54 protein-coding genes (1 of these 54 running past the window's edge) are annotated in these 57671 nt (G+C 46.8%); 14 read left to right on the top strand and 40 right to left on the bottom strand.

The window, feature by feature from the left end; genetic code table 11:
- The 6 genes from zwf to DXA36_RS24680 all read right to left on the bottom strand — a co-directional run.
- Positions 1-55, bottom strand: the beginning of a protein-coding gene (gene zwf, locus DXA36_RS24705) for a glucose-6-phosphate dehydrogenase (RefSeq protein ID WP_118682095.1). The gene continues 1340 nt to the left of window position 1, outside the view; the window shows 55 of its 1395 coding nt (coding positions 1-55); the start codon lies at positions 53-55; the stop codon falls past the left edge of the window.
- Complete coding sequence (gene gndA / locus DXA36_RS24700; protein ID WP_118682094.1) at positions 48-1463, bottom strand: NADP-dependent phosphogluconate dehydrogenase; 1416 nt, start codon at positions 1461-1463, stop codon at positions 48-50. Before gndA ends, zwf begins: the two co-directional genes overlap by 8 nt.
- Positions 1464-1525: 62 nt before the next feature.
- Positions 1526-2539, bottom strand: a complete 1014-nt coding sequence (locus tag DXA36_RS24695; RefSeq protein ID WP_118682093.1) for a lactonase family protein — start codon at positions 2537-2539, stop codon at positions 1526-1528.
- A 50-nt stretch (positions 2540-2589) separates the two neighbouring features.
- On the bottom strand, positions 2590-3330 hold the full coding sequence (gene rpiA / locus DXA36_RS24690; RefSeq protein ID WP_118682092.1) for a ribose-5-phosphate isomerase RpiA: 741 nt from the start codon (positions 3328-3330) through the stop codon (positions 2590-2592).
- 477 nt (positions 3331-3807) lie between these two features.
- A complete protein-coding gene (locus DXA36_RS24685) occupies positions 3808-4134 on the bottom strand; it encodes a MazG nucleotide pyrophosphohydrolase domain-containing protein (RefSeq protein WP_118682091.1) in 327 nt (108 codons plus the stop codon).
- A complete protein-coding gene (locus DXA36_RS24680) occupies positions 4127-5101 on the bottom strand; it encodes an aminoglycoside phosphotransferase family protein (protein ID WP_118682090.1) in 975 nt (324 codons plus the stop codon). Before DXA36_RS24680 ends, DXA36_RS24685 begins: the two co-directional genes overlap by 8 nt.
- A 238-nt stretch (positions 5102-5339) precedes the next feature.
- Here DXA36_RS24680 and DXA36_RS24675 point away from each other — a divergent pair, with 238 nt between their 5' ends.
- Positions 5340-5873: a cupin domain-containing protein gene (locus DXA36_RS24675; RefSeq protein WP_243114737.1), complete on the top strand. Its 534-nt coding sequence runs from the start codon at positions 5340-5342 to the stop codon at positions 5871-5873.
- A 74-nt stretch (positions 5874-5947) separates the two neighbouring features.
- On the opposite strand, the gene DXA36_RS24670 is transcribed toward DXA36_RS24675, so the two are convergent.
- The 4 genes from DXA36_RS24670 to DXA36_RS24655 form a co-directional block, all read right to left on the bottom strand.
- Entirely contained in the window at positions 5948-7324 is a 1377-nt protein-coding gene (locus tag DXA36_RS24670) for an effector binding domain-containing protein (RefSeq protein ID WP_118682089.1), read from the bottom strand.
- A 170-nt stretch (positions 7325-7494) separates the two neighbouring features.
- Positions 7495-7821 (bottom strand): hypothetical protein, encoded by a 327-nt coding sequence (locus DXA36_RS24665; RefSeq protein WP_147366647.1) that lies wholly within the window; start codon positions 7819-7821, stop codon positions 7495-7497.
- Between the two features lie 116 nt (positions 7822-7937).
- Positions 7938-9251: a sensor histidine kinase gene (locus tag DXA36_RS24660; RefSeq protein ID WP_118682087.1), complete on the bottom strand. Its 1314-nt coding sequence runs from the start codon at positions 9249-9251 to the stop codon at positions 7938-7940.
- Positions 9226-9960, bottom strand: coding sequence for a LytR/AlgR family response regulator transcription factor (locus DXA36_RS24655; protein ID WP_118682086.1), 735 nt, complete (start codon positions 9958-9960; stop codon positions 9226-9228). The genes DXA36_RS24660 and DXA36_RS24655 overlap by 26 nt, the downstream gene beginning before the upstream one ends.
- A 455-nt stretch (positions 9961-10415) precedes the next feature.
- On the opposite strand from DXA36_RS24655, the gene DXA36_RS24650 reads away from it, so the two are divergent.
- The 5 genes from DXA36_RS24650 (at position 10416) to DXA36_RS24630 (ending at position 14516) form a co-directional block, all read left to right on the top strand.
- Positions 10416-10769 carry a hypothetical protein gene (locus tag DXA36_RS24650; protein WP_118682085.1) on the top strand — a complete coding sequence of 118 codons (354 nt, stop codon included), beginning with the start codon at positions 10416-10418 and terminating at the stop codon, positions 10767-10769.
- 11 nt (positions 10770-10780) lie between these two features.
- Positions 10781-11689: a helix-turn-helix transcriptional regulator gene (locus DXA36_RS24645; RefSeq protein WP_118682084.1), complete on the top strand. Its 909-nt coding sequence runs from the start codon at positions 10781-10783 to the stop codon at positions 11687-11689.
- 45 nt (positions 11690-11734) lie between these two features.
- Entirely contained in the window at positions 11735-12382 is a 648-nt protein-coding gene (locus DXA36_RS24640) for a class I SAM-dependent methyltransferase (RefSeq protein WP_118682083.1), read from the top strand.
- Between the two features lie 295 nt (positions 12383-12677).
- Complete coding sequence (locus DXA36_RS24635; RefSeq protein ID WP_118682082.1) at positions 12678-13523, top strand: hypothetical protein; 846 nt, start codon at positions 12678-12680, stop codon at positions 13521-13523.
- A 51-nt stretch (positions 13524-13574) separates the two neighbouring features.
- Positions 13575-14516, top strand: a complete 942-nt coding sequence (locus DXA36_RS24630; RefSeq protein ID WP_118682081.1) for an ROK family protein — start codon at positions 13575-13577, stop codon at positions 14514-14516.
- A gap of 16 nt (positions 14517-14532) precedes the next feature.
- On the opposite strand, the gene DXA36_RS24625 is transcribed toward DXA36_RS24630, so the two are convergent.
- From DXA36_RS24625 to DXA36_RS24610, 4 genes are all read right to left on the bottom strand, one after another.
- Positions 14533-15504, bottom strand: a complete 972-nt coding sequence (locus DXA36_RS24625) for an aminoglycoside phosphotransferase family protein (protein WP_118682080.1) — start codon at positions 15502-15504, stop codon at positions 14533-14535.
- Between the two features lie 47 nt (positions 15505-15551).
- Positions 15552-17402, bottom strand: coding sequence for an asparagine synthase (glutamine-hydrolyzing) (gene asnB / locus DXA36_RS24620; RefSeq protein WP_118682119.1), 1851 nt, complete (start codon positions 17400-17402; stop codon positions 15552-15554).
- A 68-nt stretch (positions 17403-17470) separates the two neighbouring features.
- Complete coding sequence (locus tag DXA36_RS24615) at positions 17471-18061, bottom strand: dipicolinate synthase subunit B (protein ID WP_118682118.1); 591 nt, start codon at positions 18059-18061, stop codon at positions 17471-17473.
- 78 nt (positions 18062-18139) lie between these two features.
- Positions 18140-19027 carry a dipicolinate synthase subunit DpsA gene (locus DXA36_RS24610; RefSeq protein WP_118682079.1) on the bottom strand — a complete coding sequence of 296 codons (888 nt, stop codon included), beginning with the start codon at positions 19025-19027 and terminating at the stop codon, positions 18140-18142.
- Between the two features lie 291 nt (positions 19028-19318).
- Between DXA36_RS24610 and DXA36_RS24600 the strand changes: the two genes are divergently transcribed.
- Complete coding sequence (locus DXA36_RS24600; protein WP_118682077.1) at positions 19319-20899, top strand: sensor domain-containing diguanylate cyclase; 1581 nt, start codon at positions 19319-19321, stop codon at positions 20897-20899.
- A 183-nt stretch (positions 20900-21082) separates the two neighbouring features.
- Positions 21083-21238 (top strand): helix-turn-helix domain-containing protein, encoded by a 156-nt coding sequence (locus DXA36_RS24595; RefSeq protein WP_118682076.1) that lies wholly within the window; start codon positions 21083-21085, stop codon positions 21236-21238.
- A gap of 65 nt (positions 21239-21303) precedes the next feature.
- Here DXA36_RS24595 and DXA36_RS24590 read toward each other — a convergent pair whose 3' ends face one another.
- The 12 genes from DXA36_RS24590 to DXA36_RS24535 form a co-directional block, all read right to left on the bottom strand.
- Positions 21304-23409 (bottom strand): hypothetical protein, encoded by a 2106-nt coding sequence (locus DXA36_RS24590; protein ID WP_118682075.1) that lies wholly within the window; start codon positions 23407-23409, stop codon positions 21304-21306.
- A gap of 138 nt (positions 23410-23547) precedes the next feature.
- On the bottom strand, positions 23548-24753 hold the full coding sequence (locus DXA36_RS24585; protein WP_118682074.1) for a hypothetical protein: 1206 nt from the start codon (positions 24751-24753) through the stop codon (positions 23548-23550).
- A 22-nt stretch (positions 24754-24775) separates the two neighbouring features.
- The gene (locus DXA36_RS24580; RefSeq protein ID WP_118682073.1) at positions 24776-26410 is read right to left on the bottom strand and encodes an extracellular solute-binding protein; all 1635 of its coding nucleotides are present in this window, start codon (positions 26408-26410) and stop codon (positions 24776-24778) included.
- Positions 26411-26471: 61 nt separating this feature from the next.
- Entirely contained in the window at positions 26472-27368 is an 897-nt protein-coding gene (locus tag DXA36_RS24575; protein ID WP_118682072.1) for a carbohydrate ABC transporter permease, read from the bottom strand.
- Positions 27368-28315, bottom strand: a complete 948-nt coding sequence (locus tag DXA36_RS24570; protein ID WP_243114736.1) for an ABC transporter permease — start codon at positions 28313-28315, stop codon at positions 27368-27370. The genes DXA36_RS24575 and DXA36_RS24570 overlap by 1 nt, the downstream gene beginning before the upstream one ends.
- 149 nt (positions 28316-28464) lie before the next feature.
- Complete coding sequence (locus DXA36_RS24565; RefSeq protein ID WP_118682070.1) at positions 28465-30180, bottom strand: sensor histidine kinase; 1716 nt, start codon at positions 30178-30180, stop codon at positions 28465-28467.
- Positions 30177-31727 (bottom strand): response regulator transcription factor, encoded by a 1551-nt coding sequence (locus DXA36_RS24560; protein WP_118682069.1) that lies wholly within the window; start codon positions 31725-31727, stop codon positions 30177-30179. Before DXA36_RS24560 ends, DXA36_RS24565 begins: the two co-directional genes overlap by 4 nt.
- Before the next feature lie 283 nt (positions 31728-32010).
- Positions 32011-33315, bottom strand: a complete 1305-nt coding sequence (locus DXA36_RS24555; RefSeq protein WP_118682068.1) for a hypothetical protein — start codon at positions 33313-33315, stop codon at positions 32011-32013.
- Positions 33316-33317: 2 nt separating this feature from the next.
- On the bottom strand, positions 33318-34208 hold the full coding sequence (locus tag DXA36_RS24550; protein WP_182479250.1) for a carbohydrate ABC transporter permease: 891 nt from the start codon (positions 34206-34208) through the stop codon (positions 33318-33320).
- 14 nt (positions 34209-34222) lie between these two features.
- Entirely contained in the window at positions 34223-35167 is a 945-nt protein-coding gene (locus DXA36_RS24545; protein WP_243114735.1) for an ABC transporter permease, read from the bottom strand.
- Positions 35168-35286: 119 nt separating this feature from the next.
- On the bottom strand, positions 35287-36879 hold the full coding sequence (locus DXA36_RS24540; RefSeq protein WP_118682066.1) for an ABC transporter substrate-binding protein: 1593 nt from the start codon (positions 36877-36879) through the stop codon (positions 35287-35289).
- 51 nt (positions 36880-36930) lie between these two features.
- Positions 36931-38118 carry a hypothetical protein gene (locus DXA36_RS24535; protein WP_147366646.1) on the bottom strand — a complete coding sequence of 396 codons (1188 nt, stop codon included), beginning with the start codon at positions 38116-38118 and terminating at the stop codon, positions 36931-36933.
- Between the two features lie 243 nt (positions 38119-38361).
- On the opposite strand from DXA36_RS24535, the gene DXA36_RS24530 reads away from it, so the two are divergent.
- The 6 genes from DXA36_RS24530 to DXA36_RS24505 all read left to right on the top strand — a co-directional run bounded on the left by DXA36_RS24530 (position 38362) and on the right by DXA36_RS24505 (position 44892).
- Positions 38362-40119, top strand: a complete 1758-nt coding sequence (locus DXA36_RS24530; RefSeq protein WP_118682064.1) for a sensor histidine kinase — start codon at positions 38362-38364, stop codon at positions 40117-40119.
- A gap of 24 nt (positions 40120-40143) precedes the next feature.
- On the top strand, positions 40144-40896 hold the full coding sequence (locus tag DXA36_RS24525) for a response regulator transcription factor (RefSeq protein ID WP_118682063.1): 753 nt from the start codon (positions 40144-40146) through the stop codon (positions 40894-40896).
- Positions 40897-41158: 262 nt separating this feature from the next.
- Complete coding sequence (locus DXA36_RS24520) at positions 41159-41356, top strand: hypothetical protein (protein WP_118682062.1); 198 nt, start codon at positions 41159-41161, stop codon at positions 41354-41356.
- A gap of 14 nt (positions 41357-41370) precedes the next feature.
- Entirely contained in the window at positions 41371-42921 is a 1551-nt protein-coding gene (locus DXA36_RS24515; RefSeq protein WP_118682061.1) for an ABC transporter substrate-binding protein, read from the top strand.
- 151 nt (positions 42922-43072) lie between these two features.
- The gene (locus tag DXA36_RS24510) at positions 43073-43990 is read left to right on the top strand and encodes an ABC transporter permease (protein WP_118682060.1); all 918 of its coding nucleotides are present in this window, start codon (positions 43073-43075) and stop codon (positions 43988-43990) included.
- A gap of 17 nt (positions 43991-44007) precedes the next feature.
- Positions 44008-44892 carry a carbohydrate ABC transporter permease gene (locus DXA36_RS24505; protein ID WP_118682059.1) on the top strand — a complete coding sequence of 295 codons (885 nt, stop codon included), beginning with the start codon at positions 44008-44010 and terminating at the stop codon, positions 44890-44892.
- 217 nt (positions 44893-45109) lie between these two features.
- Here DXA36_RS24505 and DXA36_RS24500 read toward each other — a convergent pair whose 3' ends face one another.
- From DXA36_RS24500 to DXA36_RS24430, 14 genes are all read right to left on the bottom strand, one after another.
- A complete protein-coding gene (locus DXA36_RS24500; protein WP_147366645.1) occupies positions 45110-45886 on the bottom strand; it encodes a sugar phosphate isomerase/epimerase family protein in 777 nt (258 codons plus the stop codon).
- A 96-nt stretch (positions 45887-45982) separates the two neighbouring features.
- Complete coding sequence (locus DXA36_RS24495) at positions 45983-47059, bottom strand: Gfo/Idh/MocA family protein (RefSeq protein ID WP_118682057.1); 1077 nt, start codon at positions 47057-47059, stop codon at positions 45983-45985.
- A 38-nt stretch (positions 47060-47097) separates the two neighbouring features.
- The gene (locus tag DXA36_RS24490; protein WP_118682056.1) at positions 47098-47859 is read right to left on the bottom strand and encodes a sugar phosphate isomerase/epimerase family protein; all 762 of its coding nucleotides are present in this window, start codon (positions 47857-47859) and stop codon (positions 47098-47100) included.
- Between the two features lie 76 nt (positions 47860-47935).
- Positions 47936-48988: a Gfo/Idh/MocA family protein gene (locus DXA36_RS24485; protein WP_118682055.1), complete on the bottom strand. Its 1053-nt coding sequence runs from the start codon at positions 48986-48988 to the stop codon at positions 47936-47938.
- A 66-nt stretch (positions 48989-49054) separates the two neighbouring features.
- Entirely contained in the window at positions 49055-50026 is a 972-nt protein-coding gene (locus DXA36_RS24480; protein ID WP_118682054.1) for a sugar phosphate isomerase/epimerase family protein, read from the bottom strand.
- 198 nt (positions 50027-50224) lie between these two features.
- Complete coding sequence (locus DXA36_RS24475; protein ID WP_118682053.1) at positions 50225-51091, bottom strand: AraC family transcriptional regulator; 867 nt, start codon at positions 51089-51091, stop codon at positions 50225-50227.
- 329 nt (positions 51092-51420) lie between these two features.
- A complete protein-coding gene (locus tag DXA36_RS24465) occupies positions 51421-52581 on the bottom strand; it encodes a GNAT family N-acetyltransferase (protein WP_182479249.1) in 1161 nt (386 codons plus the stop codon).
- 169 nt (positions 52582-52750) lie between these two features.
- Positions 52751-52978, bottom strand: a complete 228-nt coding sequence (locus DXA36_RS24460; RefSeq protein ID WP_118682050.1) for a DUF3791 domain-containing protein — start codon at positions 52976-52978, stop codon at positions 52751-52753.
- Complete coding sequence (locus DXA36_RS24455) at positions 52975-53448, bottom strand: DUF3990 domain-containing protein (protein WP_118682049.1); 474 nt, start codon at positions 53446-53448, stop codon at positions 52975-52977. The genes DXA36_RS24460 and DXA36_RS24455 overlap by 4 nt, the downstream gene beginning before the upstream one ends.
- Positions 53445-53684 (bottom strand): DUF3791 domain-containing protein, encoded by a 240-nt coding sequence (locus tag DXA36_RS24450; RefSeq protein ID WP_069410823.1) that lies wholly within the window; start codon positions 53682-53684, stop codon positions 53445-53447. The genes DXA36_RS24455 and DXA36_RS24450 overlap by 4 nt, the downstream gene beginning before the upstream one ends.
- Positions 53685-54274: 590 nt before the next feature.
- Positions 54275-56119, bottom strand: a complete 1845-nt coding sequence (locus DXA36_RS24445; RefSeq protein ID WP_118682048.1) for a hypothetical protein — start codon at positions 56117-56119, stop codon at positions 54275-54277.
- A gap of 14 nt (positions 56120-56133) precedes the next feature.
- Positions 56134-56469 (bottom strand): hypothetical protein, encoded by a 336-nt coding sequence (locus DXA36_RS24440; protein WP_207666378.1) that lies wholly within the window; start codon positions 56467-56469, stop codon positions 56134-56136.
- A 343-nt stretch (positions 56470-56812) separates the two neighbouring features.
- Complete coding sequence (locus DXA36_RS24435) at positions 56813-57049, bottom strand: hypothetical protein (protein ID WP_118682047.1); 237 nt, start codon at positions 57047-57049, stop codon at positions 56813-56815.
- A 98-nt stretch (positions 57050-57147) separates the two neighbouring features.
- Positions 57148-57516, bottom strand: a complete 369-nt coding sequence (locus DXA36_RS24430; protein ID WP_118682046.1) for a VOC family protein — start codon at positions 57514-57516, stop codon at positions 57148-57150.
- Positions 57517-57671: the final 155 nt, after the last annotated feature.

The following is a 57671-nucleotide window of genomic DNA, read 5'->3' as shown; positions in this document are numbered from 1 at the left end:
GGAAGGTCAGATCCCCTGTCCCTCCGAATATGGTAAATGTATTTTTTTCACTCATTGCTTAACCTCCAATCGTGGTGGAAGGTTCCTTCCCTGTCATTACGTTCATAGGTATGGGCCCCGAAGCAGTCCCTCTGGGCCTGGATCAGATTTGCCCCCACCGGCATTCCCCGGAATGCATCCAGGTAAGCTGCGGCCTGGCTCATGGCGGGAACCGGGATTCCATTTATAATACCCATGGTAAGGATATGGCGCAGGCTTTCCTGTCCGGCATTGATCCGTTCCAGGAAAAACGGATCCAGCATCAGATTTTTCAAATCGGGATTTCTTTCATAGGCACGGGTAATATCATCCAGGAAATCTGCCTGGATAATGCAGCCGGCCCTGAAAATTGCCGCAATCCTTCCGTAGTCCAGATTCCATCCGTATTCTCCGGAGGCGTGTGCCAGCAGTTCAAACCCCTGGGCATAGGCAATGATTTTTGCGGTATACAGCCCGTTTCGTACCTGCTCCCCAAATGCTTTTTTATCCACAGCCCGTTTTTCCTGTGAAACGGTGAAAAGCGGCTTAGCTGCCCTTCGTTCTTCCACGCGGTTAGACATGACTCTGGCGTTGCAGGCCGCCGTAATCATGGATACGTTCACTCCCTGTTTCAGAGATTCCAGGCTGGTCCAGCGTCCGGTGCCCTTCTGGCCCGCACTGTCCAGAATTACATCCAGAAGTTCCTGTCCGCTCAGATCATCCTTTTCCCTGAATATTCCTGCAGTGATTCCGATCAGGTAGCTTTTCAGCTCCTTCCGGTTCCATTCGTCAAAAGTAGCCGCCAATTCCTCATTGCTGCAGCCGCCCACATATTTAAGCAGCAGATAAGCCTCTGCAATCAGCTGCATATCCGCATATTCAATGCCGTTGTGCACCATTTTGACATAATGGCCGGCCCCATCCGGCCCCATATAGGCACAGCAAGGCTCCCCCTGTGCCTTTGCCGCGATAGCTTCCAGGACAGGCGCCACATAGTCGTAGCCTTTTCTGTCACCTCCGGGCATGATGGAGGGACCGAAACGGGCGCCTTTTTCTCCTCCGGAAACGCCGGTTCCAAAGTAATAGATTCCTTTTTCTTTCAGACTTTTCTCCCTTCGTATCGTATCTTCAAAGAAAGAATTTCCTCCATCCAGAATTATATCCCCTTCTTCCAGCAGAGGCACAAGCTGTTCAATCACTAAATCCACAGGCCTGCCCGCCTTTACCATAATCAGAAATTTCCTCGGGCGTTCCTGGGAGTCCACCAATTCTTCCAATTCATAAAAAGGGATAAAATTATCATGGGGATGTTCTTTTACCAACGCTTCCGTCACCTCATGGCTCCGGTTATATCCTCCTACCTTAAATCCGTGATCCGCCATATTAAGCGCAAGACTTCTGCCCATTACGGCAAGCCCTATGACACCGATATCTGTTTTCTGCATACTGTTATCCTCCTGTTAATCTCGGAACGGCGCTCTCCCCGTCCCGGCGTTTTAGCTTTTTTCTATGATTCCTGCGGGATTCCCGGTTTATCCAGTACTACCGAAACCGCTTCCGGTATCGGAATCCGGCTTCTGATCCCCACTATTTTACCGCTTTCCCGATTCCTTTCCAGAGACACAAGCCCGCCCTCCTGGCGGTTGGCAACAAGGACAAAACGGCCGTCATCGGTGAGTATAAAATCCCGGGGATGCACGCCCCGGCTTGATACATATTCTTCCAAAACCGCCTTATCCCCGCGGATATCCACCCGTATTAAAATATCCGGCCCGCGCACCGAAATATACAGGGCTTCTTCTCCCGGTGACATTCGTATGGCGGCAGCCGCCGCATTCCCCTTCCGGGGCAGAAGCGGAAGCGACTGGATCAACCGGAATTCCTTTCCGTCTGCGGCAAACGTAAAAAGCGTATTACTCCATTCGCTCACTACATACAGCCGTTTATGGGCACGGTCAAAAACACCATGTCTTGGCCCGCTCCCCTCCGGAAAAGGGATTTCCCCTGCCGGCCCAAAACCGTTTTCCCTGTCAAAAATCCGTATCCGGTTCTGTTCCAGACACGGCACCAGGAGCCATGGGCCGTGAAGAAGAATCTGATGGCAGCCGGCCTTTTCGCCGTTTTCGATCCGCTTCCGGATCTCAGGAACATGCCGGCTCAAATGATAGACCATAACCGTGCCATCGTGGTAATTGGCGGTGTATACATAATCCCCGTCCTGCTGAAGATAGCAGGGTGTATGGGCTTCTTCCAGTATTTTCCGCACATGTGATATCTGCCCTTTTTCCCGTTCCAGGAAACAGGTTCCCGCACGTCCGTTTTCCTCCATGGGAAAACAGATCCGGTCCGGGCCGACGGATACCCATTTGGCATCCCTGGCCTCATAGAACAGTTCGGGAGCTGTCAGTTCCCCACTTTCTTCATCAAAGGCAAACCGATAGATCCCTTTGCTGTTTTCCGAAAAATAGGTCCCTATATAACCATTTACAATCCGGTTGTTTTTATCCTTTTTTTCCTGCATTTTTCCACCTGCCCTAACTGTTCAGCCTGTTGTCAATCTTACATACCTGCTCAGACACACCCGTTTTTCCATCCCGGGACTGTTCTACCCTGTAACGGGGCTTTTTCCTTATTGGGATTCACCAACTCCCGGACACCGCCGGTGGTACCGATAAGAATCCGGCTGCACATCCGGTCAAAAAAACCGGTTTCCAGGACCCCCGGTATCTGCCTGACGGCTTCTGCAGCCAATCTGGGATCCCTGTCTTTTGGAAACACTACATCCAATATCCTATTTCCGTTATCGGTAAAAAATGACTTACCGTCCCGCTGGCGGCACACTGCATTTCCCCCCAGCTCCTTTACAGCATCCGCCGCCCAGGAGGCTGCAAAGGGCAGAACCTCAACCGGAAGAGGAAAACCGGCAAGATTTTTTACGCGTTTGCTTTCATCCATAATCCAGATTACCTGCTTTGCCTTCCATGCCACAATTTTTTCCCGAAGGAGAGCGCCTCCCCCGCCTTTTACCGCACAGAAGTCCGTATCCACCGCATCCACTCCATCCACCGCCAGATCCACGGTCTGCGCTTCCTCCGGCGGGATTACCGGAATATGGAATGATGCCGCAAGCTTTCCCGTGGCTTCTGAGGTAACCACGGCCCGCAGCCTTATTCCCGCGCGTACCATAGCCCCCGCTTCCTGTATAAAATAATAGGCTGTGGAACCGGTTCCCAGCCCTACGGTCATTTCATCCCGAACCCAGGCTGCTGCCGCCTTTGCTGCCGCTTCTTTTTGTCTTTCCCTGTCATCCATATCGAGCCTTCCTTTCCTATAACCGTTCGACAAGCCTGAACGGTTACCCCTTCCTGACCGGCCTGATTTTCCTGCCGGTTGGATTATTTTTTGCGGACAACGATCTACACAAATGCGCTTACAGAGAATTAATTGTAAAACCTGCCATCTGTGCAGCGCCGAGCCTGGTTCCGCAATACTGTAATTCCATGAGTTACTGTAATTATAAATATTACAGTTAGATATGTCAACCTTTTTTCTGATATTCTCAAACTTTGCAGCTGCAATTCACGGCCCCTTGTGCCGCCGCCCTGCAGATACCATACAGAAATGACGAAAAGCAGAAAGCCTGTTGCCTTTTGGCAATAGGCAGTTTGCCGGCAACCATTAGTTTTCCCAATTTTGCAGCAATAACATCAGAATTTCCTCAATAAAAAACGGCGTCTTATTGATTACGTATCAATTAAGACGCCTCCTGTCCAATCCTGGTTCAATCATTTACCATCGTTTCATATTCCTGTCATGCTTTTCCCGATATGTTTCCGCCAGTTCCTCCGGCGAAATGGAGTAGCAGAGCATAACATCGTTCAGATACATCATCACATCGCAGAGCTCTTCTATAAAATGACTTCTGACCTGTTCATCGCCAACTATTTTCTCATCTCCCTGTTTCTTGATTACATCCGCCACTTCCCCTGCTTCTATCATCATCCAAAGCAGGGAATCACGTCCCTTCTTTGGAGATAATCCGCCCCACTTGTCTTTATATTTTTCCTGCAGCTGCTTTTGAATCGCCTGCATCTCCTGAAATCCAAAATCACTCATGATCCCATCCGTCTCCTCTATCTCTTTTTCTATCTCTTTTTCTATCTCTTTTTCTATCTCTTTTTCTATCTCTTTTTCTGCCCCATGCACTTTCTCCGTACTTTCGATACCAGGATGGAATTATATTATCCATGCTGCGATACCAGGAAAGCACGTTTTGGGATTGTTTCATCATAACATCGATATCCTCCTGACCAAATGGAACGGCCCAATAAATGGAAGAAAGCGTATTGCAGGCAATATAGAAGGAAAGCAGCCGGAAGAATTCCGCCGGCGGTCTGCCATCGAAATATCCGTCGATTTGGCCTGCCGCAAAACAGGGGCTTGTCTGGGCGCTCCATACAATCCGGTTGAATTCTTCCCATGGATCCCCGAAATCGTAACGGTCAAAATCAATGATGATAAGCGAGCCGTTTTGTACCATCATATTCCCGATATGATAGTCTCCGTGCTGAAAGCACTGTGGACGGTTTTCCAGCAGACCGCGGTTATTTTCAATATATGTAATGAGCGCATTATCCCCTTGAAAATGAATCGGACATTCCCTATAATTATGAAGGATCTCATCCGCTTTCCTGTTAAATCTGCTGCCCCATTGTTCCTGTGTATCCGGCGCCGGTATGGCATGTATTTCACGCAGTATTTCCCCTGCCTTCACCCCTGAAGCATATTGCTCTTTCTCCGGCAAAAAGGGAATCACATCCCCGGCGTCACTCCCGTCAATCCAGGTATGCAGAGCATAGACTCCGTCTCTGCAAATGCCAAATTCAACAGGCTTACACATAGGTATTCCCAACCGTGCCACCTGTTCCAACACGGCAAACAGTGCCTTTCTGGTCTCGTACCGCTGTATAGGAGTAACATGGAGCAGATAACGGCTTCCGTCCTTTTTCGCCACCTGGTATTTTTTATCCTCCGACCAGCCTTTTTCAATCGGAATAACCGTTTCAAAATTAAATTCCCGCATACTGCCTTCTCCATAATCACAACGGCCTACTTTTCTTCCCGCTTATTCATGCCGGATCCCCCGCACCAGGAAAATGGTTGGCTCAATCCCTATCCGGTACTGTCTTGTATAACCTTTAGTTACAAAATACTCTGACCGGAAGGGTTATGTCAAGCCTGTTCTTATTATGGATACACCCGAAACATCATAATCACTTGACAGCCTGTAACGCTGCCTTTAGAGTGGAAAGAAAGGAATAATGAATAGGGTAAGCGGTCCCGGCAGGGGCGGCAGGGAATTTGCAGCCGGTAAGAAAGGGGTGCCAATGAAAATACAGAATATTGAACAGCTGAACGGGGAATTCGTCTATCAGGATTCCGTGGGACTGCTGACCAAATCTTTAGGGGAAGCGGCCGGAAGCCGGAAGCTATATGTCAATATCGATTCCGTTCCTCCCCATGCCTTCAGTACGAAATACCACAGCCACTCCCAACAGGAAGAATTTTTCCTGATTCTTTCCGGTACAGGCATACTGCGGCTGAATGAAGAAGAAATTCCGGTGAAGCAGGGGGATTTTTTGGCAAAACCCGCCGGGGAGAATATCGCGCATACTTTTTATAATTCAGGATCCGGCAGCCTGCTGATATTAGACGCGGGAACCGTAGAAAAAGAAGATACCTGTTATTATCCGGATGAAGATGTATATATGCTGAAATCAAACCGGGAACGGCGGATTTTCAAGGGTACGGATCTGGATTCTTCCTGGTCCACGGAACCCAATCCGCTCCCATAAGGCATATTTTTCCGGACTTTTTATGCAGGAAATAAAGCCACAGTTCCCTGTGGCTTTTCCTGCGCTATGTCACATTATTTCCCGCCGTTTGCCTTTTTCACTATAGGCAGATACTGCGCAATCTCCGTTTCTCTGCTGATTTGCAGCTTGTCTGTCAAATACTGCTCCATAAACGGCTGCGGCCCAAATCCGTAGGTTTCACTTTCCTCCAGCTGCCTGATAAACTGGAACCAGGACTGGGCATTCTTTTTATATTTCACATGTTGTTTCAGATACAGGCCTCCCGGAAACTCCTCCTTCGTCAGCCCTTCTTCCTCCTTCACTTCCCTGTCCGGTGCAATCTGTACATACATCCGGAAAAAGAAATCTGGCTGTCCCAGCTTTTCAAAGTTATAAAAAGCAAAAACCCGGTTCTTTTCTCTGTCCGGCGCAATTCCATTCGCCTTCATCCATGCAAACAGCTGTTTTTTCGCCTTTTCTTCCGCCCCTGTCCCGACCGCCGTACAGACTGCGGTCATAAAGGGTTCCACCTGTACCTCTGTTACCTCCGTCCTCTCCTTTCCGCCTTCCTTTTTCAGCTGTACCGGCATATACAGCTCCACGCCGCCGATATGGTCAAACGCATCCCCGAAGCCGAGATGCTCCTCCAGCCACTGTGCATCTCCATACGCGTATTTACTGCCCTCCAGCCATCTTGAAAAACGCTTCCAGCCGCGCATGATGCCTTCACCGAGTTCTTCGTCTTTCGTCCGTTCGATGGAAATGACGGCAAACAGGCCGCCGTCCAGCTGTTTTGTTTTTATGTTATCATCCTTCACTTCCATATCTTCCGGTATGGTAACGCATACCTCATAGCCGTATTCTTCGGCGGAAGGGTCACAGTCCGGCGCATTGTAGCCGAAAATACGGTAGTTTCCGCTGCGGATATCCAGCTTTTCCTTCATGACCCAATCCTTCATGACAGCAAACGCGCCGTTCTCCGGGTTCTTTCCGTAATAACAGTAATAAGCCACACGCATGGGCTGCATCTCTTTCAACACCTTAATATCCGGGTATTGTTCGTTCATTTCCTCATCGGGAATCTCAAAATATTTATCCATTAAATGAATCCTTTCAAATTTGTAGTTTACCATCCCCCGGGAATAGGTGCTGGGAGAATAACCGGTGACCTTTTTAAAGATTCTGGAAAAAGCGTCGGAGCTGGTATAGGCATATTTCACGGCAGCATCCAATACCTTCATCTGGTTAATACGGATATCTTCTGCCGCAAGACTGATCCGCCTGTTGATGAGGTATTCCTTTACCTGATAGCCTGTTATGGCAAAGAACAGGCGGTAAAAATTAGACACCGACATGTAGGCTTCCTTCGCCGCATCCTCCGCTTTGATATCGTTTTCCAGATTATGCTCCAGAAAATCAATAGCTTTCTGGATCCTCTCATAATAATTCACCTGTTTTTCCTCCCGTTATCTTAAGATGTTTTCAGTATAACAGCAGGCAGGCAGCTTTGCCCGACTTTTTTTCTCTTTCTTCCAGGAAAAAAAAGGCTGCGCGGTTTGATACCGGAAAATGGCGCAAAAAAGCCGCATTCCCTGGGAAACGCGGCCTGATACATTATCTTTTATGCAATTTCATCTATGTACTTCCCTTTGCCGGTGTTTTCCGGGCTTTTCTTTTTTTCGAGATTCCCCGGTTCCGCCTCATCCTCCTGCCGGTTCGTTTCCCGGCTTTTTAGCTGCTCAATTTGTTTTTTAATCTCCTGGATCTGCTTTTCCAGTTTCCTCTCTCTTTCGGTGTCCTTATTCCGGACGGCTTTCTGTTTTTCCGCATCCAGTTTTTGTAACTGCTGCTCCAACTCCCTGATTGCAGACGCGGCCTGCTTGGATCCTTCCAGTGGCTTTTGAGGGGTAACAGGCTGTTGTGCCTGGTTTATTCCGCTTACGTTCATTCCAATCACCTCTGTTTTTCTTTTTCTTTTGCTATTTTTTGGCAGGAGCCTCACAACGCAACGGGATGCCCCATTCCCTCCTGCGCCTTCATTGTAAGAAAAACAGACGCATGATTTCAAGCCCTTTGCTTCGAAATGCCTTCTGGCTGTACTGAAATGTCCAGCAGCACATGTAACCGGAATAAACCATGCTGCTGCCCGGCCGTCACTGCGCCTGCGTATTTTAATGCGACACTTTTGATATTGCCAAGCCCGATACCAAAATCAGGAACCGGCGGCTGATCCTCGGGGCAGGTGTTTTCAAATTCCAGCATATAAAAATCACCCTGCTGTTCGCCGGAAATCCGTATACTTTTTGAGTTATTCCCCTGTCTGCATGCACGGATCGCATTGTCAAGGGCATTTGCAAAAATAACACACCAGTCCAAATCGGTTATTCTACCATCTTGCGGCAATTTAAGTGATATGTCGACTGCTGTTCCGTCTGTTTTGGCTAATTCCAGTTTATCTCCCAGCAAAATATCCACGGTTGGGTTGCCCGTATGAACAGGAAAAGAAAGTTCCCCCGCCGCCGCATCCAGATTTTTCAGGTAATCCCGTGCCTGATCGATACTGCCGTCTCTCAAAAAACCGTCCAGAACGGACAGGTAATTTCTGACATCATGGCGGAATGACCTTGTCTTTTCATAACGTATTTGTGCCTGTGACACATAATTTTTCAGAGAATGCTTTTCCTGTTCCAGTAATGCCAGATCCGCCTGTGCCTTAAAACTTTCACAGATGCGCCGGTAAGCATAGAGGGAACAAAACAGCACTCCCAGGCCAAGAGCCTGCAAAAGCAGCAGCATAATGTGTTTACGCAGCTGCAGCGAACCCGGAAACAATACTACACTTTTATAGTTGACGGACAGAATATAGAATTCGACGGCGAAAAGGAACAGGCCGGGAGGCAGCAAAAGCCAGGTCAAAAGCCCCTGAGGAGGATTCTGCAGAGTGATATGCGAGGAAATTATCCGAAAGCAGATGGCGCACAGCGCAGAAGAAAGAAAAGCTGCCAGAACAATAAGCAGATACAGCAGCGGGGCATTTCCGTGTATTACGGGGAAAAGCAGCATAGTCACCGAGTCCATCAGACCAAAAGACAGCTGTGCAATGTACACTGCCAGGACTGCGGTTACACAGGATACCGGACGGTTGTTTTTCAGCCCCAGCCGTCCCAGGATATAGAGCGTCAATATGTTAAGCAGAATAGCCGAATCAGGAAATGCCTCCAGGAAATCTGTGAAGCCGGCACAATAAAGCATCGCAAGGCAGACGGCAAAATGCCGCAGCTTCACACGTTTTTCTGTAAGATGTCCCATAAATAAAAGCTGCAGAATTCCCTGTACGGCAATCGTTACTATATTAAATAAAAGAAGAAACCATTCCATCCCGCCGCCTTTCTTTCATGTGGAATAAAAGCGCTTTCGTGAACTCCCGTTCCCGCAGGCGGGAAACAGGTATTTCACCGCCCTCTGCCAACAGAATCAATCCGTCCCTGCACCCGCGCACAAAATCCAGATTAACCAGATAGCTTCTGTGGCATCTGAAAAAACGCTTGTCCATCCGTTTTTCCAATTCCTCCAGCTTATCGTAGTAAGCAACTGTTTCCCCTCCGTGCAGATGAAGATAAATCTTGCGTGCAATGACTTCACAATACACTATCTCGGAAAAGGAAAGGATCCGGGAATCCCTGCCTCTATGCACAACGATATTTTGCCTGCCGGCCTGCTCCAGGAATTGGAGGCTGCGATCCATGGTACGCCGGAAACGGATAGGATCGATTGGCTTTACCAGGAAATCAAATGCCTGCACCTCAAACGAATCAAATACACATTCCTTTAAAACCGTAATAAAAATAAGGATGCCCTGATATCCCCTCTGTCTGAGCAGTCTTGCCGTCTCCAGCCCGTCCGGGCTTTCCATTTGGATATCAAGGAACACCATATCAAACTGTATTTTGCTGTCCAGCAGGCTTTTTCCGCCGGTATAGCACTGAACCCGGAATTCCATCTGTCTTTCTTCCATATAGTCGGAAAGCCTGGCGGTGAAATCCCGGAGCATAAAGGCTTCGTCGTCACAGACGGCAAATGTTATCATCGTTATCCCCTCTCTTCTGCCATAATGAAATAACGTAACTGTATTTTCCTCCTATTCTATCATGTTTCCCCTTGTACAGCAATGATTCCCAACAGCGGCACAGAGGGCGTAAACAGTAACATACTCAAACTTCGTAGTTGCCGAATGGCCTTCCGCCGGCTGTCTGCGTGGCGTTTCCGGGACTGAAAAGGATTTTCGCAGGTCCGTCAGCCTGGACATTCCGATGAGCCCAAGGGCGTCAAGTGTGTCAGATAAGGCTGACACACTTGACTGGTCTCATCTTCATAGGCTGAAAGGTACCTGCGAAAATTCCTTTTCAGTCCCGGAAACGCCACGCAGACAGCCGGCGGAAGGCCATTCGGCAACTACGAAGTTTGAGTAACATATTTTTAATAAGACAGCTACATGTCGCATTGGATGTGTTATAATTTCTAAAAAAACACGGAGGATCCCCCATGAATCATAATTTTGCAGAAATAGCAATCTATCAAGTAAAGCCCGCGAAGGTGGAAGAATTTGAAACGCTTCTGCAGGAGGTTGCGGCTGCGCAAAGAGAACAGGCAGGACTGAAGGACTTGAAATACGTGAAAAGAGAATATCATATTGATTATGAGCAGATAAGGGAAGGGCTCCCTCCCCAAAAAATTACCAGGATCGTGAAATGCGTAAAATATATCCTTTTTTGGGAATTTGAAACAAAAGAGGCTTATGGGAAGGCCTTGCAGAGCATTTACCAAAAATATGAAAAAGAAATAAACCGCTGTTTGATCGTTCCACATGATAAACTGATTGGAGAGCGGATTTATTAAGGAGAACCTCCATGCAGATAGAACGTTTGGTACAGATGGTATTTTATATTGCAGGCCGCGAACACGTTACTGCCAAAGAACTGGCTAATCGTTTTCAGGTATCAACCAGGACGATTTACCGTGATTTAAACACGCTTTCTCTTGCCGGAATCCCTGTTATGTCCGTAAAGGGAACCGGCGACGGTATCTTTCTGCTGGACGGTTATACGATTGAAAAACCATTATTATCCGGGGAAGAGCAGCAGAATATTCTGCAGGGCTTACAGATATTACAGGCCTCCAACTATCCGAATGCGGAAATTACATTGAACAAAATCGGCGCCGTTTTCCGGCATGTGCTGAAACCGGAATGGCTGGAGGTGGATTTTTCCTTCTGGGGCAGTGATGAAAAAGAAAAGGTTACGATTTCCGAACTGCAGTACGCCATTCTCAATAAACATCTCATCGCCTTTGATTATTTTAACTCCGAGCTGCAGAAATCCTGCCGGACTATAGAACCCCTGCGGCTTGTATTTAAGTCACACGCCTGGTATATTATAGGGTATTGCAGGTACAAACAGGATATCCGTACGTTCCGTATGTCCCGGATGAAGCATATCCATGTTATGCCGGAAACCTTCCAAAGGGAACTGCCGAAGGATTATTCCCTGCTGCCGGAATACAAAGAGGAGGACCAAATCCCTGTTTTCAAACTGAAATTTTCCCGTGCCATCGCTTACAGGCTTTTTGATGAATTCCAGGAAAATCAGGTTTCTTTATGTGAGGACGGAGACTATTTGGTTACCATCCGATACCAGTTAAGCAACTGGACCTTTAACTATTTGCTGTCTTTCGGAAAATATGTGGAAATCCTTGAGCCTGAGGCAGCACGTATCATGCTAAAAGAGAGGGCTTTGGAAATAGCGGGCCTGTACCCGTAGTTCTTCATGCATTTGTATTAAAATCTCAAACTTCGCAGGAGCAAAATGGCCTTCCGCCCGCTGGCAGAGCGGTGTCCCCGGGACGGAAAAGGATATTCGCCAGTCCATCAGGCCGGACATTCCCTCTGCTGGTGCGGCCGGAAGGGGACGGCGGAGCTATGGGGACTGGATCTGTCGGTAAAACAAATTGCCAACGCCCAAACATATCTGACCGGAAACGGGTTCCGGCCCAGGCTGTTCAACGCCCCTATGGAGCAGGAATGCGGTTTGCCGAAAGGGTATTTTGATGTGGTATATTCTGTCTATGCAATCGGATGGACAACGGATTTAAAGGCCGCAGTCCATCATATCGCATCGTATTTGAAGCCGGGCGGCGTTTTTATCTTTTCCTGGGATCATCCGTTGATGCGCTGTATTGATGTGGCTGATGATCAGCTTGTTTTTTCCGGATCTTATACAAAGGACGAAGCCTTTTCCTATATACAGCGGGGACAGCCGGTCACTGTACAGAACCGCCGCATGTCCACCTATATAAATGAACTCGCGGATGCCGGGTTTGCCGTGGAGCGTTTGGTTGAAGAAACCGATTGTGATACCCTTTCCCGTACGGCGGAATTCTCTTCCGGGTATTATTCTCCCTGGCGGGCGCAGAAGCTGCCACTTTCCTTTATCGTCAAGGCTAGGAAATTGTAAGTTCCAGTCAAATACCCCGCAGCAAGCTGACGGGGCATCAAACTTGTTATGCAGCGAGCGCAACGAACAAAAGTTCGTGGGTATTTGACCCTCGCGGCAGTCGCCAAGTGGATGCACGAGTGCATCCGTTTGGCTCGTTGCCCGCGGGAATAAATCACGGGCCATTGGATTATTCTTTCGGAAGATAGATGGTGCAGCGTAACAGTGCAGGCGGATATTTATAAAATATTATCTTTTTTCCTATAGGTTTCTTTCCTTTTATTTGTTATAGTTAAAAAAACAGGAGGTATTACCAATGAAAAAGAAAACGATTCTTTCCGCCCTGCTTCTGGCCGGCGGTATTTTTGCATTCGCCGCCGGGCCGCTGAAATGCCGGGCCGCTGAGCTTCCTCTGCTTACCCATTCCAGAATATGGGGTACAATGACAAAAGCCGGAGACGATACGATCGTGTTTGACAACAAGAGCGGCGAATCCTTTTATGGGGAGATCATCATCCATCTTTCGGAGGATACGAAAATTCTGGATGCCGTAAACGGTTACCCGGTATCCATGGACAGCATAGAGGACGGGCAGACGGCGTATGCTTATATCGGGCCGGCAATGACCATGAGCCTTCCGCCCCAGACGAATTCCCCTGTAATCCTTACGGAAATCCCCGCAGACTATAAGGTACCCGACTATGTAACGGTAAAATCCCTGGAGGATAAAGGGGATACCTATCTTCTGACAGGGGCGGACGGGGCCGTTTATACCATTCCAAAGGACTGCAGCATCCTCCCGTACCTGACAAAAAATATGGTCCGCCTCACCGACCTTACGGAAGGAAGCACCTGCCTGATATGGTCGGATGCTAGTTCCAGGGGAAACAAAATCGTGCTTTTTGCCGGGGAGACCGCTGACGGCGAAGAGCCTGCAGACGATGCCCTCTTCCCCTCCGCTTACGGATGGTTTGAAGAAAACGGGCAGATTTATTTCCGTACCGAAGACGGCAGTCTTAAAAAAGGGTTTATCCAGACCGGGGACCGGATTTTCTTCCTGAATACGGAAACAGGCGCTATGCAGACCGGGCCGGTAACGATCGGGGATACTACTTATTATATGTTTGCGGATGGGACCTTCCGCATGGAAAAAGGGAATTAAACGGAAAACGGGAAATGGGACACTTCCGGTTAAGGAAAAAGGGGAAAATGTATGCAGGATAAAATTTCATTGTCTTTTGATATCGGGGGAACCTCCGCAAAATACGCGTTTGTTACAGCCGACGGACATCTGACGGGAAAAAATTCGTTTCGTACGGCGGGACTGAAAACCCTGGATGAATTCGGCCGGCAGCTTCTGCCCGTGATCGAACAGGGACTCGCTCGAGGGGCCGTCAATGTCGGTTTAGCCTGTCCGGGTATCTTTCTTTCGGATGGGAAATGCGTGGGCGGAGTTGAGAACCTTGCTTTTCTGGAGGGGGTCAATCTTCCAGGATATCTCCGGCAGCATTACCCTTCCCTGGAAGTTTCGATTATGAATGACGGTACCGCCGCGGCTTTGGGCGAGTACTGGATGGGAAGCGGCCGGGGCAGCCATGTTCTGCTGTGCGTCACGCTTGGAACCGGCATAGGAAGCGCTTTGATTCTGGACGGGAAGCCGTTTGGGGGAAGTCACTCTCAAAGCGGAGAATTGGGATACAGTGATTATTCTTCTTCCGGAGACTATCTGGAACTGGATTATTCCACGCTCGGGATCCTGCGGAGGGCTTCGGAAATAACCGGTACAGAAATGGATGGTTTCGCTTTTATACGTCGTATCAAGGAAAAGGATCCCTGCTGCCTTCCGCTTCTGGATGACTGGACGACGAAGCTCGGACGGATTATTGCGAATATTATTCTGATGCTGGATCCCGACAGGGTGGTGATAGGAGGCGGCATTTCCGGTGAAAAGGAGATCCTGATCCCGCTTCTGGAGGAAAAAATAAACAGGCAGCTTCCGCCTCTGTTCCGCCATCTCGCAGCAATTACCCCGGCCAGCCTCGCCAATGACGCGGGGCTGTTCGGAGCCGTAAAACCGTTTTTTGATACCGGAAAGGCCACGGCAATGCCATCCCTTAACCAAAGTAAGAACGTAAATGACATGGCGGAAGCGTAACCATAAAAGCTCTGTTTTATTCAACAGGGGGCATAGCAGATGCCAAATGATCCAGCAGCTCCTTTTTTATTGCGGCATAATAAGCAATGCGGGGGATCGTTTCATGGACCTGGCGGATGCCAAGCTGCCTTTCTTCCTCATTTACACATTCCAGGCCCAACGCTCTTTTTATATTATATGCAAGCCATTCAAGCCAGCTGAAGCCGATTCCGTACAGTGCACTCCACTCCGTTCGGAAGGCCCCGTATTCCTGCCGGTAGGCGTTGAGAAACGTCTGTAACAATCCGTAATCAATACGGCACAGGGTGTCGCCGGACCAGCTCAGGGCCAGCTGAAACATTTCCATATAGGGATTTCCGTAATCCAGGCATTCCAGATCGATAATCCGCGGTTTTCCATCCACCCATAACACATTTTTACTGTCCATATCCCCGTCGCAGATACATACAGCCGCCGGAACCTTATGTAAGGCAGCGTTGTATTCTTCCTGGCCGTAATAGAACAGCTCTCTGTTACTTTTTAATTCTTCCGCTATTTCAGGACATGCAGCCTCTGCCTGTCCGATATATGCGTCCCAGTCCACATCGATTTTTTCCCTCTCACAGGAAATCCGGGGAATCTTAATTTTATGGATTTTCGCCAAAAGCGCACCGATGGTTCTGCAATGCCCGCCGTCTATTTCTTCCCAGCGCAGCGCATTTCCTTCCACCCATGGAAAGACATAAAAATACTGCCCGTTAATACACTGCATTTTACAGCCGTTTATTTCCTTTGCAGGGACAACGGGAATCATATTCCGGTACAATACTTGTTCCAGATATTCCGCCCTCTGAAAATTCCGGAATACATCCGGCCTTCTCATAACGGCCGGATTTAACAGCTTGACGGCGTATTGCCCTGTTTCGGTTTCCAGTTGATACATCTGATGCATATAACCGCCCGCCACCCTCCGGGGCGGCGCGGTATGAAGCCCCCGGCAGCCGCCCATGCAGCAATTCAGGAGCGGGAATCCCGCTCCTGAAACAAAACCGCCGGCTAAATAAGACGGATCTGATAATGTTCCAGCCAGTAATTAACCTGGAGCAGATATGCCAGCAGCTGGGGGCCAGCCATAAGCTGCCCGTAAAAGGGCCGCGCGTAATCCGAAGGCTGGCGCATAAAGCTCTCCACCTTCTTCTTGTCGATGAGACGGCACAGAGGGGCACCCGAATCATTCAGCACTTCCAACATCTGCTTCCTCACCAGCTGCTCATAAGCCGGGTCATAGGTCTTTGGGTAGGGGCTTTTTCTCCGGTACAGGACATCATCCGGCAGATATCCTCTGCCCGCAGCCCGCAGCAGCCCTTTAACCACACCGTCATGGCACTTCATGCTCCAGGGAACATTCCATACATATTCGATGATATGGTGATCCGCAAAAGGCACCCTCGCTTCCAGGCCTGCATGCATGCTGGTGCGGTCCATCCGGTCAAGCAGGGTCTGCATGAACCATTTCAGGTTCAGATAGGAAATTTCCCTGCGCCGTTTTTCCTCCGCATTTTCCCCCTCCAGAACCGGTGTTTCCCCGATGGTCCTGTGATAAGCCTCCTTTGCATATTCCTCCAGGGGAAGCTCCGTAAGCACCTCATCCTTTAACAGCATTGTCCTGGGGGTAAAATCCATGGACCAGGGGAAACAGTCCGCTTCAAAGCATTCTTTTTTATGGAACCAGGGATAACCCCCGAATATTTCGTCCGCGCATTCCCCCGTCAGCGTAACCTTATGCTGCTTTGCCACCTTACGGCAAAAATACAGCATGGAGGATTCCACATCCGCCATACAGGGCAGATCCCGTGCGTCCACCGCCTCAAACAGGTAATCGTAAAGTTCTTCATTCCTGCATTCCAGATAAAAATGCTGCGTCTTGGCATGATCCCTGACCACATCCACCCAGGGCCGATCCTGCGAGGGCTGGAATACATTGGCCTGAAAATTCACATCGTTATCTTTAAAATCAAAGGAATAGGTGGATAGAAGCTTCCCCTGTTTCCTGAGATTCTCACTGCATATAGCTGTCACCAGGCTGCTGTCCACCCCGCCGGACAAAAAGGTACAAATGGGGACATCGGACAGCATTTGCTTTTTCACGGCATTTTCAATAAGATACCGGGTACGTTCCACGGTTTCTTCAAACGACTCCTCATGAGGAAGGCTTTTCACCTGCCAGTAGCAGTGCTGTCTGCAGCCGTCTGCATCAAACTCCAGGAAATGCCCGGGCAGTACCTCCCGGATTCCCCGGAACACACCGTTTCCGTATGTCTTGGCCGGTCCCAGCCCGAACACTTCGCAAAGTCCGTCTTTATCCACCTCCGCATGTATTCCGGGAAAACTCAGAATTCCCTTGATTTCGGAAGAAAATACAAGCGTGTTGTCTTTTACCGTATAAAAACAGGGTTTAATGCCCACCCGATCCCGGTAAAGAAGAAATTTTTCCCTGGCGCCGTCCCATATGGCAAAGGAAAAAATCCCGTCCAGCCTCTCCACAAACGCTTTTCCATAATGGATATACCCAGCCAGAATGACTTCCGTATCGCTGTTTGTCTGAAAGCGGACGCCTTCCTCCCGAAGCTCCTGTTTCAACTCCATCATATTATATAGCTCGCCGTTATAGCAGATCGTAAATTCAGCCCCGTCTTCTCTTCTTACCATAGGCTGCTGCCCGGAGGACAAATCGATGATGGACAGCCTGACATGGGCCATACCGCAGTGCTCCCGCAGAAAAATACCATCCTCATCCGGTCCCCTGTGCTTCTGGACGGCGTTCATTCGTTTTAAAACCGCCTTCCATTCTCCTTCGTTTGTTTCATAATTTATCCTGAAGTTCGTAAATCCTGCTATCCCACACATATGGCTGCCTCGCCTTTCCCATCCTTTGATTTTCAGCAAATAAGACGACCTGCTGAACAGTTACGGTTTTATTCCATATAATCCACCAGCAGCGGCTGTATCTGCCTGTATTCCAGCGCCGCTTCCAGGGCCGGTATCAGATATTCGATATGAGCCACCAGCGAATTCGGTTTTTTCCCGGGGTTATCCTGCCCGAAGGGTACAAAATAAATATTTTTAGTATTGAGAAGAAGCCCTATGTTTTTCATATTCATCCCCAGCCCGTCATTGGATGATAGGAAGATTAAGAGAGGCTTATTGTTCCGAAGATGGGCCTTTGCCCCCATCAGCACCGGCGTATCGGTAATTCCGTTCGCCAGCTTTGCGGCAGTGTTGCCGGTACACGGCAGAATCGCCATAATATCCAGATATCCCTTCGGCCCGATAGGCTCCGCTTCTTCAATACTGCATATCGGCTGCCTCCCTGTAATATCCCTGGCCCGTTTCATAAAATCCTCCGGCTTGCCGAACCGGTTCGTAATTGTCTGTGAGGCATCGGAGAAAAGAGGATATACTTGTGCTCCCTCTTCCACCAGTTTTTCCATCGCCGTAAATATTTTATCGAATGTACAAAAGGAGCCCGTCAGCGCAACTCCCACTTTTTTCCCTTTTAACTCCATATTCTGCACTCTCCTAACTTCTCCGTTTTACGACAGGGGAAGGACCTGCATTCTGCCTTATTCCCCGCCGCCGCAGCATCATATATGACCCAGCACATAATCGGTAAGGCATCTGGCGGATATCCTGCAGGCATATTTCCCCGGCAGGCCGAGGCAGTGCCGTGCATGGACGGACAGCTCTTCTGCCGCCTTATAGTCCACCCCGCCGTTCCCGGACGCAATATCAATCACCAGAACATCCCTGTTCAGCCTCTGCAGGACAGCTTTATCAATAAGAGGGGCCGGCACCGTATTATACACATATTCATATTCTCCTGCCTTCTCCCCAAGCTGCTCCAGCGCAAGCGTCTGCATCCCATAAGCGTCGGCCAGGGCCAGCTCCGTCTGGCTGCCGCTGCATACCGTAACGAGGGCGGACAGGCCTTTTAATTTGTCGCTGAGGATTTTGCCGCATCTCCCATAACCGATCACCAGGCTTTTGCTCCTGTGTATGTTGGTATCCTTATGCCGGAGAGCCTCCAGAATAGCTCCCTCCGCTGTGGCAACGGCATTAAATACGGCAATACTCTCCACCTGCATAAAATCACAGCAGACTATATTTCTCTCGCCGCACTCCTGCCGGAAGGTTTCCGGTATGACGCCTCCAAAAATCGTATGGCGTTTCCTTATCAGACGCGACAGCTCCCGGATATCAAGGACGCCTTTTTTCTCCAAAGGGATTCCTCCCACAATAACATCCGCAGCATCTACCGCTTCCCGGAGGGACGCGGCATAGCCGTCCGCTTCCATGGAACGCTTTGCTTCTATAGAATGCTTTGCTTCCATGGAATGCTTTGTTTCCCTTTCCCCATCCTCCGTCTCCTGTATCCCAAAACAAATGACCTTATATCCGCTTTCCCGGAAAAACGGCACCATATAGGCCGTACGTTTATCTCCTCCAATGACTGCAATGTCATATTCCGCCATGTTTTTCCTCCCTATCTACCTTATTTTTACGTCGGACAGCGCCCGCCGGCTGGCTGCGGGCTGCTATAAATCGACTGACTAATACATAAAATTGTATGCCAAACGGGCGGATTCGTGCTTGTCATGGGGAAAAACAGGGGTTTTGGGGAGAAGAATGAAAATTTCCAACCAGCTTAAGCCTTCCTTTTGTTTTATCGGTTTACAGGTGCAATAATAAATAATATGGTGTATACTGACTACAATACCGTTTAACAGGCACAGCAGCCCCAACGCCCAAAGGGAGGAATACCCATGTTTCATTATGAACTTATAATCCATATTCTGAGCACCAGCGCACTGCTGGAGGAAACCCTTGCCCAAGTCCCTGAACCGGCGCATTTTTCGTTTCATTTCCGCTGCTTTTCCGGTGATTCCGATGAAAGTCTCACCGCTTGTAATTTATTGCTGCTTGATTTGCCCGCCGCTGATATTCTCCGGATCCTTCCCCGGATCGCTTCCGGTACTGACCTTATTCTGTGTTCGGCACCGGAGGACATATCCCTCCTCCAGGAAGCTGCGGCAAACCAATATGCCGATTTATGGGTCAAGCCCTTTTCCTCCTCCTTTATCACAGCGCGCTTTAACAGGCTGCTGGAGCATCTCTGGCTGGAAAAAGACGACAGCTTTATCCGTACCTGCCTGAATACCACCATCAACAGCATTCCCGATCTGATCTGGTTCAAAGATCTGCGTGGTTCCCATGAGATGGTTAACGATGCCTTCTGTCATGCCGTAGGTAAAACAAAGCAGGATATACAGGGCCGCGGGCACTACTATATCTGGGATTTAAAACCGGAAGAATACGCTACAGGAGAATATGTATGCCTGGAAACCGAAGAAGAAGTGCTGCGGCAGCGCAAGACCTGCCTCTTTGATGAAAAAGTGAAAAGCAGCCACGGGCTGCGGCAGTTTAAAACTTATAAATCCCCTATTTTTGACGACACGGGAGAGGTTATTGGCACCGTCGGCATCGCACACGATGTGACCGTTCTCGAAAACATAAGCACGGAGCTGGACATCCTGCTGAACAGCATGCCCTTTGCTATCCTTGTCAAAAACGACAAGGGCGTCATTATTAACTCCAACGTGAAATTTTCTGAATACTTCCAGATACCAAGGGAACAGATCCAGGGAAAATATTATGATGAGTGGAAAAAAGATGCGTTGAATACCCTTACCGGCATCAACGAAGAAGGCTATGCCGAGGCCGCATTGAATATCGGCGGAAAAGAAAAAGTTTTTGAAATCCATGAAGAGCCTATATATGATATTTTTGAGAACCTTGTGGGCCAGCTGTGCATCTGCAGGGATATTACGGTAGAACGCACATTGGAGCAGCAGATCCTGCAAACCTCCATCACCGACTTTTTGACCGGACTCTATAACCGACGGGGCTTCTATGATTATATCAGCAGAAACCGCGGCAGTCAGACGGTAAGCCTGATATACCTGGATTTGGATCATTTTAAAAATGTCAATGACGTCTATGGACACCAGGCCGGAGACGAAGCCCTGATTCTTGTCTCCCGGCTTATGAAGGAATGTTTTCCCCAAACCCTGATAGCCAGGCTGGGAGGAGACGAATTCCTGATCACCCTCCTCGGAGCCTACGATACCCGGAAGCTCCTGGACCAATCTCAGCTGCTGCTTGATAAAATGCAGCTCGCTTTCCGCCAATCCAGGCAGCTCAACAGCCTCACTGCCAGCATCGGCATCGCGCAGACCAACGATCCCGGCCTGCCGATTGACACCTTGATTTACCAGAGTGATCAGGCCCTCTATTTTGCCAAACAGCATGGCCGGGCGCGCTGCTGCCTGTATTCCGATGTATGATTCCGGGCTGTTTCGGAGCTTCCACTGCCAGATATACGCCATAGCGTTTTGCTGTGCGTCATAATGCACGCATCCGCTTGCAGATATCTCCTGCAACTGCCGGTTGCAGGACTTCCATGCAGACGCGGTTGTGCGCAACCGCAGATAATGGTAAGTTGGAATCAGATAAAGGAGGATTTTGATATGACTTTAGGTGAAAAATTGCAATATCTCAGAAAGGAAAAAGGAATTTCCCAGGAGCAGCTGGCTGGGATTTTCTTTGATGCCTGTCTGATTTGTGCTGTGCATAAGGATTATGAAGAGAAAAAAATTCTTCAGGCGGCAGTTCCAAAGGATTAAGGAGCTGCCGGTTTGAATACAGTTTTATCCCGGGCATATCTTTTCCGGCGACATTCTATCCTCCTTCACATATTCTCAAATTCAATCACCGTATATATCCCGGCATTTTTCACTTCCAGTAACTTCTGCCCGCAGGAAACCTCCATTTGCGGATTTTCGGGGAAAGTACTGACACGTCCCAGTCTCCATGGTTTCTCCAGCCGGAAACTGAGTTCAGGCAGGTTACGAATTCTGTGGCTGTCGCTGTCAAAACGGTAATTGACAATATGCAGGGCCCTTCCCTGTCCGGTGATATGCCAGGCAATGCCATATTCCCCTTTTTCCAGGGCAACGATTTCCTGCTCCCTGCACACCAGCATATCCACAAGCATATCCATGTCCGTTTCCCTGAAATTCCTGCCGCCCAGTACGGCGCACTCCGGCTCCTGTCCCACAGTTATCACCTGTCCGCCACATGCCTGATACTCCCTGAGCAATCCTATATCTGCCGGCCGCATGGCAAAAGCGTCCGGCAGAAGAACCATTCCAAAAGAATCAAGCCTGTCGCGGCACAATGGTTCATCCGGGCTTTCATAGATGACGCGGTAAAGGATATGTCTGTCACTGAGCTTCTGCAGAAGCCGGAAAAAACAGTCAAATTTCCCATCTCCGCCAAAAGCGGTCTCCGCGCCCAATTCCTCTGGCAGCTCCCCCTCACCATAAACGCCATGCCATTCTTCGTGGGGCTGTATCCACTGCTTTTCACTGGCAGACTGCCAATCATAAATTACTGCCAAATCCGCTGCCGGATTCCGCCCAAACGCTTCCTCCTGTTCATCCAGCCACGTTCCCAACCGTTTCAGCATACGCAAATCCGGCCACAGCGCATCCTTTACCTGATTCTGCAGCCAGGATCCGTAGGGGAAAGCCAGATGGAAGCCATGGGCCAGAGGCTCCAGTAAAAACAGGATAAACCGGTCGTTAATCCCTTTTCTCACATCCTCTGCCATATCCTGTACATATTGATTGGGATCCTCTACAAAACAACATTCCTTTCCGTTAAGCCATCCAAATGCAAACTGATACCAGCCATCCTGGCGCAGGCCGATATCCGTCTTTTCTCCCGCCAGGATATCCAGGTGCTTTTTACAGTTCCAGCCATGAGGATAACAGTTGAACAGGTTCGCGCTCACCGGTAACGCTTCACCCCGCTGCCTGCGTGCATACTCCCTTGCATGCTCCGCCAGTTCCCGAACCACATACTCTATAGAATCCATCTGCATCCGGGCGTACTCCCGAAACAGAGGGATATCCCAACGCCGGTTCCCGTTTCCCGATACCAGATCCTTGTCTGTATACCCCTTTTGCAGCAGCCAGGCACGATAATCGAAATCTTTTCCATCTCCTGCGCCCGCAGGCAGAGATATCTTCTTTTTCCTGAGATAACTGCCGAATTTATCCACACATTCCGGACAGAAGCAGCCTGCATTATTGAGCACATGCTTCTGGGAATCATATTCATCAATATGCAGTCCCCCTGCATCCGCATCAATCATTAATTCCACTTCCTTTTTCAGATAGGTCAGATAGGAGTCTTTGTTTGCACACGCCGAATAGCATTTGTGGTCATGTCCGGGAGCCATCAGCCAACGGGCCAGGATATCCCGGCCCTCCAAGGAAACCGCTTTAAACTCCTCCAGGAAATTGCCCACTTTGTTCCCCCTGTAATCAGTGATCCCCTGAGGGAAAAAGCGTTCTACAGGCGGAAATACATGAGGATAACGATTAACAGATAATTCGCCCATTCCCACATAACCCTTTTTCACGCCCGCATCCCGGTGTATATTCATAGCGAGCAGCTGTGTTTCCTCTTCATTCCATTCCGCGGCAAATTCCCACAGCTGTGCCTTCCAGAGCACTGCAAAAGGCCGTATTCCCCTTTTCATGCATTCTTTGCAGAATTCCCTGTCATTCATATATCCATACAGCCTCATTCTGGGCGGAACCGTCCCCTCCGCCTCCAGCGCCAGATAGGGAAGGCCAATAGCTCCGCTTCCCAGGCAAGACCAGATCAGCATATTTCCGTGCATATCCAGAATATCTTCGATCATATGCATGTTTTTCATTGGCAGGCTGGGATGATAATTCCACATATCTCTCTGCCACCCCATAAAATATAGACCCTTTTTCATATTCCCATACCTCTCTTATAATACACAATGCCGCGGATGGATCGCATCCACGGCATTGCACTCTCCTGATTCTCCTCTTCCGGTGAATATTCTCTATCCTCCGGCTTTTTCTTCCGCCTGGCGGCTGTTCAAAAGCCCTTATCCAATTTCACAGGCCTCTTTGAGCCGGGACACCAGATTATAAAGAAAGCGTCTTATCTCCCTGATGTCCTTCTTTTCCGCCCTGCGCCAGGCAGCGATTCTGGCAGTAGGCGGCACTGCCATGGGAACCAGTTCCCCGGCCTCCAGCAGGTTGGCCACATATTCTGCTGCCTCCAGCAGTTCCTGCGCTCCTGCTTTTTTATCCAGAGCGTCCTGGGCCGCTGCGATCGCCTTGTCCGCGTGGCCTTCCTGGTTTACATCCGACTGAATGGCCGTCTCGTACCGGTTTCTGAAGAATCCCAGAATAGCTGCTACAATAGAAGGATCCCGTACCGTTCCATCCGGATATACGATACCGTGTACCTTGCTCCACATCCCGCCCTCTTCCTCAATCATCAATTCAAACAGATACCAGCCGATCCCATATTTGTCCGCCGTTTCCACTGCCACATCATATGGATTGGAACGGCACAGACAGCCGGTCTCGTTGTTTATCACCGGTTTCCCGTATTTTTTGGACAACTCTGCCGCCCGTGCACAGGTGCTCTCTACCCGGCTTCTGGTTTCCAGATAATCGTGGAAAATTATAATATCCACCAACTCCCCGGTCTGGCTGTACTCCGTATCTTCAATAAACGTATGCCCCACTCCCAGTGCATTTATCGGATCCTTTTCTCTGACAAACCGGATAAAATGCCGGACAAATGCCCATACCATATCCAGCCTTCTCTGCTTTTCCACCGGGTCGTCGACACTCAATAGAAAGCCGTGCCAGCTTGGCTCATTCATCACATCCCAGAACAGCAGCCCCGGATGTGCTGCCACCGCATGGATGATATCCGCTACATACCTTTCTCCCTGGCAATAGTTTTCCGGATAAAAACACCCGGGAACAGGGGAGCAGGAATGGTCCTCCGACAGCCAGTAAGGTGTCTGATCCGCGGTGAAATAGGGCATCAACAGAATAGGAGTAGTGGTTATCCCATGCTCATATGCAACGTCCATGAAGTCCCTGAGACAGTCAAGAAACCTGACAGAATCCTTTTTCCATTCCTCCATGTGCATAAACAGACGGCAGCTGTTGAGCGTAAGGCGCTTTGCATAACCCATATTCCGCACTTCAGTTTCATGGCTGTAATCACTGAGCGAAGCCAGCGAATAGTTAAAACCTTTAATATTACTGTAATCTTCTAATGGTCTCATAAACCCTCCCAATTGCTATGCATCAATAATCCGCTCCGATATCTTTGATCTCATCATATGCCGCCTTCTTCTCTGCATATTTCGAATCCGCCCATTCATCCAACTTATCTGCTCCCATGCTTTTGGCAGTGGAAAGCATCTCCTGATACAGGGCTTTGGATTCCTCCGGTGTGGAAGCGGTGATAATCTTCGCAGTCATGTTGTTATAAAGTTCCACCAGATTATTCATGATAGTCTGTTCTTCTGAATCAGCGCCCATACGGAGCATACCCAGCACCGGATTTGTCTCGGAAATGGCAGTCGCGGCTTCTCTTGCCTTGAAGGTTTGTCCTTCATTACCGTATCCGGGAAGCGTGTTCCTGACACCATCATGGTAGATCCATCCCCAGAATTTCATGCCGTCGGCTTCATTGGGTGATTCAAAATCATAATTCAGAACAGGATAGCTGTGTTCCTCATCCCAGTTCCAGTCCACTCCTTCCTCACCCCATAGAGACAGACACTGTCCTTCTTCACTGTACATAAATTTCATAAAATGGTAGGCCGCGACAGGATCGGAGCAGCTTTTGGGTACAAACATGCCTCTCCATCCTGCAGTAGTCTGCAAATGTTTTGCACCGGGCTGATTGGAAATGATATCGGTCAGCTGTACCAAGCTGTAATCACATCCGGCTTCACTCAGGGTCACTCCCATCTCATCGGCAGTATTGGAATATTTGGCAAGCGCAAACAGCTTACCCGCCGCCATATAATCGGAATCATCGCTGTCAGAAGTAAATGCAAAGTTCTCGTCAGTCATATAGCCTTTCAGATACCAGTCGTTCATCCGTTCATAATAATCTTCCAGAATAGGATCCTCAATGAACGCCTTCGCATGTCCGTCCACATCCAGGAACCCGCCGATTCCCGCATCGGAACCCAGCAGCATCTTGATAACGCCGTTTGTATGGGTATAATTATACATAAAAGGAACCACATCCGGATACTGTTCCTTTACGGAATCCAGCATTTCCTCAAACTCATCCAGATTGTTGATTACAGGGGAACCTATTGCCTCATAAATATCATCCCGTACCACCAGTCCTGTAGTCTCATAAACGGCCTTGGGATACTCCTCCATATAATAATCCGGAGAATACCCGCACATAATGGTATACATATTCCCGTCATCGGCCGTATTCACCAGCCGTAAAACAGGATGTACATCAAAAGACTCTTCGCCTGCCATCTGGGCCAGTTCATCCAGGGTATAACACATATCCGAATTCTGCAGTCTGGAAATCTTTGCATTGTCGCTGGTCAGTATGAGATCTCCCAGATCTCCGGAAGCGATCATCAGATTCAGCGCCGTACTGTCCGCAGCCGTAGTCACCTCAAAGGTTACCCCGGTTTTTTCACTGATTTTCTCAGGGATCCTGCCTTCCCATACGGTGTAAGGCCACCAGGTTTCGTCATTAAAAAAACGAAGCTTTACACTTTCCGAACTGCCGGCCTGTACGGATTCTTGTGCCGCCGCCCCGGCTGTCTCTTCTGCCGCTGCCTCCTCTTTTGTGACAGCAGCGCTGCCGTCGGAAGGAGAAGTGCCGCCGCAGGCTGTTAGCAGCATCGCTGATACCAGTCCCATGCTGACAAGAGCTTTCATTACTTTCTTTTTCATATTGCCCTCCTTATATGTTTTATTATTAAAAGACTCCCCGGAGTCTGATAACCGCACACACTCATTCCTTGACCGCCCCAATCATCAGACCCTGTACGAAATATTTCTGCAGGAATGGATAGACGCACATGATCGGCAGCATACTGGTCACCATTGCGGTGGCCTGTGTGGTCAGGGTGGTCGATTTTGTCGTAATAGTCCCGCCGGTAATGGATGCCCCTGTGGACTGATTGATTTCCACAAGCATCCGGTAAGCTACTGTCCGCAGGGCCTCCTTGTTTACATAGTAAGAAGAATCCAGCCAGGAATTCCATTGGTTCACAGCAGAAAATAATGACAATGTTGCAAGGAACGGTGTGGAAATCGGCATGACAATCCGGAGCAGGGTCTTTAATTCCGAAGCGCCGTCCAGCTTTGCGGACTCCACCAGCGCCATAGGAATGGAACCGAAAAAGTTGATACCCACGATAATAAAAAACAAATTCAGCATAGACGGTATAACATACACCCAAAAGCTGTTTACCAGATGAAGGTTTTTCAAGACAATATAATAGGGAATCAGGCCGCCGGATACATACATGGCAAACACCACCAGGAAACGATAGATCTTTCCGAACATCAAATCCTTTCGTGACAGGGTATAGCTTACCAGGCAGGTCATGCACACCGTCAGAAAAGTACCCACAATTGTACGGATAAATGACACAGCAAAGGCATTGGTCCATATCTTCTGCCCCAGCAGATTTTTATAATTATCAAGGGTAAAAATCCGGGGCCATAGATATACGCCGCCCCTCATAAAATCATAGCCATCACTGAAGGAGGCCACTACAACGTACCAAAAGGGATAGGCGGTGACCAGCAGGACAAGGATAAGGCAGAACCAAACCACTATATCCACAGCCCTATCTTCACCGGATTTTATTATTCTATCGTTCGTCTGCTTGCTTACTTTCATCAGAATATCCCCTCCCCGGTAATCTTCTTTGCCACCTTATTGCTCACCAGGATCAATACCACCGAAACGGCGGACTGAACCAAATCGGCAGCTGTTGCATAAGCAAAACGGCCTTCAGATAACCCCATCTTAAAAGCATAGGTCTGCAGGATTTCAGAAGCTGAATTATTAATGGCATTTCCGAAGATATAGCTCTGGTCAAAATTAGATCCGCCCATACCTCCGCCCAGCAGGCCTCCGATGGAAAGAATCAGTACCGTCACCACAGATCCTCTGATTCCCGGGAAAGTGATATAGCGGATCCGCTGCAGTCTGCCCGCGCCATCGATCTGCGCCGCTTCATAAAGCTGGGAATCAATACCGCTGATTGCTGCCAGGAAAATAATTGCCCAGTAACCGGTGGTCTTCCAGATGGCTAAAAAGGTCGCCACCCCCCAGAACAGATCCGGTGATGTCAAAAACTGGATTGGCTCCCTGATTATCCCCCAATCCTGCAGTATCTGGTTGACCAGTCCCATATCCGCATTCAGGAAAGAGTTGGCAATCGTATAAACCAAAATCCACGAAATAAAATTAGGCAGGTAAGTAACCGTCTGAACAGTCTTTTTAAATTTCTGTACCTTCATCTCATTTAAGAGCAACGCCAAAATGATTGGTGCCGGGAAAGTGAAAAGCAGTTTCAATACACTCAGCACCACTGTATTTCGCAGGATTTCACCAAACCGGTAATAGGAAAATAATTCCCGGAACCATTTGATTCCGACCCAATCTGCTGTCCAGATCCCAGAAAAACCCATTTGGATCTTATAATCCTTAAAAGCGATGATAATGCCGCTCAACGGCAGATAAGAGAAAAGAAACAGAACCGCCATGCCAATCCAGGCAAACACCTGCAACTCTCTTTGCTTTTTGAACATCTTCCAGCCTTTATGTAATTTTTCTTTCAATATCATTCCCCCTGTCCGATTTCTTGGTTCTTAAAAGAATGTGTTTAACAAAACACCGGCACAAACGTGCCGGCGCATCTGTGATGTCTTTATAGTAAAACAATCTGCAAAGAAAAACTTTTGAATAGCAGACTTCCTGTTTTAGAAAATCAGACTTGCTGCGGAAGGATGAGTTCCACCTGTGCCCCTTCTCCGGGCAGATTGGCAAAATGATATCCGTAGGCCGTGCCATACAGCAATTTCATACGTGACAGTACATTATGGATTCCGATATGTTCCCCCCGTTCATCCGAAGATACGGTTCCGGATGCATTCAGTTCTTCCAGCATAACTTCCGGGAATCCCGGACCGCCGTCACTGATCCGGAGCGTGAGCACATCCTCTGCCAATACCGCTTCCAGATGTATCTGCAGCGTATCCTCCAGGGACAGTGCATACTTGACTGCATTTTCCACAAATGTCTGTAAAAGCAGCGGAGGAACAAGGATCTGCAGAATCTCCTTCGTAAATCCCTCTTCCTTTACCTGAATCGTATAAGGGAACCGTATCCGCTGAATTTCCAGATAATTATGGGTGAATTCCAATTCCTGCAAAAGTGGTACAAGCGGGTTCTCCACAGACAGTACATAGCGCACATGCCGGATCAGCTCCAAGGTGATCGTCTGAATCTGTGTCACGTTTCCGGAAGCTGCAAGGGAATAAATAACATTAAGCATATTCAGGAAAAAGTGGGGATTTTTCTGGATCTGCAGATATTTCAGGAAGGTCTCCTGTTTTTCCAGACGTTTTTCATAATTCTCGATTTTCATCTCATGAATCTGGCCGGTCATTTCATTAAAAGTCCCGGAAAGCTCCCGCACCTCCTGGCACCCTACCAGTTTTGCTATATGCGTGTCCAGATTTCCTTCCGAAAAGGCCTTCATCTGTCGGTTCAGTTCGGAAAGAGGCGCAAAAAGAACCCTTTGCAGAGTCAGAAGCAGATGAACCAAAAACACACCGCTTACAGCCGCCAGTATAATGAGCCCTGACCACCATATCATCCAGTTGCCCCTCAACTGCTGCCTGGGCACCAGAGTGACAATAACCGCCGGAAAACGGTCAATTTTTTTCGTCAGCTGCAGGTAACGCTTACCCCGCTCCCAATATGAGGAACCCTCCAGGCTGAAAACGCGCGCTTGATCTCCCGTTAATTCTAATCCAGCCAAATCGGTCAATCCGGATTCTTCAAACCCGGCCACTTCTTCTAAATCAATAAGACGGTCCCAAAGCCCGTCCAATGCCACATACACACCCAGATATTGTCCATGATGATAATAGATATAAAAAGCAGTCCACATATTGCCAATATTTTCAATCGTCCATTCTCCGACCGCCTGTCCCTGCAGTTCACCGCTGCATAGTGTTCTCATACGCCCGCGCATTTCCATACGCCTGACCACAAAGGTCATGGAATAGGCAGATATATCATTCCACTGCTTATCGAGAAGAATATCCCTCGATGAATCATAAAAGAATATACCGCTGAAGTCGGGAAAGTACTGACCATAGGAATCCATCTGCAGCGCCACCTGGCGCAGATTATCTACATAGCTTAGTGAAGTATTGCGCAGCATACCGAACTTTGCATCGGAGACCAGCGTTACGGTAAGGAAGTTCTCGATCTGCCTCAGCCTGCTCTCCAGCTTGGAGGATCCAAAATCCAGCACACCCTGCATGGACTCCCTGCTTTGCCGGTCTAATGCCCACATGGTAACTGTACTCACCGTAATAAACATAATCCAGAGAACCAGTAATATAGCACCTATCGTAAACCATATATCCCGCAACCGCCATCGTTTCCGGCTTTCCCCGGTTTCTCTTTTCATTTTGAACGCTCCTTTCTCCAGGCCGCCGGTGCCATACCTGTCCGATTCTTAAAAAAAGTAGTAAAAGAAGAGAAATTCACATATCCTACCATCTCCCCAATCTCTCCAACAAGGAAATCCGTCTGTTCCAGCAATTCACATGCCATTTTCACTTTAGCATCCGCAATGTATTCTTTCAGGGAAACCCCTGTTTCTTTTTTGAAAATACGGTTCAGATAATCAGGATGCAGCCCCACATATGCCGCCACTTCCCCACGGCCAAGCTCCTGCTGCATATTCATGGAAATATACAGCTTTACCCGCTGGATAATAGGTTCCGGTGCCGATTCCTTGTTTTCGTCCTGCAGACAGGAAAACATTCTCTGATAATACTCCAACACACCCGGTATGGATCTGGTGTAATTTGGATTTTCCTTGAACAGCTGTACCTGTATTTTCTGAAACCGTTCCTTTGTACATACGTCCAGTCCCTTTTCAAATTCCTGATCTATTCTGCGTATTGCGGCATCCAAAGAGACTGTATTGCACTGTTCCGGCGCAAGACCCAGAAAATAATCCCGCATTTTCTGCAGCAGTTCTGTATACTTCCCTGCGAAAAACAGGCAAAAAAAGCTGCTCTTTACTGCATTCGGCAATTCAAAGGGAAGTGGATGGGTGTGACGTACCTGAGCAGCCGTATAAATTCCGGGGCTTACTGCGAAACGTTCATCCGCCTGACGCAGCAGTTCACATTCTTTCTCCCAGCCGGACAAAGACTGTACCTGCCCCAAATAACAGGAAAGGGCGCAATGGTACCGTTCCTCCATCCATCCAGTTACCCTGGTAAGCGGTTCAAAAGGCTCTCTTTGGGAATTTTCCGAAAAAAACAACCAAAGCCGCTCGTCATAATTATTGACCAGCGCAAATTTTTCTTCATGAAGCATCTCCCGGAGCACATTTTCCAATACAAATGACATCAGGGAGTGGTTCACATCCCGTATTTTAAAAGAATGATGCTTGACTGCCACTAGAACAGGGCGGAAATGCAGCTCTTCCTTTACCTCATACTCTTCACAGACGCGCCTCAGCCGCTCACCTCCACTGATGTGACGGGCCATAAGAGTCTCCCAGAAGGCATCCATATTCCGGATTTTCTGTTCCCGCCGTTTCCGCTCCTTCTCCTGTTTCCTAAGCTCCATTACCTTTTCTTCCGCATCAAGGACTGCTTTCTTGAGTTCCCCTTCCTCAGCCGGCTTCAGCAGGTAATTACTGCATCCCAGCTGCAGGGCCCGCTTGGCATATTGGAATTCTGAATGGCAGGTCAGAAGGATTGTCACCACCGGAACCGGGATTTCTTTCTGCATCCATTCGATCAGTTCTATTCCGGTACCCATAGGCATCTCGATATCACAAAGCAGAATATCGCTCTGCTCCCTGGCAAGGATTTTCTTTGCTTCTTTGATCGACCAGGCAGTCCGGATTCCCGTAATCCCCCAGTCCGCCCAGGGAAAGGCGGATGGCATACTGTTTATAATAATCTTATCGTCATCAACCAGTAGTAATCTCATTCATTTTTCTCCTGACCAGAGTGTTACATACATCTTGCAGAAGGCAATCAGCGGACACTCTAAAATACCGACACGGAACATATGTAAAAACCTGCTGCTTTTGTCCCTTGGATCATACCATATTTCAGTTAAAGAAACCACTTCTCCCAAACATCACTAACAAAATGAATGCAATATGTTTACTTTTGTTTCATAATTAGCAGCGGAATGTGCTATATTTTCACAAAAAAAGCTGTCGGGATGCTTTTGCATCCCGACAGCCGTCATTTTCTTTGCTTACAATTCAGATATCTATTACATGGCATGCCTTTTTCAGCGTTCCCATCAATTCTGTTAAATAATCCGCAATTTCCATGGCATCCACATGCTGCTGCCGCCTGTATGCGGCGATCCTTGCAGTAGGCGGATACGCCATGGGAACCAGTTCGCCCGCCTCCAGCAGATTTGCCATATATTCACAGGCTTCCAGAAGATTTTCCGCATCCTGGCTGTGTTCAAAACCCTGATTCTGCCTTGCGGCATGCAGAGTCCTTTCTGCCAGGATACAGGCTCTTCTTACATAATCTTCCTGATTTACATCCGAACGGACGGCGCTTTCTCCTCTGTTGCGGAAAAATCCACAGATAGCGGACACGATGGACGGATCCCTGACAGTTCCGTCCGGATAAACCACTCCATGCACGCGGGACCACATATCCCTGCCTATCATCAGTTCGAACAGATACCAGCCTATCTGGTATTCATCATGTAGTTCAATAGACATATCATAGGGATTGGCTCTCGCAAGACAGCACATTTCATTATCCAGGACAGGCTTGCCATACTTTTCACCCAGCTTTTTCGCATATTCCAACGCATCCCGCATACGTTTTCTCGTAGGAAAATAATCGTGGAATACTATCACATCAACCAGCTCGGCCGTCCCGCTCGCCTCCGTTTCGAAGATAAAAATATTCCCCACGCCAATATCATGATCCGGATCCTTGCTTTTCACATACCTGCAGAAATGTCGGACAATTTCCCATGTTTTTTCCTGTCTGTAACGAAGCAGCTCCATATCCGGACGCTTCTGATAATCCTGTACGTAAGCAGGTTCTTCTTCATACCATGTAACAAAATTGTCCGTATATCCCGGCTCATTGGCAATATCCCAGAACGCAAGCCCTTCTTCCTGTCCGATTGCCTCATAAAGTGCGTCAAAGTACCGTTCACCGATACACCAGCTGGAAGGATCTTCCAGCGTCTTATAAATCGGCCTCAGGCCCGCTTCCAGCATAAATCCGCCCGCCGGGATTTCATCCTCACGAAACCGGAATCCCATAAAAATAATGGGATTTGTGGTTATACCGTGTTTCCATGCCGTCTGCACAAAGTCCTTCACATTAGCCAGAAACCTGTCCGGATTCTCCTTATAAAAATCATAGCTGAGAAAAATCCGCGCACTGTTCAGACGAAGACGTTCGGCATAGCCCATATCTCTGTCCACAATATCATGATGATAATCAGCCCAGAAGGCTCTGTCACTCACAGCATCCGGCTGTGTGTAGTTAAATCCGCGCAATTTCTGATAATTAACTGTCTTTTTCATCTTTACCCCTTTACTCCGCCAAGCGTAATGCCTTTTACAAAGTTATTCTGTACGAATGGATATATTACCAGTACAGGAAGGACACCTGCAATCGCCATGGCCATACGTACCGAGACCGTAGGCAGATCCGCCAGCAGGGCGGCGGCATTCGAGTCTCCTGACTGCGTCAGATACTGGATATTCTGTACAATTCGGTTCAATAGATTCTGTATGGAAAACAAATCCTGACGTTTGTTCAGGTACACATATCCGTTGTTCCAATCGTTCCAGTAGGCTATCCCGGAAAACAGGCCGATGGTGGCAATAATCGGCTTTGCAAGCGGAACAGCTATCCGCAGAAAGGTCTGTGTCTCGGAAGCGCCGTCAATATATGCCGCCTCCATGATTTCATCCGGAATGCTGGACGCAAAATAGGATTTCATCAGCAGGATATTGAATCCATTCGTGACCAGTCCGGGAATCAGCAGCGCCCAGAAGGTGTCTTTTATATGAAAAACATTCACATAATTAATATAGGTTGGTACCAGCCCCCCATTAAAAAGCATGGTAAAAAATATGTAAAAGGTCAAAATCCCTTTTCCGGGCATATCCTTTTTGGAAATCGCATAGGCCAGCAGCGTTGTAACAACCAGGGACAGCAGCGTCCCTGCCGCCGTCAGTTCAAAGGAAACTGCATATGCCTTCAAAACCTGTGGGTTCTCAATAAAAATATACTTATAGGCTGCCAGGCTGAGCTTTTCAGGAAAATAGCTGTATCCGTTCCGGATCAGTGTGTTATTGTCCGTAAAGGAAGAAATAATAACAAGCAGCAGGGGAGCCACTGCCAATATTGTCATAAGTATCATAACAGTATTTCCGATAAACTGAAAGCGTTTTTCATCTTTTGATTTCATAATTTTATTCCTCCTCAGAATAATGCGCTGTCAGGATCTATTTTACGGACGATCAGGTTGGCAGACATTACAAGGATAAATCCGACAATAGACTGATATACGCCGGCGGCTGTGGCCATAGGCATATCATTTCTTTCAAGAAGCCCTCTGTACACATAGGTATCTATGGTCTGTGTTACCGATAACAATATGCCGCTCCGCTGGGGTACCTGATAGAACAATCCAAAATCAGAATAAAAGATGCGCCCGACAGCAAGCAATACCATCATGATGATGGTAGCCCGTAGTAAGGGCAGTGTTATTTTAGTAATCTGCTGCCATTTAGATGCGCCGTCAATGGCAGATGCCTCATATATTTCCCTGTCAAACCCCAAAATTGTGGACAGATATACAATACAGCTATAGCCGACACTCCGCCAGGTCTGCACGAATACCAGGATAAACGGCCAGTACTTTGTTTCTGTATACCATGAAACCGGCTCAATTCCCAATACAGGAAAGATTCTGGTATTCAGAAAACCATGTTCCGCACTTAAAAAAGCAAATACCAGATAACTGATAATTACTGTTGACAGGAAATGCGGCAGCAGAATGGTGGACTGATATAGTTTTTTCCATTTGGTTGTTAGCTCGGACAGAAGAATTGCAATCGCAACCGCAATAATCACATTAAAAAATATGAACAAAATATTATAGCCCAGCGTATTTCTCGTAATAATCCAGGCATCCTGCGTTTTAAAAAGATATTTAAAATTTTTGAATCCAATCCATGGGGAGCCCCAGATTCCTTTTTTGGTGGAATATTTTTTAAATGCCAGAACAAGACCCGGCAATGGCATATAATTATTAATAAACAAATAAATAATGCCCGGCAAAGCCATAAGGTATACGGGAATATACCTTTTGATAAGTCTTACTTTTTTGTTTGCATTTCTTCCTGCTTTTGCTGTTTGTTCCATAGTACGCCAGCCTTTCTTTCAAAAAAGGAATAAGAATCTACGGGCGCTATTCCTTTTTCTTATTTTTATCCTACAGAGGGGCCCGTTCCGGCAGCCCCTCTGTAAAAACTAACCACAGATTATTCGATGCCGTTTTCTGCCGCCCATGCATTCAGTGCTTCCGTCTTTGCCTCGATATAAGTATCAATGCCTGCATCCTCCAGCCTCTTATTGAGTTCAGGAATACCTACCGCAGGATCAATCATACCGAACACTAGTCCGTCTGCGTATTCAGTCCATACATTTGTCAAAGCCGTGTACTCCGCACTCACCTGTGATGAATCGAAGCTGAAGCCCAGTGCTTTGGATTTCATAGCCGCGTTATTAAACTCTTTGGTTTTTTCCCAAAGGTCAATATCATCACCTTCCCACACATATGTGGTATATTCACAAGGCAGCATCCATGCAGGAAGCATATTATAGTAATCCGCGTTGTCCTTATTGACACCTTCCGGGAAAGTCACATGACCATCCTCAGATATAACATAATCTTTGCCTTCCTCCCCCCAGAGTAACAGATTGGTTACTACCGGGCTGGTATACAGATCATTCAGGACTACCATAGCCGCCTCCGGAGCTTCCGTACTGGAATTGATGCTCCACGATGCAGCAGAAGCCTGAGAAGAGTTTACGAAATTCTCACCCAGCTGGAATACGATAGAATCCAGATTCCCGCGTTCCACTTCTTTCTGTCGTACGATACCAGGTTTGCCGGCAGTAGCATCACACATCAATGTACCTGCAATAATCTGTGCTCCTCCATTCTGGGTCTCGGTAACAGCATCCTTTGAGATATATCCTGCCTGCTGCCACTTATACATCAATTCGCAATACTCTCTGAATAAATCACTGGTAAACAGGTTGGATACTTCCAGGCTGTTGGCCGGATCCAGAAGTACACCAAAGTTATCTCCGCCGATTGGATCATATAAGAGCTTCTGATTCAGATAGCCATGATTCCAGGGGTAAATTACATTGACATCCGGGTAAGCTTCATGCAGCTGTGCAAACAGCTCTGTCATTTCTTCTTCGGTAGAAGGAATACATTCTTCTGTATTTACTCCGGAAAAATCATACCCGATTCCGTCCAGATATTTTTTATCAAATGCGATACACCACATGCCGGTTGCCAGGTCTCTCATACAGGGAACCGCATAGAGAGAGCCGTTTACCACACAGCCTTTCAAGAATGCAGGATCAACCAGTTCCAGAATATCCTTACCATATTTGTTAATCAGATCATCCTGGTAAAGATCGTAAGTACTCTCATTAGATACGGTATTGGAAAATCCCAGTACCCCTGAACTGAAAATATCCATCTGTTCTCCGGAAGAGAGCATCATATTTATAGACTGTGCATAATCTCCCATATTTGCAGTCACAAACTGAACATTGATGTTGTATTTTTCCATGTAATACTCATTAATTTTTTTAAAAATCCTGTCTTTTCCCGGTACAGAATCATCACCACAGTACAGGCCAACTACAATTGTCTCACCGCCAAAATCAGTAACAGTGCTGTCAGCAGCATCTTCTCCGGAAGCGGCTGCCTTCTTTTCTTCCAAAGCAGCCTCCGCCGGCGCAGCTTCCTCTTTCTGCGGGCTTCCTGTGCATCCTGAAATAAGACCGGCTGTAAGCACAGCACACATCAGTAACGCGAGTGTTTTCTTCATGGTAAATCCTCCCTGTTATCATAAGTAAACTATAGATTTGCTTGTTTTTATTCAGTACAGACAATAATAATCCTGTAGCTTCCTGGAAACATCATAGGCAAATTTTCGTATCTTCGCCCTATCGCGTTTTTCCTCCTGCCTGTCTTTCAGTTCAAATAATCTGGCGGACAGTAAATCATCCATAGGAACGATTTCGCAGCATTCCAGAATATTGACACAGACCTCTGCCGCCTCCAGAATTTCATCTGTCGATGCTTCAAATTTGGTAAACAGACTCTGCTTGTCCACTGCAAGGGCTTTTTTCACCCGTTCTACCGCGGCTGTCGCATACTCTTCTCTGTTCCCCTGGGGAAGTACCCTTCCTTTCCCCCTGTTCCTGTAAAATCCGAACATAGCCGCTACGACAGAAGGATCCCGTATGGTACCGTCCGGATATATTATCCCATGAAGGGGTGCCCAGAAACCTTCAATCACCAGATTGAAAATATAATAGCCGTAATGGAATTCCTCACAAAACTGCAGCTCCACATCATAAGGATTGGCACGCCCAATGCAGCCGGTTTCATTATTGATGACCGGTTTCCCTCCCTGGACCGCCGCACATTTTCCTGCATACTCATATACCTGCCTTATATCCTTTCTGGTGGTCAGGTAATCGTGAAAGGCTATGACATCAACCAAATCCGCCGTGGAATCCAGATGCTCTTTCAGTTCATGCCCCACCGTAATAGGCGTATCGTCATCCAATTCCCGTACCATCCGGCACTGAAGTCTCAAATCATGCTCGATTTTCCTGTACCGGGATTCATATTCCCCCTCAGGACAGTTTCTCAGATAATCATTACAGAAGGGTTCATTATAGACATCCCACATCAACAGGTTAGGTTCGTTTTTCAGCAATTGTATTATTGCAGACAAAAATTCCCGTTTGCGTTCCCATTCTTCTGCGGTCAGAAGCTCATAGCTGCGTATCTGGTTGCCGCTGGAAAAAATCGGCATAATGCTCATCCCATGTCCGGCGCAGAGACGGGCATAATCCAAGACTCTCTTTTCCACCTTTTCAGGTTCCCTGTGCCAGTCCTCCTCCCGTATCCAGGTACGGACGGAATTAATCCGCAGCCTCTGGGCAAACCCAAGTTCTCTGTCGAGCTGCTCCATAGAAACGCCTTCTCTGGGTCCATGATGGACACCACGGATTTCACTGTAATCCGATTTGACTCTGTCTTTCCAGGTTTTCATTTTTTCCTCCATTCTCTGTCAGATTTTCCGGAAACGAACCTCCGGCGGTCTTGTCATAATTCATTATAAGAAAACAATTTCATGAAAACTATGCACGCGTCTTAGGCATTGTTTCAAAATTCTTACATCTTCCGGTTTGTCAATTGCATTTCCTGACCTGTAGGATTACTATCATAGTGCCGCACTCTTTATCCGTAAGCGGTCAGAAAAATATTCACCGTATCCCATTAGAAGGAGGAAGCCATGCTTTACCACAAACGGGAATATTCACTTTATTCCCAATTGATTAAAATCGTTTTGTTAATCTACAGCCTGTTTGTCATCTCCTTTTCAGCAATTTTTCTGTTTCTAAACCATAATATGCAGACTAATCTTTATAATAGCTACTGCAGGACCATTGACTATTGTCTGACGGAGATAAAAAATGATCTGGATATTGCCAACCGTTCTGTCCTGTCAACCCTTTACAGTAATTCCGATTTGACTGAGCTTTCCTGTACCGATAATATTCTGAATATTTCAGTTTGTGAATCCAGCCTCCAAAGAACTTTGAATTCCTATCTGTTGTGCTACTCTACAGTGGACGGGCTGTTTTTCTACAGCGGACGCAATGATCGCTTCATATCCGCCGTCCGGGATCTTAATTCCTTTTTTCCCGCCTATTTCAGGGATATGCTGCGATCAGAAGATTTTTCCTCCTACTATCGGGAAATACCATCAAAAAACAGCAGATATGTCCTATACCAGATAAACGGCAGGTACTGTCTTGTCCGTATGTTTACCTACAACAATATGATTGGCGGCGTGTGGGTTAACCTGGATACTATCATGAAAAGGCTGGAACAAAGCACATCCAAAGACACCCTGTGCGCCTTTCTCAATGCACCGGAAATGGATGCACCGGTTAGGAACCATACAGAATGCAAAGAGGATCTGAGACCTGTTCTGGAAAAGAAACGGCAGCTTGTAACCTATGCCAACAGCAGATATATGAAATTCCAAATACAGCCTGCTTTCTGTTATGGGGAACTCCTGATTCTGATGCCTTATTCCCAGCTGCAGCAGACGCTGGATCTGCATTATAAGCTGCAGGGAGTCTTTATCGTATTGCTTACTCTCTGTTTTCTTTCCACCTTCATTCTTTTCAGCAGCCGTCTGCAGCTTCCCGTACGGGAATTGTACAGAATCTCAGAAGCGGTAAAGGACAGCTGGCAGCCTGAGAATGTAAAAGAACAGACAGTCAGCCGCTGTAAGGAAGTGCGGGAAATTAATGAAGAGGTCATACGGCTTCTTGAGCACATTAACTCTCTTGAAAACCAGGTACTGAAGGAACAGCTTCTGAAAAAAGAATATGAACTGCTGAGCCTGCGCAACCAGATATCACCCCATTTTCTGATTAATTGTCTGAGTGTGATCTCTTCCATGGCAGGAACCTCCGTCAGCCGCACCGTATTAAAATCAATGATATCCACATTGGCAGGCCATCTCCGCTATACACTGTCCACCAAGTCCTTCGTCAGCCTTGCAGAGGAGATACGTTTTGTCCGTAACTATTACGCTTTAAATAATTACCGTTATCCGGACAGCCTGACGTGTCAAATTGATATCAGAGATCTGTGTGACAATGCAGCGGTCTTTCCCTGCCTGATTCTGATGCTGAGTGAAAATTCCATAAAACATAATCTGAGTACGGACACAAAGCTGAAGCTCATCGTCTCCGCTCATGAAGAACAGGACAAAACGGGAGCAACTTATGTACATATCAGGCATCTGGATACCGGGAACGGTTTCCCGGAGCAGATGCTGGATGATCTGAACCGGCCGAATCCCGCCGTAGAAGAAATAGCCGACGGAACCCGGATAGGACTTTACAATATAAAGAGACGGATTATTCTCGCCTATGGGGATTCCCGCGGAAATATCCGTTTTTCCAACAATGCCGCTATGGGGGGAGCACAGGTAGATATTATTATTCCATATATTCCCTATCAGGATTCCTGAACCTAAAACATAAGGAGATACCGAATGAAAATATTAATAATTGATGATGATTTTTATATTGTTGAAGATATCCGGCTGAATACGAACTGGGAGAAGCTGGGTATCCATGAACAATATTCCGCCCATAGCGTACAGGAAGCAAGAAATGTGATGGAACGGCAACCCGATATGGATATTGTTCTTACTGACATAGAAATGCCTAAAGAAAATGGTTTCGATTTTATACGATGGCTGTACAAAAGAAATCTGAATCCGGTAATTCTTCTGCTTACCGGACATGAACGGTTTGATTATGCCCATTCCGCCATAGAACTGCATCTGATGGACTATCTTACCAAGCCTGTAGATATTGCCAACCTGGAAAATGCACTGGCGAAAGCCGTAGGTGAAAGGAAACGAAGAAAAGTCTATCCGGAACTGTTTAAAATCAACCGGGAAGAAGAAAAAAAAGAATCAACCATAGAAATTATACAGGACTGCGTCCGCAAAAACCTTTCTTCCCCTGATTTGAACCGTCAGATGATCGCAGAATTTGTACATATGAATCCCGATTATATTTCTGCCATTTTCAGTAAAAAGACAGGAGAATCCCTGACCGGTTTCATTCTGAAAGAACGTTTAAAGGCTGCAAAAGTCATGCTGTCCACTACGGATTACTCTCTCCAGGAAATCAGCTATCGAACAGGTTTTTCCTCTCCATCCTATTTTCAGAGACAGTTTAAAAAGAGTGTGGGCATTACGCCTAAAAAGTACCGTATGGATGAAAAGAAGAAATAAATGCCATACCTGCCTTTTATGCAGAACGATTTGATTGCCAACCTGTTTTTTGTTTAACGATATAAATAAAATTATAACAAAAATACGCCTTTATAATTATGCGTTTTTGCCAAACTTATTTATGTTTTCTTATTTTCTATTGACAAATGTGTTAGAACAATGCATTATTATCAAATAATTTAGTTTAACGATAAATATAGTATAAACAAGGATAGTGACTTGTCAAAAACCAAGGGTATCCAAAGAAAAAGGGAGGTTTTATATGAAAAAGAAAATTCCGGATATCCTGGGGAGGGGAGGGATGACAAAGAGTATGGCAAAGCAGAAGTCCAAATCAGGTTATAAGCTGTCCGTTTTTTTGACAGTGGATCATCTTCTGCGGCAGACACTAAGCCATCCGTTACAGGTTGGCACACAGCCCTTGGAGAGGGGCTTTAATAACTACTACAATATCATGTAAGGAGAGGAAGTAATATGATTAAATTTTGGAGACGAAGCGCAGCAATTCTGTTGGCAGGCGTAATGACCGCCAGTCTGGCTGCATGCGGCAGCACCAGTACAGGCAGTACAGGGGATTCGGGTAATTCAGGCAATGCAGGTGCTTCCAATGAAGGCGAAAGCGCCGGCAATACCGGCGGGACCGAAAACTCGGGCGAAATTGTGAAGCTGGTTGTCTGGGGTGTGGGCAGCGCTGATACAGAAGATTGCAACGAAGTTGCTGCAGCTATCAGTGAGATCACCCGCGAGAAAATCGGCGTTGAAATTGAGCTGATCCGCGGGCAGGATGCAGAACAGATCAATCTGGCCCTCACCTCCGGTGAGCCTATCGATCTGCTGAACTACAATAATGTTAACGGACAGCTGGCTTCTATTGTCCGCAACAATTATGCCACCGGTCTGGATGATCTGGTTGAAAAGTACGGACAAGGCGCCCTGGGAGTAATCAATCCTGTGGATTTGGATGCCTGCCGTTTCAGCGGCACTTTATATGCCCTTCCTGACATGAAAGACACCTCCCGTTCTGCCGGCTTTTCCATGCGTAAAGACATCGTGGATGAACTGGGTATTGAGGTTCCTGAAATAGGCACCTATGATGATATGTACAAGATCCTGACTCAGGTTCACGAAGCTTATCCCGATATGTATCCTCTGGTTCCCACCTGGAGCGCCGGCGGTATGCAGGAAACGCTGCCTGTTGATCCGATGGGCGACTATCTGGGTGTTCTGGAAAATGTTTTCGACGACAGCACAGAAGTTGTGAATTATTACGCTTCTGACAGCTATCGTAAATTCTGCGAAATGATGTATAAATGGAATCAGGAAGGCCTGATCATGCCTGATGCTACCACTACTACCGAGAACAACCTGCTTTCCGGTAACGGCTTTGCCATGTATGAAAACTGGAAACCCGGAAAAGAGCTGGAAAACTACAAGTCCAACGGCAAAGAAGTGGTATTCATGAGGGTGGTTGAGCCTTACAAATATACGGATGTTTCCAATGGTAATTCCTTCATCATCCCTTACAGCTCCCCTCATCCGGAGAAAGCCATGGAGCTGTGGAACCTGATGTATACGGATCCCGAGGTGTCCAACCTGTTTATCAACGGCATCGAAGGCAAGCATTGGGAATACACGGATGATTCCAAAACCTTTATCACTACACCGGAAGGTGTGGACCCTAACGCCAGCGGCTATTCTTCCGTTGACTGGGCTTGGCCTAATCAGCAGCTCACTCCTATCTGGAAAGGCGGCGAAGCCGACCTCTGGGAGCAGCTTAATAAGTTTAATGAGAGCGGTGTTGCCAGCCCGGCCCATGGTTTTTCCTGGGACAGCAATCCTGTATTGAATCAGGTTACCGCCTGCAACAACGTGGTTTCTGCTTATCATACCGCTTTGCGCTGGGGGGCTATGGATCCTGCCGAGAACCTTCCTAAATTCATTGCCGAGCTGGAAAGCGCCGGAATCAATGAAATCATCCAGGAGAAACAGAAGCAGCTGGACGACTTTTTGGCCAGCAAGAAATAAACTCCAATCAGCCATAATTGTTATAGAATCGTGCAGCAAAAGGAAGGCGGGTATGGGAAGCTCCCAGCCCGCCTCTTCTTGAACATAAGGATGATTCGCAGAGCGTGGCATCCGTTGTTTTCACAATATCGAATCATAGGGAGGAAAAAATATGAAGAAAGTCAGAAAAACGCTGAAGCGCTTCTGGCCCCTTTATTTGATGTTCATACCGGGCGTTATCTATCTGTTTATCAACTGCTATATTCCCATGTTTGGTATTCAGATCGCATTTAGGCAGTATAACGCCAGAGACGGCATCTATGGCAGCCCGTGGTGTGGGTTAAAAAACTTTGAATTTCTGTTCCGCACAAATGATGCCTTAATCATGATCCGGAACACCCTGCTCTACAATCTGGTATTTATTACGCTGGGCACCGTGCTGGCAGTTGCAGTCGCTATAATCCTCAACGAAATCCGCAGCCCGAAGGCCAAGCAGCTGTACCAGACCGTGATTTTGATCCCTTACCTGATTTCCATGGTTATCGTCAGCTACCTCGCATTTGCTTTCCTAAGCAGCAGCAATGGTTATATCAACAACTCCCTGCTCGCCGCTTTTGGCGCAGCCCCCATCGACTGGTACAACAGCCCTAAGTATTGGCCGTTTATCCTGGTGATAATCAATATCTGGAAGGGCCTGGGTTATAATATGATCCTGTACTATGCCACCATCTGCGGCATTGACCACACACTGTATGAAGCCGCCGTGGTGGACGGAGCCAACCGTTGGCAGCAAATCCGGAACGTCACGCTGCCCGGCCTGAAATCCACCATTATCATTCTGACCCTGATGGCTATGGGCGGTATTTTCCGTTCCGATTTCGGTCTGTTCTATCAGGTGCCCCAGAATTCCGGTCCTCTGATCAGCGTGACCCAGACCATCGACACCTATGTATACCGCGGTCTGATGCAGACCAACAACATCGGCATGTCTTCTGCAGCAGGCGTATACCAGTCCGTTGTAGGATTCATTCTGGTGGTAACCGCCAATTTCATTGTCCGCAAGGTGGACAATGAAAGTTCCCTGTTTTAAGAAGGAGGTAGCAGATTATGGTAGAAAAGGGAAAAGGGTTCCAAATTTTTGCCCACATCCTGCTGAGTTTTCTCATTATATGCGCGATTGCGCCTTTCATCCTGTTAATTATGTCCTCCTTCACCGAGGAACAGACCCTGATTACGAACGGCTACAGCTTCTTTCCTGCCAAGTTCAGTACCTATGCCTATGAGTATCTGCTGACGAAGTCCGCCGCGGTGGTCCGCGGTTATGGCATTTCTTTTATGATAACTCTGATCGGTACGGCGTGCAATCTGCTGTTCACCACCCTGTACGCCTATCCCCTCTCCCGGAAAGAACTGCCGGGCAGGAATATTTTTGCCTTTTATTTATTCTTTACCATGCTTTTTTCCGGCGGCCTGGTGCCTTCTTATCTGATGTGGACCCAAACCTTCCATATCCGCAACACCATGTTCGCCCTTCTTATCCCCAACCTGCTGATGAGCGCTTTCAACGTCATCATGATGCGTACTTATTTCACCGCCAATATCCCTGATGCCGTAATCGAAGCGGCCCGGGTTGACGGCGCAAGTGAGTTTAAAATCCTCTTCGGCATCGTACTTCCAATGGCCCTGCCTATCATTGCCACAATAGGCCTGTTGGTCGGACTGGCTTATTGGAACGACTGGATGAACGGCCTGTACTATCTCAATGACGACCGGATGTTCAGCATCCAGGTATTGCTGATGAACATCCAGCGCGATTTGGATTCCCTGCGGCAACAGGCGCAGTCCGGCGGTAATATAAACACCGCCGATCTGCCTTCCACCTCCGTCCGGATGGCACTGACCGTAATGGGCGTTCTGCCGATCATGGTTATTTATCCTTTTCTTCAAAAGTATTTTGTCAAGGGTATTGCAATCGGCGCTGTTAAGGGGTAAGCACAAACAGAAAAAAGCGGCTGGTCCGGCGGGCGGGAATCCCGCTTTACAGGGTACAGCCGGCCGCCTTACGCGGTTTCATTGCGCTGTCTGGCAACAGGCAGCGCAATTATATTTCCATCGCTATAATATTTTCCGCAAAAAGTAAAATATGGCTGCCGAAATACGGAACACTTCGGCAGCCATATCTTGTTATATCACTCTTCGTTCAATCCTTTTACAGTATCAGTCCCCGGAAATAGGTAATGGTGAAATCAATCCCCTTCTCTCCAAGCGTACCCTTCCAGGTTTGGGAATGCGGCTCAATGCTCAGCCTGCCGTTGTACCCTTTGGCATACAGCACGGAAAGGAAAGCCCCCCAGTTAGTCTGATCCAGTCCTGCAGGCGGATCGTCAAACCGTTCCCCTCCGATAACAAGGGAGCCCTTCAGATGTACATGGGCAAAACGGTCTCCCCAGTCCTTTGTCTCCTGAAGATAATCCCCTCCGTCATAAATGCAGTGGGAAGGATCATATTTGATATACAGCTCCTTCAGATAACCATGAATCACTTTATATGCCATAGGATTGCATACAAAATTATTCCAACGGCAGTTATAAACCGCGATTTTTACTTTCTTTTCCCTGCCGTAAGCGATCAGCTTTTCGAAATACGCGATGGCAAAGCTGCAGTTTTCATAATAGGAAAGCTCTTCCACATAGTTGCAGCCTGTGATATACACACCGCAGTCCAAACGGGCCGCTGCGTCTATCAGCCTGTATTCCAGCTCCAGCTCTTCCTGACGGATGCCGTCCCTGCTGATCCGGTCGCTGCCCCAGCGGCCAACGGCTCCTACCGGCATTTCATACGCCTTACTGAAGCGGATGACCTGATCCAGATGCGCCAAAAATTCCTCAGCCCTGTCGTTTACATCCAATTCCACAAAGGAAAGGCCGCGCTCTTTCGCTTTCCGGAAATCATCTTCTTCTATCCATGAAATAATCCCTAATTCCATTTTCTGCCTCCCGTCCCCAGCGGCTTTTTCCCGGTGCCGTCCGGCGCCTTCATCCTGGCGCCTTCCGGCGGCACCAGCCCCGGCGGACAATTCTATTTAATTAAAATATACGGTTTTCCCGCTCTTAGCCGCCTCATATACCGCTTCCAGAATCTGTGTCACCACAAGTGCCTGTTCCGGCTTCACCGTAAGGGGTTCCCCGTTCATGACCGCATTGTAAAAAATCCTCTGCTCCACATCATCCGCTTTTTCTGCAGCTCCGTCAAAAAAGGCTACGCCGCCTGCACTGAAATCAGGCTTTTCCACGCACTGCCTGCCATACTCCACCCTGTTGATGCGCAGGCCGTCCGCCATATCGGCACCGGCTTTGGTTCCGCAGAGACTGGTCTGTGCCTCCCCTACATCCAGGCTGTTGATCGCCCATGAGGATTCCAGCACGATAGTGGCTCCGTTTTTCATCTTAATGAATCCAAAGGCGGAATCCTCCACCGTAAACTTCGTGGGATCCCAGTCCCCCCAGGCATTGCCTGTTTCCGTCTGGTCCGCCAGCTTACGGAACACGGATCCGGTCACAGACGCAGGCTCATAATTGTCCATCATCCACAGCGTCAGATCCAGCGCGTGGGTTCCGATATCGATCAGCGGCCCGCCGCCCTGTTTTTCTTCATCAATAAACACTCCCCAGGTAGGAACGGCCCTTCTGCGGATGGCATGGGCTTTCGCATAATAAATATCACCCAGATCGCCGTTTTCACAGGCACGTTTCAGATACTGGGAATCCGACCGGTAACGGTTCTGGTAACCAATGGTGAGAATTTTTCCCGTCTCTTTTGCTGTTTCCACCATCTCTTTGGCTTCCGCATACGTTTTTGCCATGGGCTTTTCACACATGACATGCTTTCCGGCCTTCAGCGCAGCAATGGTAACAGGTGCGTGGGCATTATTGGGGGTAAGGACATAAACCGCGTCCAGATCCTCCTGTAACAGCTCCTGATAATCCGTATAGACCCTTGCATCAGGTGTGCCGTACTCTTCCTTTGCTTTAACCGCACGTTCCTCTATCAGATCACAGAACGCCGCCACCTCAAAATTTCCGCTTCTTTTGATTGCAGGCAGGTGCTTCCCGTTTGCGATTCCCCCGCATCCTACAATACCGATTCTCATTGTTTTCATACCATGTAAATCCTTTCTTAATCTGCTCTGCCGCTCTCTCACTCCATGATGCTCCTGAGATAACAGACACTCTTTTTCATGTTTTCCATCGGGCTTCCAAAGATATGATCATCCTGTTCCACTACAAGCCATTTAGCACCGCACTCCTGTGCTTTTTCTGCAATTGCCCTGATATCCTGCACGCCATCTCCTACGGCAACCAGCTTCACGCCGTCATCCCGGATGAAATCCTTAATATGTACGAGCGGACACCTCTCCCGGTATTTCTCCAGATACCCTAAAGGGTCTTCCCCCGCCACTTTTACCCAGCAGGTATCCAATTCGGTTTCCAGATCATCCGGGCTTTGGGATGCATAAAGCTCATCCAAAGGCGTTTTTCCGTCTGCCGCTTTTTCAAATTCGAACCCATGATTGTGATACAGAAGCTTCATCCCGTATTTTCTGCATTCACCTGCGATTACCGGAATCGCTGCCAGAAATTCTTCATATCTGCTGCCGCCGTACCTGCGGTCCTCCGAAATGGCGGGAATGGCCACGTAGCTGCAGCCGATGCTGTGATACGCCCTGACCGTGTTCTCCAAATCCTTATCCAATTCTTCAAAGGGCACATGGGCCCCGACAGGAGTCAGATCCGCTTCTTCCAGCCATCCTCTTATCTCCTCAGGTGTCTTGCCGTAAAGTCCGGCCAGCTCCACCCCGTCGTACCCCAGCGCTTTCAGCTGTTTCATTGTCCCTGCAAAATCAGCGCCGGCTTCTTCCCGCACCGAGTAGACCTGTACGGCAATTGGCATTTTCTCCATAAAATTTTCCCTCCCGTTCTATTGGTTATTATCCGTTATAGTTCATACTTGTCTGAACCGTTACGAACCATTACTATTATTCTTCTTCAAACTTTACCACCTGTTGCCGGGCCGCCGACTCAAAAACCGCTTCCATGAGACGCATCACCCGCATGACCTCGTCCAGTTTGATCCGGCTTTCCTCTTTCCCCTCCAGCACAGCCATCACGTTCTGATAGAATTCCCGGATATCACCGGATACTTGGGGAAGCTCTTCCGTATAAATACTGTCCTCTCTTCTCGGCGCCATGGTTTTGGTCAGGCCTGCGGCGGTAATGACAGGCACCACATCCTTCTCATCCGTACCGTTTGCACGGACAATGCGTCCGTTCCTGTCCCAATCCTCAATCAAGGCACTGCCGTTTGCGCCAAGCACATACCATCTGGGAAGCTGGATAAAATTGCTCGTCCCCACTTCCACAAGTATATGAACGCCATTGGCAAATCCCAGATCCGCAGTAAACCCGTCATCCACAAGCTGGTTAGTCACATGCGTAACCGTGGCATATACGGTATGCAGCTTCACGCCGGGATAAAACAGAAGCGCCTGATCCAGCAGATGAACGCCCCAGTCCAGAACCATTCCTCCGCCATGCTCCTTTTCCTGCCGCCAGTCCCCGGGAATTCCCCTGGAACCATGGACTCTGGATTCCATCCGAAAGACCTCTCCCAGCTTCCCTTCTTCCAGAATCCTCTTTACGGTCAAAAAGTCTTCATCCCACCGGCGGTTCTGATGAACGGTCAGAAAACGGCCCGTTCTGTCCGCTGCATCCATCATTTCCTGCAAATCTGTACTGCTGAGGGTTACCGGCTTTTCCGAAACCACATTTTTCCCTGCTTCCAATGCCGCTATGGCTACACTCTTATGTACGTCATTAGGAGCGGCGATCAGCACCAGATCCACCTGTGGATCTGCGAGCAGCTCCTCCAGCCCGGTATAAACCCGGATATTTAATTGACTGGCATACTCGCGCCGTTCCTCTTTAATATCCCAAATGCCGGCCACTTCCAGATCTTCCAAATCCTTAATCAGATCGAAATGCCAGCCGGCCATGCCGCCGAAACCGACCATTGCTATTTTATGCTTCATGATGTCTCCTCGTATAGCGTAACGGTTCGGACAAGTCTGAACGGTTACTGTATTTTTTCCTGTGCTTTAAGCCCAGAACATATTTCCCTTTTCTTCATATATCAACACATTTTTCAGGAACTGAACAGCCTTCAGCAGCCCTTCCCTGCCGGACATCAGGCTGTCTTCATGCTCAATACTTATCGCATAGTCATATCCCGCCAGACGAAGCTCCGAAATAATCGCTTTCCAGTAGTCCTCACCGTGTCCGTATCCCACAGCGCGGAAGATCCAGGAACGGTTCAGTTCATTTCCATAATGTTCCGTATCCAGAACGCCGTTCAGCGCCGTATTGATGGAATCCACTTTCGTATCCTTAGCATGGAAGTGGAACAAGGCCCCGGCCTTTCCCAGTTCACGGATACATGCGCAGGGGTCCATTCCCTGCCAGATCAGATGGCTGGGGTCAAAATTGGCTCCGATTTCCGGTCCGACAGCTTCCCTGAGACGCAGCAGCGTCTTTGTATTATAAACGCAGAATCCCGGATGCAGCTCCAACGCGATTTTATGAACACCATGCGCCCTGGCAAATGCCGCTTTTTCCTTCCAGTACGGGATCAGCACCTCATTCCACTGATATTCCAGAATCTGTGAAAAATCATCCGGCCAGGGGCAGGTCACCCAGTTGGGCACTGCATCCTGCGGACTCCCTCCGGGACATCCGGAAAACGTATTCACCACCGGTACCCCCAGCTTTTCAGCCAGAAGAATGGCATTCGTCAGATCATCATCAAAAGCTTTCGCCACTGCCTTGTCAGGATGCACCATGTTGCCATGACTGCTGAGGGCACTGATTTCCAGGCCGTACTTATGCAGGGTATCCATAAACGCTTTCCGCTTTTCCTCATCTGCCAGCAGCTCTGCCGCATCACAATGAGCCTTGCCCGGAAAACCGCCGCATCCGATTTCCACCATCTGTACCCCGTTTTCGGCAAGAAATTTACATGCGTTATCAAATGACAGGTCTCCTAATGCAACTGTTAAAGTCCCCAATTTCATTTTACATTCTCCTATCTCAAATTTGGATTTTTTGTGAGAGCACAAAAATTGCGTTCCGACAAAGACATTATAAAAAAATCAGCAGAAGATTGATAGGATTCCTCTGCTGAAAGCACATATGATTCTGCTGTTTTTTATTCGAGAAGCGTAGAGCAGAACAGATACCCATAAACATTCGTTCCTCGCTTTCACGTCATTTCAAATTTGTTGTCCCGTTGCCTGCGGCGGGGTGTTTGACCTTTTTATTATGTCCAGGGGAGTACAGCCGTAAAACCTCCGGAACATCCTGCCAAAGTTGTTATAATCCGAAAATCCCACCGCATCGGCCACTTCCGCCACCGTATAATAATCCCCCTTTTTCAGCAGGTGCATGGCCTTTTTCAGGCGTATTCCGTTAATATACTGAAGCGGCGGCATCCCCATGCTTTCTTTAAATAAATGGTTGAACCGGTCTTCACTCAAATGGAGCAGATCCGCCAGCTGCTTGTTATTGATAGCTTCCGTATAATGCTGCTCTATATATTGGATTACCGTATTGAGCCGCTCCAGCTTCTTTCTGCGCTTTAAGCTGTCGCTGTCTGAGAGCATTTCCTGCACACAATTGCGCGACAGATAGGTAATTAACTGCAGCAGACCGCCTTTACAGGCCAGTTTATAACCAATATCCTTCTTCTCATTTTCATCATAAATCCTGCGCATGATCCGCCCAATTTCCGCATCATCCTTAATCCAGGGCTGAAAAAGGATATTCTTGTCCGCCAGTTCTTCCGATAGAGCTTCCATCTCAAAAATCATCACCAGAACCTCCACCGGACTTCCGTAGCAGTAGCCGGCATGAAGAACATTGCTGTTGGCAATGACCAGATCTCCCTTTTCCCCCGGGATTTCCTGCTGATCCAAAAGGAATTTCGTCCTGCCCGAAACTACATAGTGCAGTTCAATGTGCTCATGCCAGTGGGGCGCGAAATACCATCTTTTTTCATGAACCCGGTTGATATGCAGCTGAATGGGAAATTCCTTGTCATTCAGGATCTTTTTCTCATAAAACTTTAATTCCTTTTCCATCTGCGCGCCTCCTGGTATATCCCTCCCATAGAATAAGAAACTGTCCCGGAAAAAAGTATGTTTTTGCCATTATAACATATAATTCTGCTGTTTTTAAGAGGGAATATTAATTACTCATTTTCCCGTAATCTCCATTTCACTGCTTCAAACGCATCCTTTTCCAGAACATATTCTGCACATTTGTTATCTTCTTTTTTATCTGCCCGATAAACCTGAATTATCTCAATTGTCCTTCTTATCAAACAGACCCCTATTGCGATAAAAAGGCCAATGACTGCCACACCTGTAAAACACACTGCTTCCAGCTAATAAAACCGCTACCGAAAGGATTAAAATCTTTCAACAACAAATATCTTCTTCTCCACAAAGACTTTTCTCAGCATATCTTCTTTGGCATTGATTAAAACATCCGGTCTAAGTATAGCCTCATCCAGATTAATACATCCCACCGCCATCTGCGCCAACGCACACACCGACACAGTAATATCCGGTATTCCTGAACCACCTTCAATAGAAACAGAATCTGCAGCCACACGCAACATACAATTGTTTTCCGGGATAATATCATCTTTTACCTTCATTACAAAATCACAATCAGAAGGCTTCCTTATCGTTTCAAGAAGCTTTTTAGCGTTTATCACCCGAAGCATATAATCATAACGACAGGTTTTTTGAATATCATAAGCTCCTGGTGTGCTGATTATTCGTAACAAATCAATTCCGTAAGGCAGCGGCAATTGGATGTTTCCGTAGTCCGCTTCAAATCTGCCAAGGAAGGCCAGTATTGCATGAAAGCCATCGCGGCTGACCCAGGCGCTTTCTTCCACACGCAGAATGGCCGCAGGGTCATGCTGTATATCTGAAAAAATAATATACGCTATATTTTTACCGTCAAGACTAAATATGTATGAGAATTTTCTTTCCTTATAAAGCTTATCAACCTTCATCTGCTCCATCATACTTTTTGCATCCCGCAGCACGGACAGATTATAGCTTTCTACAAACTCATTATATATTTGTACATACTCTTCAACGGCTTCTCCGGGATTCCACCTTTTTACCGTTCCGTCAAACTTATATCCTGCAAGAAGAGCAGGCTTTAGTTCATAATTACTTTGGTAATTCACTACTTCGTAACCCTGTTTTCGGTAAAAGGCCTGGTTAAACGGATAAAGCGCCGATATTACTTCCCCACTGCGATACGCTTCCGGCAGAAACTTCCTGAAAATATCCCTGACCGCCCCCTGATTCCGATATTCAGGCAATGTGGAAACTCCACCTATTCCACCAGACTTCACAGGAGTTCCGTCAATGATAAAATCAAATTTGTTATTCAAAATTCTGGCAGCCAGTATTCCGTTATCCGTAAACGCACCCCAATCTTCTATATTTTCGTTTTCAACCCGTTCGCGCTGGCTCTCCACATCATCAACTCTTGCATGAAAGCAAAACATAGATATCAGGTATGCATCGAATTTTTCACTGCCCACAATTTTTCTTACATTCATCAGCTTCTCCTCCCTATCTGCCTATACATAATATCACCGCTCCCCACCCGGGTAACTATCTCCATAATAATCAAAACCTCTATCAGTCGCCTTCCCGGCGCACAACTGGAATTTAACCAATTACATGCTTTCCCTTTAATAAATATATTCTTTACCTTTGTGTCTTTAATTTATTTGCATTATATTCCACTTTTAATTCCTCCGCCAAATATTCATCACTCATACAATGCATATCGGAAACACCCTTACTGATAAGCCGATAGACCTCTGAGTGATAAAAGAAAGCTAAAGCATCATCTAAGGAAATACTCATATTCGAGGCAAAACATTCTATCACACGGGCATATTTTTTCTGCAGCAAAATAGGATTCGCAGTCATATCTGTTCACTCCCTTCAAAATGCAGGTAGTTCTCTATGGCATTTTCTGTACGAAGGCAAATCTGCATATTAGGTTTTTCATAACGGAGACGGTTAATAGCTTCCGATTTATCAATCAGTCCATCATAATATAGTTCAACCGTATTAAACACCTTATCATTCGCCACGCCGCCCATCACAATATCATAATCAGATGTATCTTTCCCGCTGCGGCAGGTCAGGATAAAATCCAACCATTCTTCGGAATAAGAATTAAATTTTAATACTTTTAGATTATCATATGCTGTCTCATTAAATTCATAACGTGACACAATGCCATTTTTACCGCGGCGCATGAACTTTCCACACCATTTTACAGCCTGAGCATAAATCGGAGTTGTATAAAAACCAAGTCCAAAGCCCACATTGGGCCTGGAGTGTTTTAAATCCGGGCGGACAATCTCCATATAAGAGCCATGATAAATAATCAAACTTCCACCCCCTTTTCTTTCATCAATTCTATAATATCATTTACGATATATTCTTTGCTTTGCGTATGCAGTATTTCATATTCAGGCACTATATACCCCTTAAGAATATCACTCTTTTCTGTCAAAACCTTATAGACTTGTTCAGCGTCTGCACCAAGTTCAGAAGCGATACTTTCGATGCAAAATATAACGAATTCTAACTCTTTAGCATCTTTTATAATTCCTTTTAAGTACATTTACTGCACCTCCATAACTCATATGCTTTCACAATCTCCATCACTTAGTCCCTTGTAAGCAGCCTGCTTACTAATTCTGTCCTTTTGATATTACGAATTAGCATATGTTTCAACCGCTACAAAAAAGGGCAAAACACAGACAATCTCCCATTTCATAATATTTAACCTGTGTTTCAAATCCTTTCTATCATTCAGTTGGCTTACTCTTATGATACTTAATTGTTTCATCAGCATAAAACAAATATAAATACATTCATTTGTTCAATATATCAGAAAATCAATAATTCTTAATTGGTATGAAATTCATGAATCACCGCAAATTACTGTCAATCCACGAAGCTACAAAGGCCTCGACGTATTGACACTGAAGCGTTCTGCTCCATTTTATTGTAGCATATAATCCTGCCATTTTTAAGAGGGGATATTATATATATATGTATATAATTATGAGAGCTATTATCTCTGTAAGCATAAAGTATTTTTCGCTGCGAACAAAAAAGGCGGAGCGGCCACCTGATACCGGTAACCCACTCCGGCCTTATTTCTTGACACGGATAGCTCGGAAAAAAAGAATCCTGCTGCGATATTTCTCATCTGTTTATATGAATCACATCAGCTTTGCCCTCTGCTCCCGTTCCTGTAACACTCCACCACTTAACTGTCGCACTGTTTTCCCCTGTTTTTGTAACCACCATAATATCCTTAAAACCGAATGCATCAACGTTAAATACAAGCTGAACAGAGGAATTGGATATCTTTGATGCACTCCCCACACGTCCTGATTCTCTTGTAAAAGTTCCGTCCACCATCATGGAATCATCGGATACTTTTGTAAAAGTAACACCAGACCAATAAATTCCATCTCCTGACCAGTTTCCAGCCAGCCATGATGTTAATTCCCCTAAACTGACAGATTCTTGTACCGGAACATTTTCTTCTGCTGCCTGCTGTTTCTTTATCATCTCTATCTTATCTATGTATGCTGCGCTATCTTTATAATCTTTAATGGAACGAAATAGCTCTGATGCTTTTGTATAGTTTTTGTTAAACAAAAAATCAATTCCTGCTGTATATATTTTTTCATAACACTTAACCGTTAATTCTTTTACATATTTATTGTTCTGATCCATACCTGCCAGTATTTCCAAGGCCCTATCACTGTAACCTGTATCGCTGTATTCCTTTGCCTGTTTGTATTCATCCGTTAATTCAATATGAGCCTCCAAAAGCTCGGCAAGGCATTTTTCAGAATCCCTGTACTCTCCTAATTCGATAAACAATTTCTTAGCTGTCTCTATAGTTTCTGTTGTTCTGCTATATAAACATGCCATCTGATATTTGCATTCCAATAACTTATCTTCACAGTCCATACTATCAGCCAGACTATTATATAAATCCTGTACATGCGAATAATCCTGAACGGTTTCTGCATTCTTAAGCATAAACCCGGCCATATCATATTTTGTTTTTATAATGATATCTTCGCATGCTTTTTTATCTTTTATGGAATCCAGCAATGCCAGGGCTTCTTCGTACGCCTCTGTGCTGTCTGCCTCTTCTTTTATACTCAACGCCTTTCGATATGTGGTTTCAACGACCTGTTCAGCACTGTCTTTAAAGTCCCCAAGTGCGGTAAACCCTTCAATTGCCGGATCATATTGTCCGGATTCCATTTGCTTTACCGCTTCCATATATTGAAAATTCGGTATCACTACTTTCACAATAAAAATACTAATTACTATAAAAATAATAAGTAAGGCAGACAACACAGAAATCCTTTTCTTTCTTTTTCTTCCCGCTTTTTTCTGTGCTTCCTGTTCCTGCATTTTGGAATCCAGATATCTTTCCGAACTAATCTCCAGCAATTTACTTTTTTCAATATTGCATTTTATACATTTCTCATTTTCTCCCGGATTCATAGTGCCGCATGCACAGTACCAATATTCACTATTTATATAGGGCCTGACAATACGATCAGGATGAAAACCGGAAGACATGAATTCTTTTTTAAATTGTTCCGCATATTGTCCTAAAGAACTTATATCCTGAGGTACTTTTATTCCTGCAAGTTTATATGTACCCGAATTTTCGGTTTCATCCGTATAATATACATTCGTTACCGTAAAAATAAATTTGCGGGTATTTTCATCGTTTAGAACTATTGGTTCCCGATCTCCGTAGGCTTCCCCCTGTTTAATCGCTAAATCTTGAAAGGTATGGACAATTGTTTCCACACAATTTTCAGCCCAATCCAGACAATCGATTCTGATAACCATTGCCCTGACTGTTTTTATGTCCAGATTGACAAACTGCAGCTGCAATACGTTTTTTCCGGTCAAAGTGTCCTTTAGTAAAGCCCCCTTATTGAACATTATCGGCGAGGCAGATACCCACTGCTTTTCCAATATATATGTAATATTTTTATATCTGCCCATATCCTCTCCTCCAATTATAACGGCGGGAGACCCTCTTGTAATTCACTATTAGTTTCCGCTCCGTTTCGCTTATTATTTTCTTCTATTACAATAATTATAAATCCGCCTGTCATACATACGATTCCAGAAATTAAGAATCCGGCGGCAAGTACAAAATAGGCGGCGGCATATGTTCCATTGATTATATAGTTATAAGCATCTCCGCCAACATAAGCATTTTTATTCAATACACCAAACTCCGAATTATAATAATTGGTTAATTTATCATATCCTTTATATGTAACAACGCCAAACAAAATAACAAATACTATTGCCAGACAAAATAAAAACATTTTGAGATAATTTTTCATATTGCAATTTAATCCTTTCGCTTTATTAGTATTTATGTATTGCTAAGTCTTTTTGAATTCAAGATTGAAATCCCAAGAAGCGATATTTTCAACTCTGGCTGTAGCAACAAGCTTTTTCAAGGTATATCTTGTAAACATATATCCTACTCAAGATCTACTGTAATTTTAACATTATAAAAACAGAAATAACACACTAAGTATCGATATTTATAGGCTTTTATCAGGCCCACTTTGTGTTATGCTCATTTGCTGAAGTCAACATCAACAACAACACCATAATATCCGACAATGCTTTAAACATACTAATGTGGAATCCTGAAAACACTATAGAAATGAAGGATTCTTAATAGTTTCCCAGTTCTTCAAAATCCCGCAATAATTTTGTTGATAAACTCTTATCCAGTGCAATTGTTACATCAATATACATAATATCACCGTTCCGCACCCAAATAACTATCTTCAAGATAATCATATCCCTTGTTACATAACTTTTCAAAGACAGGATAAAGAATCTTTTCATATCCTGTCTTTTATTCATGTTAAGGGCTAAAGCAGGGATCAGTCTTTTTGCTGACTCCATACACTCTGAATACTGCTGCTCTCCGATAAAATAATAGGGATTCCCAATAAACTGGAAGATGCTGCACTGTGGTTTGGTTTTTACTCATTCTTAGAATATTACTGCATTATTGTACTTAAACAGAATGGATGTCCTTCCGGATCAAACATAACAGTCGATGTATCAAAATATTGTATATCACTTTTTTTGGCTCCGCACTTTAGTGCATGTTCAACCGCCTCAAAAAGATTATCCACATAAAAATCAATATGAGCCATTTGTTGTTGTTTTCCATTTTCCCATGGCCAAACAGGTTCAACATAATCTTCTATTTCCTGAAAAGCAAATAACCATCCCTGCGGAGAACGCAATGCTGCCCATCCGCCACCTGAAATTTCTTTTTTCCAACCAAGCAGTGTACCATAAAAATCAGCTAAAGCATCAGCATTTTTACAATCATAAGCAAAACCACAAACTCCCTTTATCACAATATTTTTTCTCCTTGATTTATATACTATGGTAAACTTCCGCTTTCCCGCCCAGTCATCTTCTTGATAAGCAGGAAGTTCTTGAGCCGAAAATTATATTCATAACTCAAACTTCGCAGGAGCAAAATGGCCTTCCGCCCGCTGGCAGAGCGGTG

The organism is Eisenbergiella sp. OF01-20 (assembly GCF_003478085.1).
GTDB lineage: Bacteria > Bacillota > Clostridia > Lachnospirales > Lachnospiraceae > Eisenbergiella.
This window is presented reverse-complemented; position numbering and strand designations above follow the sequence as displayed.

What these genes read in the sequence shown, in the direction of transcription:
- gndA (WP_118682094.1), bottom strand. Translation starts at nt 1,463, where the DNA reads ATGCAGAAAACAGATATCGGTGTCATAGGGCTTGCCGTAATGGGCAGA.
- DXA36_RS24695 (WP_118682093.1), bottom strand. Translation starts at nt 2,539, where the DNA reads ATGCAGGAAAAAAAGGATAAAAACAACCGGATTGTAAATGGTTATATA.
- rpiA (WP_118682092.1), bottom strand. Translation starts at nt 3,330, where the DNA reads ATGGATGACAGGGAAAGACAAAAAGAAGCGGCAGCAAAGGCGGCAGCA.
- DXA36_RS24685 (WP_118682091.1), bottom strand. Translation starts at nt 4,134, where the DNA reads ATGAGTGATTTTGGATTTCAGGAGATGCAGGCGATTCAAAAGCAGCTG.
- DXA36_RS24680 (WP_118682090.1), bottom strand. Translation starts at nt 5,101, where the DNA reads ATGCGGGAATTTAATTTTGAAACGGTTATTCCGATTGAAAAAGGCTGG.
- DXA36_RS24675 (WP_243114737.1), top strand. Translation starts at nt 5,340, where the DNA reads ATGAATAGGGTAAGCGGTCCCGGCAGGGGCGGCAGGGAATTTGCAGCC.
- DXA36_RS24665 (WP_147366647.1), bottom strand. Translation starts at nt 7,821, where the DNA reads ATGAACGTAAGCGGAATAAACCAGGCACAACAGCCTGTTACCCCTCAA.
- DXA36_RS24660 (WP_118682087.1), bottom strand. Translation starts at nt 9,251, where the DNA reads ATGGAATGGTTTCTTCTTTTATTTAATATAGTAACGATTGCCGTACAG.
- DXA36_RS24655 (WP_118682086.1), bottom strand. Translation starts at nt 9,960, where the DNA reads ATGATAACATTTGCCGTCTGTGACGACGAAGCCTTTATGCTCCGGGAT.
- DXA36_RS24650 (WP_118682085.1), top strand. Translation starts at nt 10,416, where the DNA reads ATGAATCATAATTTTGCAGAAATAGCAATCTATCAAGTAAAGCCCGCG.
- DXA36_RS24645 (WP_118682084.1), top strand. Translation starts at nt 10,781, where the DNA reads ATGCAGATAGAACGTTTGGTACAGATGGTATTTTATATTGCAGGCCGC.
- DXA36_RS24640 (WP_118682083.1), top strand. Translation starts at nt 11,735, where the DNA reads ATGGCCTTCCGCCCGCTGGCAGAGCGGTGTCCCCGGGACGGAAAAGGA.
- DXA36_RS24635 (WP_118682082.1), top strand. Translation starts at nt 12,678, where the DNA reads ATGAAAAAGAAAACGATTCTTTCCGCCCTGCTTCTGGCCGGCGGTATT.
- DXA36_RS24630 (WP_118682081.1), top strand. Translation starts at nt 13,575, where the DNA reads ATGCAGGATAAAATTTCATTGTCTTTTGATATCGGGGGAACCTCCGCA.
- DXA36_RS24625 (WP_118682080.1), bottom strand. Translation starts at nt 15,504, where the DNA reads ATGGGCGGCTGCCGGGGGCTTCATACCGCGCCGCCCCGGAGGGTGGCG.
- asnB (WP_118682119.1), bottom strand. Translation starts at nt 17,402, where the DNA reads ATGTGTGGGATAGCAGGATTTACGAACTTCAGGATAAATTATGAAACA.
- DXA36_RS24615 (WP_118682118.1), bottom strand. Translation starts at nt 18,061, where the DNA reads ATGGAGTTAAAAGGGAAAAAAGTGGGAGTTGCGCTGACGGGCTCCTTT.
- DXA36_RS24610 (WP_118682079.1), bottom strand. Translation starts at nt 19,027, where the DNA reads ATGGCGGAATATGACATTGCAGTCATTGGAGGAGATAAACGTACGGCC.
- DXA36_RS24600 (WP_118682077.1), top strand. Translation starts at nt 19,319, where the DNA reads ATGTTTCATTATGAACTTATAATCCATATTCTGAGCACCAGCGCACTG.
- DXA36_RS24595 (WP_118682076.1), top strand. Translation starts at nt 21,083, where the DNA reads ATGACTTTAGGTGAAAAATTGCAATATCTCAGAAAGGAAAAAGGAATT.
- DXA36_RS24590 (WP_118682075.1), bottom strand. Translation starts at nt 23,409, where the DNA reads ATGAAAAAGGGTCTATATTTTATGGGGTGGCAGAGAGATATGTGGAAT.
- DXA36_RS24585 (WP_118682074.1), bottom strand. Translation starts at nt 24,753, where the DNA reads ATGAGACCATTAGAAGATTACAGTAATATTAAAGGTTTTAACTATTCG.
- DXA36_RS24580 (WP_118682073.1), bottom strand. Translation starts at nt 26,410, where the DNA reads ATGAAAAAGAAAGTAATGAAAGCTCTTGTCAGCATGGGACTGGTATCA.
- DXA36_RS24575 (WP_118682072.1), bottom strand. Translation starts at nt 27,368, where the DNA reads ATGAAAGTAAGCAAGCAGACGAACGATAGAATAATAAAATCCGGTGAA.
- DXA36_RS24565 (WP_118682070.1), bottom strand. Translation starts at nt 30,180, where the DNA reads ATGAAAAGAGAAACCGGGGAAAGCCGGAAACGATGGCGGTTGCGGGAT.
- DXA36_RS24560 (WP_118682069.1), bottom strand. Translation starts at nt 31,727, where the DNA reads ATGAGATTACTACTGGTTGATGACGATAAGATTATTATAAACAGTATG.
- DXA36_RS24555 (WP_118682068.1), bottom strand. Translation starts at nt 33,315, where the DNA reads ATGAAAAAGACAGTTAATTATCAGAAATTGCGCGGATTTAACTACACA.
- DXA36_RS24550 (WP_182479250.1), bottom strand. Translation starts at nt 34,208, where the DNA reads ATGAAATCAAAAGATGAAAAACGCTTTCAGTTTATCGGAAATACTGTT.
- DXA36_RS24545 (WP_243114735.1), bottom strand. Translation starts at nt 35,167, where the DNA reads ATGGAACAAACAGCAAAAGCAGGAAGAAATGCAAACAAAAAAGTAAGA.
- DXA36_RS24540 (WP_118682066.1), bottom strand. Translation starts at nt 36,879, where the DNA reads ATGAAGAAAACACTCGCGTTACTGATGTGTGCTGTGCTTACAGCCGGT.
- DXA36_RS24535 (WP_147366646.1), bottom strand. Translation starts at nt 38,118, where the DNA reads ATGAAAACCTGGAAAGACAGAGTCAAATCGGATTACAGTGAAATCCGT.
- DXA36_RS24530 (WP_118682064.1), top strand. Translation starts at nt 38,362, where the DNA reads ATGCTTTACCACAAACGGGAATATTCACTTTATTCCCAATTGATTAAA.
- DXA36_RS24525 (WP_118682063.1), top strand. Translation starts at nt 40,144, where the DNA reads ATGAAAATATTAATAATTGATGATGATTTTTATATTGTTGAAGATATC.
- DXA36_RS24520 (WP_118682062.1), top strand. Translation starts at nt 41,159, where the DNA reads ATGAAAAAGAAAATTCCGGATATCCTGGGGAGGGGAGGGATGACAAAG.
- DXA36_RS24515 (WP_118682061.1), top strand. Translation starts at nt 41,371, where the DNA reads ATGATTAAATTTTGGAGACGAAGCGCAGCAATTCTGTTGGCAGGCGTA.
- DXA36_RS24510 (WP_118682060.1), top strand. Translation starts at nt 43,073, where the DNA reads ATGAAGAAAGTCAGAAAAACGCTGAAGCGCTTCTGGCCCCTTTATTTG.
- DXA36_RS24505 (WP_118682059.1), top strand. Translation starts at nt 44,008, where the DNA reads ATGGTAGAAAAGGGAAAAGGGTTCCAAATTTTTGCCCACATCCTGCTG.
- DXA36_RS24500 (WP_147366645.1), bottom strand. Translation starts at nt 45,886, where the DNA reads ATGGAATTAGGGATTATTTCATGGATAGAAGAAGATGATTTCCGGAAA.
- DXA36_RS24495 (WP_118682057.1), bottom strand. Translation starts at nt 47,059, where the DNA reads ATGAAAACAATGAGAATCGGTATTGTAGGATGCGGGGGAATCGCAAAC.
- DXA36_RS24490 (WP_118682056.1), bottom strand. Translation starts at nt 47,859, where the DNA reads ATGGAGAAAATGCCAATTGCCGTACAGGTCTACTCGGTGCGGGAAGAA.
- DXA36_RS24485 (WP_118682055.1), bottom strand. Translation starts at nt 48,988, where the DNA reads ATGAAGCATAAAATAGCAATGGTCGGTTTCGGCGGCATGGCCGGCTGG.
- DXA36_RS24480 (WP_118682054.1), bottom strand. Translation starts at nt 50,026, where the DNA reads ATGAAATTGGGGACTTTAACAGTTGCATTAGGAGACCTGTCATTTGAT.
- DXA36_RS24475 (WP_118682053.1), bottom strand. Translation starts at nt 51,091, where the DNA reads ATGGAAAAGGAATTAAAGTTTTATGAGAAAAAGATCCTGAATGACAAG.
- DXA36_RS24460 (WP_118682050.1), bottom strand. Translation starts at nt 52,978, where the DNA reads ATGACTGCGAATCCTATTTTGCTGCAGAAAAAATATGCCCGTGTGATA.
- DXA36_RS24450 (WP_069410823.1), bottom strand. Translation starts at nt 53,684, where the DNA reads ATGTACTTAAAAGGAATTATAAAAGATGCTAAAGAGTTAGAATTCGTT.
- DXA36_RS24445 (WP_118682048.1), bottom strand. Translation starts at nt 56,119, where the DNA reads ATGGGCAGATATAAAAATATTACATATATATTGGAAAAGCAGTGGGTA.
- DXA36_RS24440 (WP_207666378.1), bottom strand. Translation starts at nt 56,469, where the DNA reads ATGAAAAATTATCTCAAAATGTTTTTATTTTGTCTGGCAATAGTATTT.
- DXA36_RS24435 (WP_118682047.1), bottom strand. Translation starts at nt 57,049, where the DNA reads ATGGAGTCAGCAAAAAGACTGATCCCTGCTTTAGCCCTTAACATGAAT.